Consider the following 57,671-nt stretch of genomic DNA (forward strand, 5'->3'; position numbering starts at 1 on the left):
GAGCCACCACCGCTCCCCCAGCCACGACCCCCGCGTGAGGTCTTGGCCTCCAACTCCTCGCCACTCTGCCGCGCCGTAAGGAAGCTAACCCGCTCCCGCCCGCCTCCAGCCGGTGCCGCACCATCCGCAGCCGCGCCGCTAGCCTCGTCACCTGCGGGCACAGCACGGCGTACCCGGCCTGCCGGCGCGTCACCCGTAGCCTTGTCCTCAGCACCTGGCGAGTCGCTCAGCCGACCGGCGGCCGTGCTGGCATTAGGTCGGCTTCCACGGGTAGTGGTGGCGTTCGCAGCACCCTCATCGTCGCGGGGCAAGGTGGTCTTAGCGCTCACCTCGGGCTTCGAGTCACTCTCATCGTCGCGCGGCGACGTGGTCTTAGCGCTCGCCTCGGACTTGGGGTCATTCGAATCGTCGCGAGGCGACGTGGCCTTAGCGCTGGCCTTGGTCTTGGAGACACTCGATCGGGCAGGACTGCGCCGGACTCGCGGCGCGCCTTCCGAGGGGCCCGCAGCTGCACTCGACTCCGCAGCGGCGGCTGGCGGCGTCTCCGGTGCAACGGGCTGATCGGCACCCCACACATCCACCGCGGCATCTTGCTTGGGCCGCGCGGCCGCAGCGGCCCGCCCATGGCGTACTGCTGGGACCTTCGGCGCCACAACTGCCTCGGGAGCAGATGCAACTGCTTCGGCATCGACTGTGCTCGCCGGGCCGGGCTCAACTACGTCCGGGCCCCATACGTCGGCCGCATCGTTTCTGACGAGCCGCTTCGACTTCGAGGGGCGGACAACGGGGACACCATCGCCCCACGGATCAATAGTCTCGGCATTATTGCCGGCAGGCTCATCGTCGCCGGCGAACGCCTGAGCATCAGCCCGGTAGTCAGCAGACACACTGCGCCGAATCCCAGTACTGGCCCGCCGCGTACTCCCCGGGTCATCCCCGGCAAAGTCCTCATCCAGCTCGCCCCAAGGGTCAACCGCCCGGCCAGCAGCCTGACGCCCACCCTTCCGCTCGCGAGCGGAAGCAGGTCCGTCCGCGTCGCCCGCACCCACTGCGGCCTCGCGAGGCGCATAGGCCTTTCGCGAGCATCGCTCGCTCGCCCCGACAACCTCGTCCGGATTAGCCGCCTCCGCGTCACCGCGCAACCGCGCTGGCTCAGCCGCGCCACGAGCCGCGCCTGCCTTCCGCGGCTTTCGCTCGGCCGCCTGAGCAACCGCACCCGAACCAACTACTCCCGCACCACCGCGGGAGCCCGGCGAATCGCCTGCGCCCACCGCTTCGTCGGCCGAGCCGGCTCCAGCTGGAGTGGCTGGTCGCGCACGGCGGGCCGTCGGTGGGGTCGTCGCACCCTCGAAGACGGCTGCACCTCGCGCCAGGAGCTCGCGGGCGAAGGCCAGGCGCTCTTCGTGGGGGAGAGACAGCGCCGCGGGGGCAGGATCCTCGGCGGAGCGCCGAGGATCACTGCCACCCGCGGTGGGTCGATCAGAAGTCGACATCGACCTCGGCCGTGGCCTTGCCGTCGGCCGGCACTTCCGCCGGCTTGCCGATGCCCATCTTCTCCTGGATCTTCTTCTCCAGCTCGTTGGCCAGATCGGGGTTGTCACGCAGGAAGTTCCGCGCGTTCTCCCGGCCCTGACCGAGCTGGTCGCTCTCGTAGGTGAACCACGCACCGGCCTTGCGCACGAAGCCCTGCTCGACCCCGAGGTCCAGCAGGCTGCCCTCGCGGCTGATGCCCTGGCCGTAGATGATGTCGAACTCGGCCTGCTTGAACGGCGGGGCCACCTTGTTCTTCACGACCTTGACGCGGGTCCGGTTACCGACGACGTCGGTGCCGTCCTTGAGCGACTCGATCCGGCGCACGTCGAGGCGCACCGACGCGTAGAACTTCAGCGCCTTACCACCGGTCGTGGTCTCCGGGGAGCCGAACATCACGCCGATCTTCTCGCGCAGCTGGTTGATGAAGATCGCGGTGGTGTTCGTGCCGCTGACCGCACCGGTCATCTTCCGCAGTGCCTGGCTCATCAGCCGGGCCTGCAGACCGACGTGGCTGTCACCCATCTCGCCCTCGATCTCGGCCCGGGGCACCAGTGCGGCCACCGAGTCGATCACGACGATGTCGATCGCGCCGGAGCGGACCAGCATGTCGGCGATCTCGAGCGCCTGCTCACCGGAGTCCGGCTGCGAGATCAGCAGCGCGTCGGTGTCGACGCCCAGCTTCTTCGCGTAGTCCGGGTCGAGCGCGTGCTCGGCGTCGATGAACGCCGCGATGCCACCGGCGGCCTGGGCGTTCGCCACGGCGTGCAGGGCGACCGTCGTCTTACCGGAGGATTCCGGGCCGTAGATCTCCACCACGCGACCGCGCGGCAGACCGCCGATCCCGAGCGCGATGTCAAGCGCGATCGAACCGGTCGGGATGACCTCGATCGGCGGCCGGTTCTGCTCGCCCAGACGCATCACCGAACCCTTGCCGCACGCGCGCTCGATCTGCGTCAGCGCGGTCGCAAGCGCCTTCTCGCGGTCGGCTTCCTTGCGCTCCGCGCTTGCTGTTGCACCAGCCATCTGACTGCCACCTGACCCATCTCGTCATTGGGCGAACTTTCCCAGCCGCCCGGAGGATTTCCGTCTCGCCAGAGAAGATATTCGGCGCCACGGACAGTTTTCGTCACCACCACGAATCTGTGGATAACCAGGCTGTCCGCCGCCCTTCCCGGAAGCACAAACTATCCCGAACACCTGTTCGAATCACAAATTGACACGCCGAAGCCCACCCGGGCAACCGAACTGGCCCGGCCGCTCCCTACCCTTGCGGCGTGACCGACCGTCCCGACGTCCCCGATTCCGCCGTCGTCCTCGCCCTCAGCCGGGTCGAGTTCGGCCTCGACTCCGTCCTGGACGCGCTCCGGACCCAGGATCCGTTCGGCATCCGCAGCCTGCTCACGGAGTACTCCGCGCAGGAGCGGCCGAACCTGGCCGAGCGGGGCCTGATCCTGGCGATCGACCGGCTGCTGCAGATGAAGGTGCCCGGTCACGCCGAGTGGCCGACGCTGCCGCTGGCCAAGCGCTGCGACTGGTGGGTCGAGCGGCTCGGCGGGTTCGCCGCCGTCATCGCGGGCCTGCCCCGGATCAGCGGCGCCGCAGCCGACCGGCTGCCGATCAAGGACACCCTGGGGGCAACCGTCCAGGCGATGGTGATCGGCGCGGTCTGCCGCGAGTACGGCGTCGAAGCGCACGCCGACCGGACGGCGGTCATCGCCCGCGTCCTCACCGATCGCCCGATCACCCCGGACGACGTCCTCCAGTACGACGACCCGACCGCCGCCGGCCAGGACGTTGCCAAACAGTTGGGCTTCGGCGACGAGTCCGAGGAGGCCGGCCTGCGCAAGGGCATCCGGATGGTCTGGCGGATCAGCAAGCTGCTCGCCGGCCTCGGTGAGGTGTTCGAGGAGCGTCCGCGCGGCAGCCTCGGAGCACGGTTCATCGGCCAGCTGCCGGGGATCGGGGTGGTCGGCGGATTCTTCGACGAGCGCAAGGGCATCCGCAAAGCGGCGTACGAGGCAGCGGATCTGCTCACCAACGGCACGTTCCGGGTCAAGCCGCTCTGATCGACCCCGGGCCGCGCGACTGGAATGATCGGCGTATGAATGCGATCGCCATCGTGCGCCCCGACGAGACCTGGCCGGCCCAGTTCGAGAAGACCGCGCAGATGGTCTGGAAGGTGCTCGGCGAGCTTGCACAGCGCATCGACCACATCGGCTCGACATCGGTGCCCGGATTGCCGGCCAAGGACATCCTCGACATGCAGGTGACGGTCGCGGCCGAGTCCGAGCTGGACGCGGCGGCCGAGCGGATGGTCGCCGCGAACTGGGACTTCCGCCCCGGCGCCCAGCGTGATCACCCGGTCCCAGGCCTACCCGAGGATGAGCACCAGTGGGTGAAGCGGCTCGTGGTCGAGCCGATGTACCGGCGCCGGGTGAATCTCCACATCCGCGTGGCGGGTCGCGCCAACCAGCGCTATGCGTTGCTGTTCCGCGACTACCTGCGCAGCCACCCGGACACGGCCCAGGCGTACGGCGAGTTCAAGCGCCGCGCAGCCGCGCTGCCGTTCGACAACGTTGGCGACTACGCGGACCTGAAGGACCCGGTCTGCGATCTGATCTATCTGCCCGCCGAGGAATGGGCGGCGCGCGCCGGCTGGGCCGTCTGACCGGTCGGTGCGCTCAGCGCTCGCTGGCCGGCAGCCGTAGATGGGCCCACACGGCCCGCCACACCGTCTTGGCGGCCTCGCCATCGGCCAGCGCCTCGACGACCGTGCGGCCCTCGAGCTCCTCGACCACCTGGGTCTCGGCCCAACTCCGGGCATACGCCGGACCGAGATGATGGTCCATCCGCGTCCAGAATTCCGTCAGTCTCATGCTGGTCCGTCGTTGTCCTTCGGAGGTTGTTGTCCCCATCCGCCCTGCTGCGGCGGCTGCTGCTGGCCGTACTGCGGTCCCTGAGCAGGCGGCGGCCCCCACTGGCCGGGCTGCGGCTGCCCCGGGTACTGCGGCTGTCCAGGCTGCTGACCCGGGTACGGCGCCGGTCCACCCGGCTGCCCCTGCCCCGGCTGACCCTGCCCCGGCTGCGCCTGTCCCGGATAACCCGGGCCCGGCTGACCGCCGTACTGACCTGGCTGACCCTGGCCGGGCTGACCGCCGTACTGGCCTGGGCCCTGCGGCGGGTATTGCTGGCCGGGGCCGTAGCTCGGCTGGCCGCCGTACTGCGGGCCCCACTGGCCCTGCTGCGGCTGACCACCGGGCCACTGCCCGGGGCCTTGCTGAGCGTTGGCCTTGCGGCTGCGCAGCACGAAGAAGACACCGCCACCGACGAGCAGCAACAGCACCACGATGAGGACGATCGCCCAGATCGGGAACCCGCCGCCGGCCTTCGAGGTCAGCGAGATGTTGCCCAGCTTGTCGAGGCTGTCGTACGTCGCCGTCCGGCCGTCGACCTGCGCGCCGTTGTCGTGCTCGAGAATCGTGCCCGGCATGGTGATCTTGACGTTCACCTGCGGCTGCTGCGATCCGCCGATCAGCGAGCTGAGATCAGGGGCCTTGACGATCACGACAACCTTGTCGCCGGCCTTGGTGAAGCTGAACCCCTCACCGCTGGACTGCCCCATCTTCTCGAACGGCACGTTGTCGAGCGTGCACTTCTGGCCGACGAACTGGCTGTCGTCGAACGGGGTGCAGGTCACGCCGTCCGTGGTCAGCTGCTTGACGGCGCCTTCGATCTGCTGGGTGATCTTGTCCATCGACTGCCCACTGGCCTGCAGCAGCTGTTTGTCCACCCCGAGCTGCATGCTTCCGGAGACGGTTTCGTCCGGCCCGACCTTGAGATCGGCATCGAACTTCGCGCACCCCGCAAGGGCGAACAGACAGGCCACGACGAGCGCGGCACGGACCCGTTTCATCATGAGCTCGATCATTCCAGACCCCGCCGACAACCTTCACACCGGACGAGTGGCGGCCAGCGTGCTCGAAACTGTCGGAGGCACCCGGCAAGATGGTCGTCGTGAAGAAAACCAGCGCGTTGAGCCGGTTCTCGCCCGCGACCCGGGCGTGGTTCGGCGACGTCTTCGAGGCGGCCACCCCGGCCCAGCTCGAGGCGTGGGACGCGATCACCGCGGGCCGGGACGCGCTGGTGGTCGCCCCGACGGGCTCGGGCAAGACGCTGGCCGCCTTCCTCTGGGCGCTCGACCGGCTGGCGACGATCCCGCCACCAGAAGATCCCAAGCTGCGCTGCCGGGTGCTCTACGTGTCGCCCATGAAGGCGCTGGCCGTCGACGTCGAGCGCAACCTGCGGGCACCCCTGATCGGGATCCGTCAGACCGCCGAGCGGCTCGGCGAGGCACCGGTGAACGTGGAGGTCGCGGTGCGTTCCGGTGACACCTCGGCGGCCGATCGGAGACGCTTCGCCACGAAACCGTCCGACGTGCTGATCACCACCCCCGAGTCGCTGTTCCTGCTGCTGACCTCGCAGGCGCGCGAGTCGCTGCGCGGTGTCGAGACCATCATCGTCGACGAGGTGCATGCCGTCGCCGGGACGAAGCGCGGTGCACATCTGGCCCTGACGCTCGAGCGGCTCGACGCACTGCTTCCGAAGCCGGCGCAGCGAATCGGGCTGTCGGCGACTGTGCGTCCGGTCGAGGAGGTCGCCCGCTTCCTCGGCGGCGAGCGACCGGTGACCGTGGTCCAGCCGAAGTTCACCAAGCAGTGGGATCTCAGTGTTGTGGTCCCGGTCGAGGACATGGCCGAGCTGGCGAGCACCGAGGTCGAGACTTCCGGTTCTGCGGCCGGTCCGCCCCGGCACGCGTCGATCTGGCCGCATGTCGAGGAGCAGGTCTTCAACCTGATCGAGCAGCACCGCTCGACCATCGTCTTCGCGAACTCGCGCCGCCTCGCCGAGCGCCTGACCGCGCGCCTCAACGAGATCGCCGCCGAGCGGGCCGAGCTCGCGCTGCCTGAGGAGGGTGCGCCGGCGCAGGTGATGGCGCAGTCCGGAGCCTCGCTGGCGGCGCCACCGCTGATCGCCAAGGCGCACCACGGTTCGGTCAGCAAGGAGCAACGCGGGCTCATCGAGGCTGATCTGAAGTCCGGGCGACTGCCCTGTGTCGTTGCCACGAGCAGCCTCGAGCTCGGCATCGACATGGGCGCGGTCGACCTCGTCATCCAGGTCGAAGCGCCGCCCTCGGTCGCGAGTGGCCTGCAGCGGGTCGGGCGTGCCGGTCACCAGGTCGGTGCGGTCTCCCGCGGCGTGCTGTTTCCCAAGTTCCGTGGCGATCTGATCGAAACCGCAGTGGTCGTCCAGCGGATGCGTGAGGGACTGATCGAGAGCCTGCACATCCCCGCCAACCCACTCGACGTGCTGGCCCAGCAGATCGTGTCGATCGTCGCGCTGGACTCCATCGACGTCGACGACCTGTTCACTCTGGTACGGCGCTGTGCCCCGTTCGCGACGCTTCCCCGCTCGGCCTACGACGGGGTGCTGGACATGCTGTCCGGCCGCTATCCGTCCGACGAGTTCGCCGAGCTGCGACCGCGGATCGTCTTCGACCGGGTCAGCGGTGAGATCACCGGCCGGCCGGGGGCTCAACGACTCGCGGTGACGAGTGGTGGCACGATCCCGGACCGCGGTCTGTTCGGTGTCTTCCTGGTCGGCGAGAAGACGAATCACCGGGTTGGTGAGCTCGACGAGGAGATGGTCTACGAGTCGCGCGTCGGTGATGTGTTCACGCTCGGCGCGTCGAGCTGGCGGATCGAGGACATCACGCACGATCGGGTGCTGGTCTCCCCTGCGCCCGGTCAGCCGGGGCGGCTGCCGTTCTGGAAGGGCGACGCCGTCGGGCGGCCGGCCGAGCTCGGCGCCGCGACAGGTGCCTTCGTGCGGAAGATGGTCTCGCTGCCGGCTGCCAAGGCGATCGAGCGGGCGCGCGCCGCGGGCCTCGACGAGTATGCGGCCAACAACCTGGTTTCCTACCTCGCCGAGCAGCGCGAAGCGACGAGCCGGGTGCCCGATGACGTGACCATTCTGGTGGAGCGATTCCGCGACGAGCTGGGCGACTGGCGGGTCTGCATCCACTCGCCGTACGGCGGGCAGGTGCACGGTCCGTGGGCGCTGGCGATCGCAGCGCGACTCCGCGAGCGGTATGGGATGGATGCGCAGTCCGTGTCCGGTGACGACGGGATCGTGCTGCGGCTGCCGGAGACGGATGAAGCGCCGCCCGGAGCCGACTTGGTGCTGTTCGATCCGGCCGAGATCGAGGACCTGATCACGACCGAGGTCGGTGGCTCGGCCCTGTTCGCGGCGCGATTCCGCGAATGCGCCGCCCGGGCCCTCCTGCTCCCTCGCCGGAATCCAGGCCGCCGATCGCCGCTGTGGCAGCAACGACAGCGATCCGCGCAGCTGCTGAGCGTTGCGAGCAAGTACGGTTCGTTCCCGATCGTGCTCGAGACCCTGCGCGAGGTGCTGCAGGACGTCTACGACCTGCCCGCGTTGAAGGACCTGCTGACCGGGATCAGTGAGCGCCGGATCTCAGTGGTCGAGGTGGAGACCACAGAGGCCTCGCCGTTCGCGAAGTCACTGCTGTTCGGCTACGTCGGCGCCTTCATGTACGAGGGCGATACGCCGCTGGCGGAGAAGCGTGCGGCAGCGCTGTCGCTGGATCAAGGTCTGCTGTCCGAGTTGCTTGGGCGGACGGAGCTGCGTGAGCTGCTCGACGCCGAGGTCGTCCTGCGGACCGAGGCCGAGCTGCAGCGACTCGCCGAGGACCGGCGGGCGCGCGATGCCGAAGGACTGTTCGACGTGCTGCGCCTTGTCGGCCCGCTGTCGATCTCTGAGGCGTCGCAGCGTTGTGTCGAGGGTGCGGATGCCGAGACCTGGTTGACGGATCTGGCCGCCGCGCGCCGCGTCGTGCGGGTCCGGATCGCCGGCGAGCACCGCTGGGCAGTCGTCGAAGATGTCGCCCGCTTGCGCGATGCCCTCGGCGTTCCGCTGCCGCCCGGGATCGCGGAGGCACATGCCGAGCCGGTCGCGGATCCGCTCGGCGACCTGGTGTCTCGCTATGCGCGGACGCACGGTCCGTTCCGGGCGATCGATCTTGCGACTCACCTGGGGATCGGCGTTGCCGTCGTCAACGATGCGTTGCGACGGCTCGCTGCGGCGGGCCGAGTCGTCGAGGGCGAGTTCCTGCCCGGCGGGATCGCGATGGAGTGGTGTGACAGCGAGATCCTCAGACTGCTTCGCCGCCGTTCACTGGCCGCCCTGCGCAAGGAGGTCGAGCCGGTCGACCCCTCCGCGCTCGCCCGGTTCCTGCCTGCCTGGCAAGGGATCACGAGCAGCCGCGGCCGCGGGTACGACGTCTTACTGGGAGCCGTCGAGCAGTTGGCCGGCTGCGCAGTGCCGGCGTCAGCGCTGGAGTCGATCGTGCTGCCGTCCCGCGTGCCCGGCTATCAGCCGTCGATGCTGGATGAGCTGACCGCGACCGGTGAGGTCGTCTGGGCCGGATCAGGTTCATTACCGGGCACGGATGGCTGGGTGTCGTTACACCTGGCCGACAACTGCGATCTGACGTTGCCTGATCCGGACCCAACGTTCGAGATCGGTGAAACACACCAAGCGGTGCTCGACGCCTTGTCCACCGGCGGCGCGTTCTTCTTCCGGCAGCTCAGTGACGCCGTTGGCGCGGCAACAGGAGTGGTCGATGACGAGACCATGGTGACCGTCCTGTGGGATCTCGTCTGGGCCGGTCACCTCACCAACGACACCCTCACTCCGGTGCGGTCGTTGGTCGGTGGTGGGCGAGGCAGTCATCGCACGCGTCGGGCAACCCCCCGAGCGCGGCCTGGGCGCTCGCTGCGACCGGGTCGACCGGCAATGCCCGCCCGCAGCGGTCCGCCAACCGCAGGCGGGCGCTGGTCGTTGCTTCCGGCCCGCAACGAGGACGCGACGCGGCGAGCCCATGCTGCCGCGGAGACCTTGCTCGACCGGTACGGGATTGTCACGCGCGGCTCGGTGATCACCGAGCGGACTCCGGGTGGGTTCGCCGCGGTGTACAAGGTGCTGAGCGCCTTCGAGGAGTCCGGGCGCTGCCGCCGCGGGTACTTCGTTGCCGGGCTGGGAGCTGCGCAGTTCGCGCTGCCGGGAGCGGTCGACCGCCTCCGTGCGCTGGCTGAGCTGCCCGGGGCTGCGCCTGCGCGCGGGCGACGCGACGAGGAGCCGGCCACGCGCGCTGTCGTGCTGGCTGCGTCCGATCCGGCAAACCCTTACGGTGCCACACTCCCCTGGCCTGAGCGCGAGGGCGCCAGCGGGCACCGGCCAGGACGCAAGGCAGGTGCGCTGGTCGTCATGGTCGACGGCCGATTGATCGTCTATGTCGAGCGCGGCGGGCGGACTGTCCTGAGCTTCACCGAAGATGTCGAGCTGCTGCAGCCTGCGGTGGATGCGCTGGCGCTCTCGATCCGGGATGGCCAACTGGGGAAGCTGAGCGTCGAGACTGCGGATGGGGAGCAGGTTCGGCATACGGCGTTCGGCGATGCGTTGGCCAAGGCCGGCTTCCACGCCACCCCCCGCGGGCTCCGGCTCCGTGCCTGAGGGCGACACCGTTTGGCGGGCCTGCAAGCGGCTCAACCAGGCACTCGGCGGACAGGAGTTGGTGCGGACGGACTTCCGGGTGCCGACCCTCGCCACGACCGACCTCAGCGGCCGGTCTGTGCTGGAGGTCGTTGCGCGAGGCAAGCATCTTCTGATGCGGCTGTCCGGCGGTCTGACCATCCACAGCCACTTCCGGATGGACGGGAGCTGGCATCTTTATCGCCCCGGTGAGCAGTGGCGGGGCGGCCCGGCACATCAGGTGCGCGCGGTGCTCGAAACGGCCGCCTGGACCGCGGTGGGGTATCGCCTACCGGTGCTCGACCTGGTCGCGACGGACGCAGAGGACACCGTCGTCGGCCATCTCGGCCCAGACCTGCTGGCGCCCGACTTCGATCGCGCCCAGGCCATCACGAACCTGCAGTCCGATCCGAGCCGCACCATCAGCGAGGCCCTGCTCGATCAACGCAACCTCGCCGGGATCGGCAACTTCTACCGGACCGAGGTCTGCTTCCTGCTTGGCCTGCATCCCTGGCTGCCGGTCTCAGCGGTCGATCTCGAAGCCACGGTCGAGCTCAACCGGCGGCTACTCAAGGCCAACCTCCGCAACGGCACCCAAGTCAGCACCGGTATCGACCGCCCCGGGCAGCGCACCTGGGTCTTCGAGCGAGCCGGCAAGCCCTGCCGCCGCTGCCGGACCACCATCAGTACGGCGATGATCGGCGACCCGCCCCGGGCCCGTGTCAGCTACTGGTGCCCGTCCTGCCAGCCGGCCCCGGAAACCGGCCCGAACTGACCTGTGGACAACTCCGGTTGTTGAGTCTGCGGTGATACCCGAAATGCGGCGAGACCCAATCCACAACCCACGCATCGACTGAACCCACCATGCCTCCCGACCCCACGCCGTACCGACTGAACCCACTCGCGCTCCGTCCGCCCGCCCGCCCGCCGACTCGCCACTGAACCCACCGCGTCGAGTGGCTCGAGATTGTCGACGGCAAGGGTTTGCCAGCAACAGGGTCCGCACACTCGACGACTCCCGCACCGCTGGCTCGAACACAGCCAGAACTGCCACTTATGTCCTGAGACAGCAACGGTCACCGATGTCCCCAGACCTGACCTGTGGACAACTCCGGTCGCCGACCGGAAGCTGGATATCTTCTCTGTCGCATCGAACATCTGTTCGAGCGAGAGGAGAAGCTGATGTGCGAGATGTGCGGTGGAGTCACCACCGAGGAGTACTCGGAGTCGACCGAGGCAAGGCTGCGGACCTACGGCTGGACACACCAGTACGTCGAGGGGGACGGCGAGCGGAACCCGGGGTTCGCCTACACGATCGGGCTCAGCCAGTACGGCCATCCCGAGATCATCGTGTTCGATCCGCGCGAGGGCTCGGCCTATCTGTGCCTGAAACCGCTCGCGTGGGCCGTGCTCGAGGGCAGCACCTTCTGCGAGGGTGATGACCTGTCGGCGTTCTTCCCGCCGCCGGACCGGGTCGAACTGCTGGCCTTCCCCGACTCGGGGACCCACTTGTTCATCGCGAACAGCATCTTCCGCGGCGCGGGCGAACCACCGCTGCCGGCCTTACAACTCGTTCGCCTGGTCCGGGCCCCGCACTTGCTCAGGGGACGCTGATGCCGACCGAAACCAGCCGCTCCCGAGATGCCGGGAGCACTGGAGGGCGAGGTCGATCAGGCCGCGGAGGCCACGACCTCGGCGGGCTCGATCGCCGTCGGATGCGCCAGCACCAAAGCCTCTTCGCGGGCCAGGTCCTCGCTCACCTCGGCGAAGACTGCCGAGAGCGGCACCTCGAGGGCCATACAGATTGCCGCCAGCAACTCACTGGAGGCCTCCTTCTGGCCGCGCTCCACCTCGGACAGATAGCCGAGGCTGACGCGTGCGTCAGCAGACACCTCGCGAAGAGTGCGCCCCTGGCGCAGCCGCTTACGCCGCAGGACGTCGCCCAGCAGGCCACGAACCAGCACCATGAGGTTTCTCCCTTCCGCCTGTCCGGTCGTCACTACTCGCACCGTAGCCCGACCGTGGGAACCAACGGTACCCGTTGCCGGGTCACTACTCCTCGCAATGTCCACCTTCGGTGCGCCGTCCCAGTCTGTCTTACCTGTCACCATGCTGGTCTCAACACCCCGATCAGTCGAGTTCTTCCGTCACAAGTGCTGCCACAAGCTGCAATGCAGCCTCCACACTGGCCTGCCGCACCGCACCGCGATCACCACTCAGTTGCAATTTCCGCACCTGCACGGAGGCCGGTCCGGCCGCCGCGACGTACACGGTGCCCGCCTCAATCCCCGCTTGGGGGTCAGGGCCGGCCACACCGGTCGTGGCAAGCCCGTAGGTGGCCTCCAGACGCTCTCGCACGCCCGTCGCGAGTGCTGCCGCAGTGTCGGGGTGCACCGGTCCCACAGCGTCCAGAAGATCCTGCGGTACGCCCGCAAGCTTGGTCTTCAGGTCCGTCGCGTAAACCACCACACCACCCCGGTACACCGCTGACACCCCCGCCACGTCGGTCAGAGCTGCACCGACCATCCCTCCGGTCAACGACTCAGCAGTAGCCAAAGTCTCGCCCCGGGCCTTCAAAACTCCGACCAACCACTCGATGCCGCCCCACCCGGTGCTCTCCATGCGCCCATTCCACCCCATCCAGCGGGTGGAGCGGCGTTACGGGAGGGGGTGTTTGGCGGCGGCCCGGAGGCGGAGCGCCCGGGCTACGTAGTCGCCGCCGGTGACGAGAGTGACAGCGACGGCAGCGGTCATGAAGGCAATGGCAGTCCAGTGCACGAGGGCAAAATCCTGCCACGGGAGGAGATAGATGCTGAGCGCGATGGCCTGGAGAACGGTTTTGAGCTTGCCACCGCGGCTGGCCGGCATCACGCCGTGGCGGATGACCCAGAAGCGGAGGGCGGTCACACCCCACTCACGCACCATGACGACGACGGTGACCCACCACGGGAGCTCACCGAGAATGGACAGGCCGATGAAAGCGGCACCGGTGAGGGCCTTGTCGGCGATCGGGTCGGCGATCTTGCCGAAGTTCGTCACCATGTTCCAGCGGCGCGCGATATCGCCGTCGAAGCGGTCGGTGATGATCGCGACCAGGAAGGCAGCGGTGGCGAGCAGCCGCGTGCCGGTGTCGGTGCCGTCGTGCCGCAGCAGCAGCCAGACGAACAGCGGAACCAGGACGAGCCTCAGCACCGTGAGCGCGTTCGCAACGTTCCAGGCGCTGGGCGCGTGGATCGTTGCGGCGGAGCGTGGAACCGGGTTCGGCGGGTTGGTCACGCGGTCAGGTTAGCGGCCGGACGGTCGTCCCGGGGATTCACCACCGCGGCGAACTCCGCGATCAGGTCGACACCGTCGGTGCCGACCACCTTCGCGGAGACCAGATCGCCGATCCGGACACCGTCCGGGAGCCCCAGCAACGTCGTCGAGCCGTCGACCTCGGGACCTTGGTGCGCAGCGCGCCCCTCGCCCTTCTGACCGGCCGCCGGCGGCTCCTCGGAGCCGTTTGCACGGCCGAGGCCGGAGGCGGCGTCCGCTGAGTCGGTGTCGGCATCGACGGTGTCGACGTCGGTGTCGGTGTCGGTGTCGGTGTCGGCTGAGTCGGTGTCACCGAGGGACTCCACGAGGACCTCGACAAGTTCGCCGATGCGGGCCTCGGCGCGGGCCGAGGTGGCGTCTTCGGCGAGGCGGGTGACGCGGTCCAGCCGGGCGGCGATGGTGTCTTCGTCGAGCTTGCCCTCGTAGGTCTCGGCCTCGGTGCCGTCCTCGTCGGAGTAGCCGAAGACGCCGATGGCGTCGAGGCCGGCCTGGGACAGGAAGTCGCAGAGGATGTCGACGTCTTCCTCGGTCTCACCGGGGAAGCCGACGATCACGTTGCTGCGGATTCCGGCGGTGGGAGCGGCGGCGCGGACCTGGGCGATCAGTTCGAGGAAATGTTCGGAGTCACCGAAGCGGCGCATCCGGCGCAGGAGCGGGCCGGAGGCGTGCTGGAAGGAGAGATCGAAGTACGGGACGACGCCCGGCGTCGACGTCATCGCGGCGAGCAGGGTCGGGCGCATCTCGGCCGGCTGCAGGTAGGAGACGCGGACGCGGCTGATACCCGGCACCTCGGCGATCTCCGCGACGAGGGTTTCGAGGAGGCGGAGGTCGCCCAGGTCCTTGCCGTAGGAGGTGGAGTTCTCGGAGACCAGGAAGAGTTCGCGGACGCCGTTCTCGGCCAGCCAGTGGGCTTCGGCGAGGACCTCGGTGGGGCGGCGCGAGATGAACGCGCCACGGAACATCGGGATCGCGCAGAACGCACAGCGGCGGTCACAGCCGGAGGCCAGCTTCAGCGGAGCCATCGGGCCACCGTCGAGGCGACGCCGGACGACCCGCGGGCCGCTGGCGGGCGCCGACTCGAGGTCGGGTGCATCGATCTTCAGCTCGTCGCGAGCGGCGGACGGGCTGACCATCCGACCCTTCAGCGGCTGACCGGCCATCCCGGAGGTGGACTCCGGCGTACCGGTGGTGCCGAGCGGCTTGAGCGCCGAGGGGATGTGGTCACCGAGGGACAGCCCGTCGATGGCAGCCCCGGCAGGCTGAGCGCCGTTCGCGTGGTCGCCGTGGCCGGGGGTTGCCACCGGGGCGGCTGACTGGCGGGCGGCGGGCGAAAGCGGGAGGAGCTTACGGCGGTCTCGCGGCGTGTGCGGGTGGTGCTTGTCGCCCGCGAGGATGGACCGCAGGCGGTCCGAGATGTCGGCGTAGTCGTCGAAGCTCAGGACTGCGTCGGTCTCGGGCAGCGCCTCGGCGAGCTGGTCGCCGTACCGCTCGGCGAGGCAGCCGACGGCGACGACCTTCTGGGTGCGGCCGGACTCCTTGTAGTCGGAGGCTGCGAGGAGCGTGTCGACGGAGTCCTTCTTGGCGGCTTCGACGAAACCACAGGTGTTCACCACCACGGTGTCGGCGTCGGCGGCGTCGTCGACGAGCAGGAAGCCGCCGGCCTCGAGGCGGCCGGCCAGTTCCTCGGAGTCGACGTCGTTGCGGGCACAGCCCAGCGTGACCAGGGCAACAGTGACGGGTGGCGTAGTCATCACACCGAGTATGACTCGCAGCCCAGCCTCACACCTAACCGCACCGAGCACTCCCCCGCCGACGACCCCGTGAGCCGGGCCACAGCGCGCGGGCGCGAGAGACCCGGGCCGGCGAACACCGGACCGGAGTCCTCGCCGCGAGCTACTTCTTGGCGAGCGATCCGTCGGGGTGGGCAACGAAGCGGTAGAGCTTGGTGGCCTGGGGCTTCCCGTTCACCTTGATCACCAGGTTGCCGGGGGCACCGGCAGAGACCCTGATGTCACCGACCGCAGTCACCGTCTGCACCGAGCCGGGGCCGACGAGTCCCTGGAAGAGCCGCTTGCCCGACTTGTCGCGAAGCGTCACGTACGAACCGTTGTTCTTCGCGGTCAGCGTCAGCGTCGTCTTCGTCGGCACCACCGGCGGCGCGACAGGCTTTTTCTTGGTCGGGGCAACCGTCGGCTTCGGTGCCGGCTTCGACGGCTGGGTGGTGATCGTGGTCGTTGCCGTCGTCTTCGACGCGTTGGCCTCGACATCGCTCGGCAGCGTGAACAGCCGAACCATCCCCCAGCCCATCAGGCCGACCAGGATCGCGCCGAGCACGATGCCCCAGCGCGGCCGGACCGGGTGCAGGGTCGGGCCCTTGACCGCGGCCCGCTCCTCGCGGCGCGACTTCTCCTCCTCGGCGGCATGCTCGGCGTCGAAGTGAGCAACCAGTGGCACCGGGTCGGCCTTGACCACGCGCGCGATCGAACGAATGTGACCGCGCGCGTAGAAATTGCCACCACAGCGGGAGAAGTCGTCGGCCTCCATGGCGGTGAGCAGCCCGGATCTGATCCGGGTGGCGGCAGCCAGCTGCTCGATCGTCATGTCGGCCCGTTCGCGGGCCGCCGTGAGCTCGGTACCGATGCTCACGTGGTCACCGTCCTCTCCATCGCCCGATCCGGAAGGGCTTCGCTGTCAGCAGGTTGCCGACCGCTTGACCGTCGACATCAAGTCAACGGTCGTGGCCCGATGGGGTCACGGACAAGTCAGAGTTGCTCGCGCACCGGACATCTGGCATCCGCGAGCATATGCAAAGCCTGGACCACTTCCCCGTTCGACGGCCGTGCCGTCAACCCGAACGGTACCGCGAGTGAGGACCCGGTCAGGCGGCGGTTGGCATCCGTGGTCTTGCGCGTCGTGGCCGGCAGCGCGGCCAGCGTCGGCCCAGGATCCAGCAGATGAACGGCAATCCGGCCGTCGTCGAGCGGATGACGGCGCTTCAGCACGGTCACCTCCTCGATCTCCTGCCAGCGCGTCCCGACCCATTCGTTGCCGATTCGCAACCGGATCCCGACGTCGTCGGCGACCAGCATGTCCCCGACCGTCAGCGCCCGGGCACACACCACAGCCAGTACGGCGAACGCTGCCGCCACGAACCAGCGCAGTACGCCGGTCGCCGTACCGGAGGCGGAGGCCGCGAAGCCGACGGCCACCAGACCGGCGCCGAGGGCCAGGCCTCCGTGCACTCGCTGGGAGGCACGGATCGTGAACGGGACAGGCCTGTCATCGAGGTCAAAACCCTCATGACGGGGCAGTGCACTCGCTTCGGTCACTGTCACTCTCCTCGGAGGGTGGTGAGGAAGTCTTCCAGGTCGTCCGGTTTCACCAGGACGTCCCGTGCCTTGGATCCTTCACTGGGACCGACGACGCCCCTGCTCTCCAGGATGTCCATCAGCCGGCCGGCCTTGGCGAAACCGACCCGCAGCTTGCGCTGCAGCATCGAGGTCGAGCCGAACTGGGTCGAGACGATCAGCTCGGCGGCCTGGACGACCAGGTCCATGTCGTCGCCGATCTCGTCGTCGAGGTCCTTGCTCGGGCCGGCCACGACAGTGACGTCCTCGCGGTACGTCGGCTCCAGCTGGGTCTTGGTGTGCTCGACCACGGCGTGGATCTCGGCCTCCGTGACCCAGGCACCCTGGATTCGCATCGGCTTGCTCGCGCCCATCGGCAGGAACAGTCCGTCACCCTGACCGACCAGCTTCTCCGCACCGGGCTGGTCCAGGATGACGCGGCTGTCGGCCAGCGACGAGGTCGCGAACGCGAGCCGGGACGGCACGTTGGCCTTGATCAGACCGGTCACGACGTCCACCGACGGCCGCTGGGTGGCGAGCACCAGGTGGATACCGGCCGCCCGGGCCAGCTGGGTGATGCGGACGATCGAGTCCTCGACGTCACGCGGCGCGACCATCATCAGGTCGGCGAGCTCGTCGACGATCACCAGCAGATACGGGTACGGCGTCAGCACGCGCTCGGACCCGGGTGGCGGCTTCACCTTGCCGGCGCGGACCGCCTTGTTGAAGTCGTCCACGTGCCGGAAGCCGAACGCGGCCAGGTCGTCGTACCGCATGTCCATCTCGCGGACGACCCACTGCAGCGCCTCCGCCGCCTTCTTGGCGTTGGTGATGATCGGCGTGATCAGGTGCGGGATGCCTTCGTAGACGTTCAGCTCGACCCGCTTGGGGTCGACCAGGATCATCCGCACCTCGTCCGGCGTGGCCCGCATCAGGACCGAGGTGATCAGCGAGTTGACGAACACCGACTTACCGGAGCCGGTCGCACCGGCGACCAGCAGGTGCGGCATCTTCGCCATGTTGGCGACCACGAAGCCGCCCTCGACGTCCTTGCCCAGGCCGGCGACCATCGGGTGATGGTCGTTGCGGGCGGTCGCCGACCGGATCACGTCGCCGAGGCTGACGATCTCCTTGTCGGTGTTCGGGATCTCGATCCCGATCGCGGACTTGCCCGGGATCGGCGACAGGATCCGGACGTCGGCCGAGGCGACGGCGTACGCGATGTTCTTGGACAGCGCGGTGACCTTCTCGACCTTGACCGCGGAGCCGAGCTCGACCTCGTACCGCGTGACCGTCGGGCCACGCGTGTAGGCGGTGACCTGGGCGTCGATACCGAACTGGTCGAACACCTCGGTGAGCCGGTCGACGACCGCGTCGGACGCCTTCGTGCGGGCCTTGTGCACCGAACCGGGCTTGAGGATCTGCCCGTCCGGCAGCGTGTAGGTGATGTCGCCGGAGAGGCTGAGCTGCTCGACGCGCTGCGGCAGCGGGGTGTGCTGCGGCGGCTCCGGAGCAGGCGCGTCGTTCACCTTGAAGGTTGGCTTGACCGGTGCAGGCGCGGCAGCAGCCTCGGAGTCGACGTCGTACGCGTCTTCCTCAGGGACCGGCTCAGCCTTGGGCTTGCGGCTGCGCTTGGAGATCTCGCGGCCTTCCAGGACCGGCGAGTCGTACGGCACGATGGCCGGCTCGCCGTCGTCCTCGAGCGCAGCCTTCGCGCGCCGCTCCTTGCGGGTCAGCCGCACGGTGTCGTCGGTGGGCGTCTCAGCGGCAGGCGTGGACTCCTCCGGCAACTCGGTGTGACCAACCAGTACGTCGAATGCTGCGCGCACCCGGAGCGGGATCGCGTAGATCGCCGTACCGGTGATGATCAGCAGCCCGAAGATCGACAGCAGCACGAGGATCGGCGCTGCGACGTACTGCGTGAGCAGGTCGGACAGCGCCGCAGACACGACGTAACCGACCGCACCGCCCGCATCGTGCAGCGGTGCGTCGGAGGGGTTGCTGGGACGCGGGATGCCGTTGGCGATATGCACGAGGCCGAGCACGCCGAAGGACAGCAGCGTCCAGCCGATGACCTGGCGTCCGGCCGGGCCGTTGCGCTCCGGGTTCCGCAGGGTCCGCATGGCCATGCCGAGCAGCAGCAGCGGGATGGCCCAGCCGACCACGCCGACGCTCTCGCCGACGACCGTCCGGACGCCGTTGCCGACCGCGCTGGGCATGTGCCACCAGATCGAGGCGGCCACAACAATGGCCAGGCCGATCAGGAACAGACCGGCGCCGTCGCGGCGGTGCTCGGGGTCGAGGTCGCGGGCACCGTTGCCGATACCGCGGACCATCTTGCCGAGCAGGTGAGCGATGCCGACCCACAGCTTGATGATGCCGCGGCCGATCGCGATCATGGCGGCGGCGAAGGGACCCGCACCACCGTTTTTGGGTGTGCTAGTCCGCGCAGCGGTGCTACCACCACCTCGCTTCGCGGTTTGCCCACGCTTCTGGGCGGCTGTCTGACGGGTGCTTCCGCCGGTTGCCTTTCGGGCCGTAGTAGGCCGTTTGGCTGCCGACTTCTGCGCCCGCGCCGGGGAAGACGTACGGGTCGCCATATGTAGCAGGCTACCTCCCAGCCACTCCGGTCTCACGTGTCACACGCCGATCACGCTGCCCCATCCGTAGCGTCACGACTCAGAAGGTAGGCCACGCCCCACCGGGGCGCTGCTGTCCGGCTCCCGGTGCTGTCCAGTTGCAAACACCGCGCGGGAACGCCTGTCGCAGGGCTGACCACTGAGCGGGCGTGAGCGCGGTCCGGTAGTCACTCGGTGACAGCGGGCGCAGTCGGCACTTGATGACGTCATTGGCGACTGATGCGCCTGCTACCTGACGCGGGGCCGGCCAGACGGGGTAGAGCGTGTTGCAGCGGGTCGTACCGATGCCGTTGACCTGCTTCTCGGCGATTTTCGTGCCCTGCGGCGTCCAGCAGGCCTCAACGAGCGAGGGCGGCTTGTTGCGGATCACCCGAGCATGCGAGGAGCCGGGCGCACTGTCGGCGTCGATAGCGTCCATCCAGTCATCCAGCGCGTTCAGTGCCTTCAGCACGACCGGATTGCGGCTGTTGAAGCCACTAGTCGACTCCCCCGGCTGCACCAGCATCACGTGGTTGCCCGCGTCGCCGTTGGCCTTCACCAGCCGCTCACGCAGCGAGAACGAGTGGAACATCAGGTGGATGTCCCCGTTCGGCAGCTCGTCCAGGTACTGCCGGTAGTCGATGATCGGCGTGCTCGCCAGTCCCCCGCCGCCGTTGATCAACTGACCAGTCCGGTACGCCGTTCCGACCGCCCGGGCATCAGCTGTCGTGCGACCGGGGACGAAGTTGGCGTCGGCGTCGAACCCTCCGACGGCACGATTGAGGTCGACGAACTGCGCGGCGGTGATCTTGCCCGCGTTCAGCGCCGCCAGGCCGTACTGGATCCCGACGTTGTCGAGGGGCCGCCGCAGTACCCCGGCCGCGCTCTTGCCCCAGATGTTGACCTGGTGGTCGTAGACGTCACACCGAGCGCCGCCCGGGTTCGCCACCGAGTCGTACCGCTGCTCCACAGGAAGTTGCTCAGGGCAATAAACCCGCGGGTCGATCCGCCGGCCGGCACCGGCCAGGTTGGCGATCGCGCCGACCTTGCCGAATCCGGCGACGGCTCGCTTCGCGGTGTCGGTCCAGCCGTCGGCCGACTCGAAGTAGTGGTTCAGCAACAGCGCGTCGGTGATCGTGTGCAGCGTGGCGAAGCCGACCTCGGGGAACACGCACGACGCCATGATCCCGTCCAGCAACCCCGGATAGTTGTCGGCGATCTGGAACACCTGATAGGACCCGCCGGAGCAACCCCAGCCGATGGTCTGCCGCGGTACGCCGATGCTCTCGACGATGTGTTCGCGCGTCATCGCCATCGTCTCGGCGGCGAGCACCCCGTTGCAGTTCACCCCGAACACGTTCAGGCTCGACGAGGCAACGGCGTACCCGCGTCCCAGTAGTACGTCGTCGTCGATGCCGCCCGTGTTGCTGCCCTGCTGGTACCACCCGCCCGGGCAACCACCGCCGAACGTGTAGAGCAGCCGGCCGTTCCAACCACTCGGCGGCCGCACCGCGCTCGGTACACCCTCGGCGCGGTCATGCAGGACGGCGTACTCGTAGATGGACCGGTTGATCACACCAGTCTCGACGCGGACGACGTACGGCACCCGCCGCCCGTCCGACGTGGTCGTCGTGGCCAGGTCGGCCGGTTTCGTTGCCGGCAGCACCTTCAGCGAGCGGTCGGTGGTCGAGCGGTACAGGTAGTCGACGCGGGTCGGCACCGAGCAGTTCGGCCCGGTCGCCGGACCGAGCTTGACCTTCGCGAGCGTGCTGAAGCCGGCCGTCCCGCAGATGTACGGCGTCTCGTGCGGACCCGCGAGCATCGGGCCGGAGCGCGGGTGGTTGGTGATCCCGAGCCGGGCCTCGCCCGCGCTGACGGTGTTCAGCCCGAGCGTCAGGCCCCGAACGAGGCCGACCAGTCGATCGGCCGTTCGGGTGAAGGCCTTGGTGACGTCATGCCCGTTCAGCTCGACGACGAGGTTGGCGAGGTTCCGGCCGGTGATCCCGATCAGCGCGTTTCCGTCGCTGACGAAGTCGGGCCGGGGGCTCGACAGCACCTCGATCCGGACGCCGTACGCCGCCCGTGCAGGCACCGGCGCGACGAGCAACGCGGTCAGCACCGCACTGATCACCGCAATGGCAAGCGCGACGAGGGCGGCCGGACGCTTCATGGCAGGAATTTGACCACAGCGCCCGGGCCTTCGGAAGGGTTGTTACCAGATCGATCAGGCGCCGGTAACGCCGTCGAGCTGTTCGCGGAGCAAGTCGGCATGCCCGCAGTGCCGGGCATACTCCCCCACCAGGTGGATGTAGATCATCCGCAGCGTCGATTCCGTGCCACCGAACTCGAACCGCTCGTCGAACGACCGTCCCGCCGCCGCCTCGCCCGACAGCTTCCACTCCGCGATCAGACCGTCGTACGACGCCTCTGCCGCGGCCGGATCGATGATTTCGAAGTCGGCGTCCTTGCCGAGCTCCGGCGCGAACAGCGGCTCGGCCTTCTCTCCCGCCGCGAGGTGGATCCGGAACCAGATCCGCTCAACCTTGGTCAGATGCCGGATCAGGCCGAGCAGCGACAGGTTCGAGGGCGGCGACGGCCGGGTGGCGAGCTGCTCGGCGGTCAGACCGGCGCACTTGTAGAGCAACGTGCTCCGGTAGAAGTCCAGATAGCCGCGCAGTAGCTCGGTTTCCGGTGCCGTCAAGGAGCCGTCGGGCCGCTCAACCTCAGGTGCGGTCCACGCCGCGATGTCGGTCATCCCGCCATCCAACACGCCAGCTCAGGAGACCGCGAACCGATTACGGATACACGGCAATCGCACGATGATGCAGCCGCCAGATCACGCCTCACAGCTCCGGGTCGTCCCACGATGTGTCTGTTCATCTCATTGATCGAGATAGGGGCTGGCGCGTTCGTGGCCCGTTCGTTACCGTTCTCGGCAGGTCATGAGCGCCAGCGTCAAGCCCCGGCTCGCTGGCCGGCAACCCTCCTCCGCGGTGGGGTGCCCCGGGTGAAGACCAGGCCGTGCGGATACCCCGTTCGGCAAGTGCGGACTTCCCGGGAGCGAAGCCATGTCGATCCTCTCCATCCTCGAGCCGGCCAGCAGCACCACCCCCCGTGCAGCGGTCACCCGGCGCACCGGCAGCATCCCCACCACCGTCGGCTCGGACCTGCTGGTCCCGCTGGCCGACGGCCGGGTGACGGACTACGCGAACTTCGACCACGGTGCCAGCGCCCCGTGTCTGGAGTCGGTGCGCGCCAGCGTCGAAGCGGCCCTGCCGTCGTACGCGTCGGTCCACCGCGGCAACGGCTACGCCTCCCGGATCACCACCCAGTGGTACGAGCGGGCCCGCACCGAGGTGCACAGCTTCGTAGGCGCTCGGGCAGACGACCAGGTGATCTTCACCCGGCAGACCACCGACGCACTCAATCTGCTGGCCCACGCCGTCCCGGCTGACGCCACTGTGATCGTCTTCGAGTCCGAGCACCACGCAGCGCTGCTGCCCTGGGGCGAGGAGCGCACCGTCCGGCTCGCAGCTCCCGCCTCGGCCACTGAGGCCGTGACCGCCGTCGCCAACGCGCTGCGGACCGCTCCGGAGGGCCCGCGCCTCGTCGTCGTCACCGGCGCTTCGAACGTGACCGGCGAGATCTTCCCGATCGCTGAGCTCGCCGCTGTCGCCAAGGCGCACGGCGCCCGGATCTGCCTGGACGCTGCGCAGCTCGCGCCGCACCGCGTCGTCGACATCGCCGCACTGGATGTCGACTGGGTAGCCATCTCCGGTCACAAGCTCTACGCGCCGTACGGCGCCGGTGCGCTGATCGGCCGCGCCGACTGGCTCAACGCCGCCGACCCCTACCTGTACGGCGGGGGCGCGACCACCTCGGTCACCGGCGACGGTGTGGTCTGGGCGACCGGCCCGTCCCGCCACGAGGGCGGCTCCCCGAACGTCATCGGCGCGATCGCCCTCGCCTCGGCCTGCGCGACCATCAGCCGCAACCGCGACGCCATTGAGCAGCACGAGCGCAGCCTGCTCGCCCGGCTCCGTACCGGTCTCGCACAGATCGCCGACGTCACGACGTACTCGATCTTCGGCGCCGAGGCCGACCGTGTCGGCACGGTGTGCTTCACCATCAAGGGCTTGAGCTCCACGCTGGTCTCCGCCGCGCTGAGCGCGGAGCACGGCATCGGAGTCCGCGACGGCAAGTTCTGCGCCCACCCGCTGGTCGGTCATCTGCTGGCCGACTCACCCGAGCACGGTACGGCGGTCCGCGCCAGCCTCGGTCTGGGAACGACCCGCGAGCACGTGGACCGCCTCGTCAGCGCAGTGCGCTCGCTGGCCACCACCGGGCTGCGCGGAGAGTACGAGGACACCGACCACGGCTGTCAGCCGGCCGAGGACCCCCGCGACCTCCACGCGCCCCGCATCTGGTGACGCAAGCTCTGAAACGCTCCTACTGCTCGGGAGTTTCCAGACCTACAAGGTGAGCGGCAAACGCCAATAGGTCCGCCCACTCCGCTGCGATCATCGCGGCGGGTTTGCCGAAGCCGTGACCGGTGTTGACCTCTACTCGGGTCAAGACGGGTTCGGCCGCGGATTGGGCATGCTGCAAGGCAGCAATGAACTTGTGACTGTGCAACGGGACGACCCGGTCATCGTGGTCACCGGTGACCACCAGTGTGGCCGGGTACTCCGTACCGTCCTGCACGCGATGCAGCGGCGAGTAGGCCAGCAGGTCCTCGAACTGCTCCGGGTTGTCCGGATGCCCGAAGTCGGATGCCCAGGCGGCGCCCACCGTGAAGAGGTGGAAGCGCAGCATGTCCAGGACGCCGACACCTGGCAGCGCAACCTTGAAGAGGTCGGGGCGCTGTGTCATGACGGCTCCGACGAGCAGTCCGCCGTTGCTGCGACCGTGAATGGCCAGCTGTTCAGGTGTGGTCACACCGGTGTCGCGGAGGTGCTCTGCGACCGCAATGAAGTCGTCGAACACCTGCTGCTTGCGCTTGAGTCGCCCTGCGTCGTGCCAGTCGCTCCCGTACTCACCGCCGCCGCGCAGGTTCGAGATCGCCAGCACACCCCCGGCCGCGAGCCATGCCGCCCAGCCAGGCTTGTAGTCGGCCTGGATCGAGATGCGAAAGCCGCCGTACCCGTAGAGCATCGCGGGGCGCGGTGCGCTGAAGTCGAGGTCGGCGCGAGTGATCAGGAAGTACGGAACGTCTCCGGCCACCTGTCGCGTCACAGTCACCTCAGGCGACTCGTAACCGCCCGCACCGCGGACCAGCTCGGGTAGCGCCCGAACCGCGCCGGTCGATGCCGAGACGACGTACGAGACCGTCGGATCAGTGACGGTCGACAAACCGATGAAGAGCTCGTCCTGCTTGGTGCTGGCGTTCAGAGCCAGCACACCACCGCCCTGTACGTCGACCACCTGCGCACCGGAGCCGTCGAGCGCGTAGAGCGTGAGCACGGGCTGAGCGTCGATCAGGGTGATGGTCGCGAGCCCCGACGCCGTTCCGCGAACAGACTGCAGGGCGTGCGGCCCCTCGGGGATGAGATCGGTGAACGTGCCGTCGAAGTCGGCGAGCACCACGCGGCCGCGGGACGCCTGACGGTCGGTCTGCAGCACCAGCTGGTCACCGGACATCCGGATGAAGAAGATCTCGTCGACGAGCTCGTCGACTACCTTGATCGGCTCACCGAAACCGTCAGCGGTGATCGGGTAGACCCACAACCGGGAGGCGGGGTCGGTACCGGCGTTGATGGTGACCACGACGTACCGGTCGTCGTCGGAGATCTCCGGCGAGATGAACAGCCGGTCCTCGCCGGGGAATGCGAGCAGCAGCTCGTCGTCGGATTGCGGCGTACCGATGCGGTGCAGTTTCAGCTGCCCACCGGACAGCGACGTCGTCTCTGTGCCCTCACTGCGCCCACCGGTCGGGTAGTGCAGATACAGGTACGCAGAACTGTCGGGGAGCCAGGTTGCCTCGCAGAACTTGGCTTCCGTGACCACGTCGTCGACCGCGTCACCAGTGGCGATGTCGAGCAACCGGAACGTCGTCCAGTCGCTACCGCTCTCGTTGATGCCGTAGGCAAAGTACTTGCCGTCCGGGCTGACAGTGAACGTGCCCAGTGAGTCAGTGCCGTCCGCAGAGAGCTTGTTCGGGTCGATCAGGACCCGGCCACCGTCCAGGAGCTCTTGCAGGGACTCCGCGACGTACACGACCTCCTGCGCCTGGGTGCCGTCGTTGCGACCGACGAAGTACCAGCCGCTCTTACTGGCAGGCACTCCGGCGCGCGGGCGGGCCAGAACCGCAGACAGCGTGGTCTGGAACCACTCGCGCTCCGGATAGCCCGCCAGTTCGGCCTGGGTGTACTCGTTCTGCCGCCGGACCCAGTCCTGGGTCTCGGGCGCGTCAGCATCTTCCAGCCAGCGGTACGGATCGGCGATCGGGTGCCCATGCAGGGTCTCGACCACATCGCCGCGGCGGGTCTCCGGATAGGTCATGAGAGCAAACCTACGTCGTACTCACCGGCTCCGGCGGGCGGCATCCCGCACAGGCGCCGGAGACCGGTGAGTACGACGTCGCCCTACCTGCGGGCCGGATTGAGGTCTTTGGTCCAGAGGACCTTGCCGAACAGATCACGCAGTGACGCGGTGAACACACCCGTGCGCGGATCGATGTGCACGTGGCCGAAGAACTGGTTGCCGCCACTCGGCGGCTGGTTCGGGAAGTCGGCCGCCTTGACGAACTCCGCCTTCGGTCCGAACGTCGGGTCCAGTGCGTTCGGGCCGAACGTCCCTGCGTTCACCGGACCGGCCACCAGCTCCCAGAACGGGTCGAAGTCGGTGTAAGCGGCCCGCGCCGGGTCATAGTGGTGTGCGGCGCAGTAGTGCACGTCTGCGGTCAGCCAGACCGTGTTGCGCACCTTGCGCTTCTTGAACTGGCTCAGCACCCAGGCGATCTCGTGCTCACGGCCACCGGGCGCACCGCCGACGCCGTTGGCCACGGCCTCGATCAGTGGACCGTCCGGCACCAGCAGTCCGAGCGGCATGTCACTGGCGATCACCTTCCAGGTCGCCTTGGACGCGGCGGCCTCACGAACCAGCCACTCTGCCTGCTCGGCGCCGAGCATCGCCACCGGGCCCACCGTCGCCGGCGTCGGGTTGGCGCCGCGGTAGGTGCGCATGTCGAGGCAGAAGACATCCAGCAGCGGTCCATAGCTCACCTTGCGGTAGATGCGGTTCTGGCCGGCGCTGTGCACCATCGGCAGGTACTCGAGGAACGCTTGCCGGGCTCGGGCCGCCAGGACGTCGACCCGCCGCTCCGTGTAGCGCGCATCCTCCAGGACCTCGCCCGGGTACCAGTTGTTGACCGTCTCGTGGTCGTCCCACTGGCTGATGATCGGGACGTCGGCGTACAGGTCACGGACGTTGTGATCCAGCAGGTTGTACTTGTACCGGCCGCGATACTCGGCCAGCGTCTCCGCCACCTTGGAGACCTCTTCGGTGACCACGTTCTTCCAGACCGTCCCGTCCGGGATCTGCACCGACGCGGCGATCGGGCCGTCGGCGTAGATGTTGTCCCCGGAGTGCAGGAAGAAGTCCGGCCGGGTCTCGTGCATGGCCTTGTACGCGATCATGCCGCCGAGATCGGGGTTGATGCCGTACCCCTGGCCGGCGGTGTCCCCGGTCCAGACGAACGACAGCCCGCGGTTGCGGCCCGGCGTACTGAAGGAGCCTGCCAGAGACTCTCCACGGCGGCCGTACGCGTCCTCGAACGCGATCCGGTAGTCGTAGCGCTGGCCGGGGCGCAGTCCCCGCAGCGGCACCTGTGCGGTGTAGTCCTGGTCCGGCCCGGTGACCGGCCCGCAGAGCCGGACTGCCCGGTCGAAGCGACCATGGCTGGTCAGGTCGACGACCATCCGCGCCTTGCGGTCGGTGCGCGACCAGACCACGGCAGAGTTCGATGACACGTCGCCCGACATGATTCCGGACGGCAGTGCGGGCCGGTCCCGCCGTACGACGTTGGGGGCCGCAACGGCGAGCTCTGGCACAGCCAGAGTGGCACCGGCGACGGTGGATGCAGCCAAGAGTTGGCGGCGACTCAATTTCATACTGCAAGGGTGATCCTGCCGGATGGCTTCCGCGTGAACTGGTGGTGATCGGTTGGCGTGTCACCGGACGTGCCTTGCGAAGGGTTGCCTTACGTGGTTCCGTTGGGACCGACAGCCACTGTTTGTGGCGCTGCCCAGGAACCCGGTAGCGGCATCGACTCGATGTACGACCGGACCGGGGTGCTTCCCTTTTGTCACAGCTTGTCGCGGACAGTAATCCGCAACAGCGCTTCACGAACCTCTACACCGATCTCGCGCGCACGGTCCGCGAGCTCGGTCTGCTGCGCCGCCGGCAGGGCTACTACTGGACCCGGATCGCGCTGGTGCTCGTCGCCTTCGCCGGGGTCTGGGTAGGCGTCGGCCTGCTCGGCAACTCGTGGTTCCAGCTTCTGATGGCCGGTGCCTTCGCGCTCGTGCTGACCCAGGTCGCGTTCCTCAGCCACGACAGCTCGCACCGCCAGATCTTCGAATCCGCCAAGTGGAACGACTGGACCGCGCGGCTGCTCGCCGGGGGCCTGATCGGCATCAGCTCCGCCTGGTGGAAGTCCAAGCACAGCCGCCACCACGCGGCGCCGAACCAACTGAACCGCGACCCCGATCTCGACATCGGCGTGATCGCCTTCACGCCCGAGCAGGCAGCGCGTCGTACCGGCCTGCAGAAGTGGCTGACCGCTCGCCAGGGCTGGTTGTTCTTCCCGCTGCTGACGCTGGAAGGCCTGAGCCTGTATGTCTCGAGCGTGGGACACGTGTTCCGCCGGGGCGCGAGCAAGATCGAGCGGGTCGAGGGCGCGCTCGTGATGAGCCGGATCGGGATCTACCTCGCGCTGCTGTTCTTCCTGCTCCCGCCCGGTAAGGCGTTTGCGTTCCTCGGCCTGCAGCTCGCCGTCTTCGGCGTCTGCCTGGGCGGATCGTTCGCACCGAACCACAAGGGCATGCCGCTGGTGCCGGCGTCGATGAAGGTCGACTTCCTGCGCCGCCAGGTGCTGATGTCCCGCAACATCCACGGCGGCCGGTTCACCGACTTCGCCATGGGCGGGCTCAACTACCAGATCGAGCACCATCTGTTCCCGAGCATGCCGCGCCCGACGCTGCGCAAGGTGCAGCCGATCGTCCGCGAGTACTGCGAGCGGCACGGGGTCGCGTACACCGAGGTGTCGCTGGTGGCGTCGTACAAGATTGTCATCGACTACCTGAACAATGTGGGGCTGCGGGCGCGCGATCCGTTCCAGTGTCCGCTCGCCACGGCCTATCGAGGCTAGTCTTTTGCCCGCCCGCCCCTATTGGTCCATCTGAGCGCACACGGAGTGTCATGAGCGATCTCGATCCTGGACGTGTGCGCCCTCAACAGCAGTACGCCAGTCTGTACACAGACTTGCTCCGAACGGTGCAGGAGCTCGGACTGCTGCGCCGGCGCCGCGGCTACTACTACACGCGGATGAGCTGCGCCGCCGCCGTGCTGGTTGGTATCGCGGTCGGCGCCGTCGTACTGGGTGACTCCTGGTTCCAGCTGGTGCTGGCCGTCGTACTGGCGCTGACGCTCGTGCAGGTGGCGTTCCTGAGCCACGACAGCGCGCACCGGCAGATCTTCGACTCGGCCGCGCGCAACGACTGGACAGCCCGGATCCTGTCCGGGGGCGTGCTGGGGATGAGCGCCACCTGGTGGCGGACCAAGCACAACCGCCACCACGGTGCGCCGAACCAGGTGGACAAGGACCCCGACGTACAGATGAAGGTGCTGGCCTTCACGCCAGATGACGTCGTACGACGCAAGCCGTTCGGACGGTGGTTGGCGGACCGGCAGGGGTGGTTCTTCTTCCCGCTGCTGACGCTGGAGGGCGTTGCGCTTCATGTGTCGAGCATTCAGCACCTGATGCGGCGAGACGCGAGCAAGGCCGAACGCGTCGACCTCGGAGTGGTGATTGCACGGCTCACCCTGTACGTCGCTGCGGTGTACCTGCTGCTGCCGGTCGACAAGGCCACTGCGTTCCTAGGTTTGCAGCTGGCTGTCTTCGGCCTCTTCCTCGGCGCAGCGTTCGCTCCGAACCACAAGGGCATGCCACTGGTACCAGCCGGCATGAAGCTCGACTTCCTACGCCGCCAGGTGCTCACTTCACGCAACATCCGCGGCGGAGTCATCACCGACTTCGCCATGGGCGGCCTCAACTACCAGATCGAGCACCACCTCTTCCCCAGCATGCCCCGGCCGACACTGCGCCGTGTCCGACCCATCGTGCGCGAGTACTGCGAGCTTCACGGCATCTCCTACACCGAGGTCGGCCTCTTCTCGTCGTACCGGATCGTCGTCGACTACCTGAACAACGTCGGGCTCAGGGCGCGCGACCCGTTCGAATGCCCGTTGGTGGCCACGTACCGCAAGTAGTGTGACGAGCATGCTGCTGGGACTGGTGTGTGCGCTTGCTGCTGCGGTTGCCTATGGATTGGCATCGGTGCTGCAGGCTGCGGCGGCGCGGACCAGTCCTGATGTCAGTGCGCGCGGAGTGGTTCGGATCGTTGGGCAGTGGCGGTTCCTGGTCGGCATCGGGATGGATGTAGTCGGCTTCGGGCTGCAGATGGTTGCCCTGCAGTCGTTGCCGCTGTTCGTGGTCCAGGCTGCGCTGGCCGCCAGCCTCGCGGTGACCGCGGTCGTATCGCGCCTGCTCGGCCTACGACTCGGAGCTCGCGAGTGGACCGCTGTGGCTGCGGTCTGCGGTGGGCTTGCGCTGCTGGGGATCTCGGCCGGCAGCGAAGGCGGTACGGCGGCCGGTCACGGATTCCGGATGTGGTTGATCGGGGCAACGGTCGCGCTCGGTCTGGCCGGGCTGGCGACTCAGCGCGCCCCGCAGCGGTTGCGCGCTCCCCTGCTGGGCCTGGTCGCCGGACTGGCCTTCGGCGTGGTGGCGATCTCGGGGCGGATCATCCACGACTTCCACCCGCTCAAGCTGCTCGCCGAGCCCGCGCTCTACACCGCAGTCGTGAGCGGCGCGCTGGCGATGTTCTTCTACGCGTCGGCGCTCCAGCGCGGCGGCGTGACCATGGCGACGGCCATGCTCGTGGTTGGCGAGACCGTGTTCCCGGCGCTGGTCGGGCTACTCGCGCTCGGCGATCACTCGCGGCCTGGGTTCGGCGCGATTGCGGTCGGCGGCTTCCTCATCGCGGTCGCCGCCGCCGTCGTACTGGCTCGTTTCGGTGAGCCACCGGCTACGACGCCGGCGGGATCTCTCCCGAGCCACGAATCGTCAGTTTGACCGGCACCCGCACGGTCCGGCCGGGGCGGTGCGGCTCGGGAAGGCGCTCGGTCATCAACTGAATCGCCGTCCGGGCCATCACGTCGGCTGACTGCGCCACCGCGGTCAGGCCGGGCTTGAGCAGGTCGCCGAGAGCGAGGTCGTCGAACGAGACGAGCGCGACCTGATCACGACGGCCGGCCAATCCGCGCAGCACCTCGGCGGTGGTCATGTTGTTGGCCGACAGCAACGCTGTCGCCGGCTCAGGCCGATCCAGCACGGCCGAGAGCGTGATGCCGATGCCCTCGGTGGTCGGCTCGGACAGGTGCACGAGGTCTTCGTCGACGTCGATGCGGTGCCGGGCCATCGCGGCCCGATAGGCGACCACGCGCTCGCGCGCGGTGAAGATGCGCTCGTCGTCACCGAGGTACGCGATCCGCCGATGCCCCTGCCGCACCAAGTGGTCGATCGCCTGATCGATACCACCGGCGTTGTCAGCCAGTACGGCGTCTGCCTCGATCCCGTGCGCGGGACGGTCGATCGTGACGACCGCCATCCCGGCATCGACATGCGGTGCCAGGTACTCCTGGGTCTCCCCGATCGGCGCCATGATGAGCGCGTCCGGGCGGCGCGCGACGAACTCCAGACAGACGTCCCGCTCACGCTCGGGGTCCTCGTCGGTCAGGCCGATCATCACCACGGAGCCCGACGAGCGGGCCCACAGCTCCACCGCACGGCCGAGCGAGGCGAAGAACGGGTCGCCGATATCGCGGATGACGACCGCGATCGTGCCGGTCTTGCCGCGGCGCAGCATCCGGGCCGACTCGTTCGGCGTGTAGTTCAGGTCCTTGATCGCCGACTGGACCTTGGCGGTCAGCTCGGGGCTGACGTTCGGCTCCTCGTTGACCACCCGCGACACCGTCTTCAGTGCCACTCCGGCCCGGGCCGCGACCTCCTTCATCGTGGGCCGGCGCTGGCCCGTTCCGTTCATACCGCTGATGCTCATCGCCGGCCCACTCTCTGAAGTCGCTACTGGTTCTGCACGACGATTAGCTCTGTACGACGATCGGGATGATCATCGGGCGCCGGCGGTGGGTGTCGCTGACCCACTTGCCGACCACCCGGCGAATGATCTGCTGCAACTGGTAGATGTCGTCCACCCCGCCGCCGATCGCCTTCGCCATCTCCGCCTCGATCTTCGGCTTCAGGTCGTCGAAGACAGTGTCGTCCTCGGCGAACCCGCGGGCCTGGATCTCGGGTCCGGCAGTCAGCTTCCCGGTGACGGAGTCCATCACGGCAATCACCGAAATGAAACCCTCGTCGCCCAGAATCCGCCGATCCTTCAGCGAAGTCTCGGTGATGTCGCCGACCGTCGAGCCGTCCACGAAGACGTAACCGCAGTCGACCTTGCCGGCCACGACGGCCTTGCGGTCGATCAGGTCGACCACCACACCGTCCTCGACGACGACCACGTTCTCACGCGGTACGCCGGTCTGGATCGCCAGCTCGGCGTTCGCGTGCAGGTGCCGGATCTCGCCGTGCACCGGCATCACGTTGCGCGGCTTCACGATGTTGTAGCAGTAGAGCAGCTCGCCGGCACTCGCGTGACCAGAGACGTGCACCAGCGCGTTGCCCTTGTGGACCACGTTCGCGCCGTGCCGGGTCAGACCGTTGATCACCCGGTAGACCGAGTTCTCGTTGCCCGGGATCAGCGACGACGCCAGGACGACGGTGTCACCCGGCTGGATCTGGACGACGTGGTGGTCGTTGGCCGCGATCCGGGACAGCGCCGACATCGGCTCGCCCTGGGACCCGGTGGAGACCAGCACGACCTGCTCGGGCGGGTAGTTCTCCAGCTCGCGCATGTCGATCAGCGTGTCACCGGGCACGGTCAGGAACCCGAGATCACGGGCCACGGCCATGTTGCGGACCATCGACCGGCCGACGTACGCGACCTTGCGGCGGTGCTTCACGGCCGCGTCCATGATCTGCTGGACGCGGTGCACGTGCGAGGCGAAACAGGCCACGATGATGCGCTGGTTCTTCGCCTTGTTGAAGACGCCGTCCAGCACCGGGGCGATATCGCGCTCGTGGGTGGTGAAGCCGGGGACCTCGGAGTTGGTGGAGTCGACCAGGAACAGGTCGACCCCTTCCTCGCCGAGCCGCGCGAACGCGTTCAGGTCGGTGATCCGGCCGTCCAGCGGCAGCTGGTCCATCTTGAAGTCACCGGTGTGCAGCACCATGCCGGCCGGAGTGCGGATCGCGACCGCGAGCGCATCCGGGATGGAGTGGTTGACCGCGACGAACTCGCAGACGAACGGGCCGATCTGCAGCTTCTCGCCCTCGACCACGGTCTGCTGCGGCACGTTGCGGTGCCGGTGCTCCTTCAGCTTGCCCTCGAGGAACGCGAGCGTGAGCTGCGACCCGATCACCGGGATGTCGCCGCGTTCGCGCAGCAGGTAGGGCAACCCGCCGATGTGGTCCTCGTGGCCGTGCGTCAGCACGACCGCGACGACGTCGTCCAGCCGGTCCCGGATCGGCTGGAAGTCCGGCAGGATCAGGTCCACGCCGGGCTGGTTCTCGTCCGGGAACAGTACGCCGCAGTCGACGATCAGCAGCTTGCCGTCGTACTCGAACACGGTCATGTTGCGGCCTACTTCACCGAGGCCGCCGAGCGGGATGACCCGCAAAGCGCCCGGAGCCAGCGGTCCGGGCGCGTCAAGATTCGGATGGGGATGGCTCATGCAATCAGTCCTGCCAGTTTCAAGTCGGTGGTGAGCCGGTCTGCTTGCGCAGGCGTGGCCTCGATCAGCGGCAACCGGAGGGTCGCGTGGTCGAGGACGCCGGCCAGCTTGAGCGCGGCCTTCACCATGATGGCGCCCTGGGTAATGGTCATAATCGTCTCGACGGCGGGCACCAACCGTCGATCAATCTCTTGTGCGCGGGCGAGGTCGCCGGCCACCGCGGCGTCGATCAGCTGCCGGTACTCCGGGCTTGCGACATGGGCGACCACACTCGCGATCCCCACCGCACCGATCGCCAGCATGGCGAGGTTCAGCTCGTCGGCACCGCAGTAGTAGAACAGATCGGTGTTCGCGAGCACCTTGGTGGTGGCGGCCAGGTCGCCCTTGGCGTCCTTCACCGCGACGATCCGCGGGTGCTCGGCGAGCGCGATCAGCGTCTCGGTCGTGATCGCGACCCCGGCGCGGCCAGGGATGTCGTACACGAGGTTCGGCAAACCGGTCGCGTCGGCGACCTGGACGAAGTGCTGACGCAGACCCTCCTGCGGAGGCTTGTTGTAGTACGGCGTCACGACCAGCAGCCCGTCGGCACCGGCGGCCTCGGCCTGCCGGGCGAGCTCGATGGTGTGGGCGGTGTCGTTCGTCCCGACCCCGGCGACGAGCTTGGCGCGGTCGCCGACGGCTTCCCGGACGGCGCGGATGATGTCCGCCTTCTCCTGGTCGGAGGTGGTCGGGGCCTCGCCGGTGGTGCCGTTCAGGATGAGGGCGTCGTTCCCGCCGTCGACAAGATGCGTGGCCACCTTCTGGGCCGCAACCAGATCGAGCGATCCGTCAGGCTGGAAGGGAGTGACCATTGCCGTCGTCAGGCGGCCGAAGGGCAGCGCCGGTGCGGCTAGAGGTTCAGGCGAGGGCATGGTGCTCAGATTACCGTCCCGACGCCCTGAAGAAATGAGTAGGCCTGGTAGCTGTCCGCTCGGGGGTCCGGGCAGCTACCAGGCTCACTGGTCCTATCGGGTGCGCCCAAGGAGTCGTTACAGGTTCCACGAAAAAAGTCTGGAAAAGTTTTTGGGACCACAATGCGTAATGCCTCCGTAGCTCTCTGTCGATAAATCAGTGATCTGCAACCCAGATCGAGGTCGCATTGAAGGCTTGTTCAACGATTTGCCAGGCCCCGGGAAGCAGCAGGACACCAGCAACCAGTAACGCCGGTACGACGACCAGCCGCTCGACCCAGCTGTTCGTACTGAACCGGAGTAGTCGCGGCAGTCGTATTTCGTACCAGGTCTCGCCGCGGATGGGCAGTGGCCAAAGCCACGGGCATCCGGAGCGCGTCAGGCTGTCGCCCAGACAGTGGGTGAACATCCCGAGCCCGACCGCGACACCGATCCAGCCACCGATCCCCGCATAGCCGGCCTGCAGGGCGTCAGCGGGCGTCGTACCGGGGAGTGCTGCACCGAAGATCGAGTAGGCGGTGGCTCCCAGTACGGCGAACAGGACCCAGTCACCGAGCACATGAGCCGCGAGCAGCAGCCCGGTGGCGGCGATGGCCAGGACCGCCCACTTGCCGCGGTCCCCCAGGCTGGCGGCGAGCATGCCGAGCCCGATCGCGGCCGCCAGGGTGTGCGACGCGTGGCGATGCTTGCCGGTGCTGTCCTCGTCCCGCGGACCCTTGGTGAGGTTGTAGAGGACACCGGAGAAGGTCCGGATCGCACTGGAGATCAGGCCGGTGATCGGCCCGAGGATCCGAGACGCACTCCCGCCCGGGTGATCCAGATCCGGCACCAACGCGTAGCCGGCCGTGGCCGCCGCGAACGGGATCACCTCGGCCACCGAGGTCAACCCGACCATCGGCGCGACCGCCAGCCCCACGACCCATCCCGACAACGCATGCGACCGCCCCATCATTGGTGCGCCTCACTCCCCTCCAGCAAGCTGCCATTCTCTCAATTTCGTCTCAGTAGTCACAACAGCCACACCCGTCCCCGCCGCTTTGCATAATCATTCAGGGCAATGCATACTCTTCCTATGTCCAAGGTGCTTACGTCGTTGCCGGTTGGTGAGCGGGTCGGAATCGCGTTCTCGGGAGGTCTCGACACGTCTGTCGCGGTCGCGTGGATGCGCGACAAGGGAGCGGTGCCCTGTACCTACACCGCCGATCTCGGGCAGGCCGACGAGCCCGACATCGCATCGGTCCCCGGCCGTGCGACGGCGTACGGCGCCGAGCTGACGCGCCTCGTGGACTGCCGCGCGGCGATGGTCGAGGAGGGCCTGGCCGCGCTCACGTGCGGCGCCTTCCACATCCGGTCGGGTGGCCGGACCTACTTCAACACCACGCCGATCGGGCGGGCCGTCACCGGCACGCTGCTGGTCCGGGCGATGCTTGACGACGACGTCCAGATCTGGGGCGACGGCTCGACCTTCAAGGGCAACGACATCGAGCGGTTCTACCGGTACGGGCTGCTGACCAACCCGAACCTGCGGATCTACAAGCCGTGGCTCGACGCCGACTTCGTCACCGAGCTCGGTGGGCGCAAGGAGATGAGCGAGTGGCTCGTCGCGCACAACCTGCCGTACCGCGACAGCACTGAGAAGGCCTACTCGACCGACGCGAACATCTGGGGCGCGACGCACGAGGCGAAGACGCTCGAGCACCTGGACACCGGCATCGAGACGGTCGAGCCGATCATGGGCGTCAAGTTCTGGGACCCCTCGGTGGAGATCGCTACTGAGGACGTCACGATCGGCTTCGTCCAGGGGCGGCCGGTGACCATCAACGGCAAGGAGTTCGGCTCCGCGGTCGACCTGGTGCTCGAGGCCAACACGGTCGGCGGGCGGCACGGGCTGGGGATGTCCGACCAGATCGAGAACCGGATCATCGAGGCCAAGAGCCGGGGCATCTACGAAGCCCCGGGTATGGCGCTGCTGCACGCGGCGTACGAGCGGCTCGTGAACGCGATCCACAACGAGGACACCGTCGCGGCGTACCACAACGAGGGCCGCAAGCTCGGCCGGTTGATGTACGAAGGCCGCTGGCTCGACCCGCAGTCCCTGATGATCCGCGAGTCCCTGCAGCGCTGGATCGGCTCCGCCATCACCGGCGAGGTCACCCTGCGGCTGCGGCGCGGCGAGGACTACTCGATCGTCAACACCACCGGCCCGGCCTTCAGCTACCACCCGGACAAGCTGTCGATGGAGCGCACCGAGGACTCCGCCTTCGGCCCGGTCGACCGGATCGGCCAGCTCACCATGCGGAACCTCGACATCGCCGACTCCCGCGCCAAGCTCGAGCAGTACGCCGTACTGGGGTTGTTCGGTACGTCGAACCCGGCGCTGGCCGCTTCCACCGACCTCATCGGCCCGATGCCGACCGGTGGTGCGCAGGCGATCGCCTCCCGTGGCGAGGCGTCGGAGGACGAGCTGCTGCTGGACCGGGCGGCTATGGAGTCCGGCACCGACTGAACGACGTCCGGGTTGCCTTCTGGCCGGTCGCATCCCTGCGGCCGGCCAGCCCCATTTGATGGGTCAGCCCACCGCGTTGCGGGTGGGCTAGCTGCATGCAGTTGGCCAACCCACAACCCCGTGGGTCAGCCCATCAAATGGGGACCGGCAGCGCGGCGCTGCTAGGCGTCGAAGTCGACGGTGACCGCGGGAGTGGTGGGGTGGGACTGGCAGGTGAGGACGTAGCCGGCCTTGATTTCGTCGGGCTCGAGGGCCCAGTTGGTGTCCATGCGGACTTCGCCGTCGAGGACCTTGGCTCGGCAGGTGCCGCAGACGCCGCCTTTGCAGGCGAAGGGGGCGTCGGAGCGGACGGCGAGGGTGGCGTCGAGGATGGGCCGGGCGTTCTCGCCGAGGGGGAAGGTGGAGCGGCGGCCGTCGAGGATGACGGTGACCTGGGCTGCGTCCGCGTCGGGGGTGGTGTCTTCGACGGGAGGCTTGGGGGCTTCGTCGCCGATGTGGAAGAGCTCTGCGTGGACCTGGGAGCGGTCGACACCTTCTGAGAGCAAGAGGTCCTGGGCGCCGACGACCATGGCGTAGGGACCGCACAGGAACCACTCATCGACGCCGGCGATCGGCAGGATGGTGGCGAAGATGCGCTGGAGGCGGTCTGCGTCGATGCGGCCGCTGAAGAGCTCCACCTCGGTCGACTCACGCGACAACACGTGCACGAGGTGCAGGCGCTCGGCGTACACGTCTTTGAGGTCGGCCAGCTCGTCGGCGAACATCACTGAGCCTGCAGTGCGGTTGCCGTAGAGCAGGGTGACGCGGCTGGACGGCTCCACGGACAGGGTGGTGGCGACCAGCGACAGCACCGGTGTGATGCCACTGCCTGCGGCTACGAAGGCGTAGTGCTTGGCGTTGGCCGGGTCGAGCGTCGTACCGAAGCGGCCGAGCGGCGTCATCACCTCGAGCTCGTCGCCCGGCTTGAGCTCGTTCGCCGCGTACGCCGAGAAGGTGCCGCCGGGGATCCGCTTCACACCGATCCGCAACACACCGGAACCAGCGCGCGAGCAGATCGAGTAGCTGCGCCGCACATCCTCACCAGTACGGCGGACTGTCAGGTGCTGGCCCGCAGCGAAGTCGTACTCCCCCGCCAGCTCAGCCGGTACGGCGAAGGTGATCGCGACCGAGTCATCGGTCAGCGCCTCGATCGCGGCGACCTTCAGCGCGTGGAACGCGGCTCTGCGCCGCGGGGCAGTCACAGTAGTCATTTAGATCGCCTTGCTGCGTTGGTTCTCAAATGGATTTGAAGTGATCGAAGGGCTCACGGCAACTGTTGCAGCGCCAGAGCGACTTGCAGGACGTGGACCCGAAGCGACTCAGCTCGGACGTGTCGGGTGAGCCGCACAGCGGACAGCGCAGAGTCAGCGACAGCATCACCGGACCGCCGACAGCACGCGTCCCAGTCGGCGGTGCGATCCCGTACTCGGTCAGCTTCGACTTGCCGGCCTCGCTCATCCAGTCCGTCGTCCACGCAGGCGACAGGACAGTTTCCACATGGCCTTCGACGCCCAGATGGTTAAGCGTCAGCTCAACCTCATGCCGGATCAGATCCATCGCAGGACAGCCCGAGTACGTCGGTGTGATCGTCACAACGACCTCATCACCCTCATGCCGCACACCGCGCAGCACTCCGAGGTCAGCGATCGTCAGCACCGGCACCTCCGGGTCAGCGACCTCACCAACCGCGTCGAGGATCGCTGCGTCGCTCACCATGTCGCACCCGGATGTGAACGCGCCACATGCTGCAGCTCGGCCAGCAGGAACCCCATGTGCTCGGTGTGCTGACCACTCCGACCACCCCGATGCTGGTACGACGCTTCTGGCCGACTGCACGTGGATTCGTCGATCACCGCGAGCACTCGGCGTTCCCACTCATCCCGCAGTCCCGCCGGGTCCACAGCGACCGGCAGTCGTCGTACGAGATCGTCTGACTCGAACAGCTCGGCGGTGTACGGCCAGAGCTCGTCCAGCGCTGCCTGCATGCGCCGATGACTCTCCGAGGTCCCGTCGCCGAGCCGGAGCACCCACTGCGTCGCATGGTCGACGTGGTACGCGACCTCCTTGACCGCCTTACCTGCAACGCCGGACAGCGTCTCGTCGGCGCTCGCCCGCAGCTCGTCGTACAGGAGGTGCTGGTACGAGGCGAAGTACAGCAGGCGGGCCATGGCGTGCGCGAAGTCGCCGTTCGGCAGCTCGCACAGCTGCACGTTGAGGAACTCGCGCTCCTCTCGGAAGTACGCCAGGTCGTCCTCAGTGCGGCCGTCCATCGAACCGGCGTACTGCAGCAGCGAGCGAGCCTGCCCCAGCTGGTCGAGACCGATGTTGCCCAGGGCAACATCCTCCTCGAGCTGCGGCGCGGCCGCGATCCACTCGGCCATGCGCTGCGCGGCGATCAGCGCATCGTCACCGAGCCGAAGTGCGTATGTGAAGAGATCGCTCACAGGTGGTCGACACCTTCCGGCACGTCGTAGAACGTCGGGTGCCGGTAGACCTTGTCAGCCGCCGGGTCGAAGAACTCGTCCTTCTCGTCCGGGCTGGACGCGGTGATGTCCGTTGCCGGCACCACCCAGATCGACACGCCCTCCTGGCGTCGCGTGTACACGTCACGCGCGTTCCGCAGCGCCATGGTCGCGTCCGGCGCGTGCAGCGACCCCACATGCGTGTGCGACAACCCACGCCGCGACCGCACGAAGACCTCCCACAGTGGCTCAACCGTCATGCCGCACGCTCCATCTGCTTCGCCGCGTACGCCGCTGCGGCCTCACGAACCCAGGCACCGTCCTCATGCGCCTTGACCCGAGTGGCGAGCCGCTTCTCGTTACACGGCCCGTTGCCCTTCACCACCTCGTACAGCTCGGTGAAGTCCGGCTGGGTGAAGCTGTAGTGACCTGTGACCTCGTCATAGACCAGTCCGTCGTCAGGAACACGAAGACCCAGTACGTCGGCCTGCGGGACCGTCATGTCGACGAAACGCTGCCGCAGTTCGTCGTTGCTGTGTCGCTTGATCCCCCACGCCATCGACTGCTCGGAGTGCGTCGACGAAGCGTCCGGCGGACCGAACATCATCAGCGACGGCCACCACCAGCGGTCCAGCGCGTCCTGAGCCATCGCCTGCTGCCCCGGAGTACCAGTGGACAGCGTGTGCAGGATCTCGAAGCCCTGCCGCTGGTGGAACGACTCCTCCTTGCAGACCCGGACCATGGCTCGCGCATACGGCCCGTAGGAGCAGCGGCAGAGCGGCACCTGGTTCACGATCGCGGCGCCGTCGACGAGCCAGCCGATCGCACCGATGTCGGCCCAGGTGAGGGTCGGGTAGTTGAAGATGCTGGAGTACTTCTGCCGGCCCGTGTGCAGCATGTCGAGCAGGTCGGCCCGATCCACGCCGAGCGTCTCGGCGGCGGCGTACAGGTAGAGGCCGTGCCCGGCCTCGTCCTGGACCTTGGCCATCAGGATCGCCTTGCGGCGCAGCGACGGCGCCCGGCTGATCCAGTTGCCCTCGGGCTGCATGCCGATGATCTCCGAGTGCGCGTGCTGCGCGATCTGGCGGATCAGGGTCTTGCGGTAGCCGTCGGGCATGGCGTCCCGCGGTTCGATCCGGCTGTCGGCGTCGATGGTCGCCTGGAAGCTGTCCATGGCCCGAGCATAACTCAGATGTGACACTTTTTCTCCGGATCGACAACAAGTGTCACAAGGGTGGTGCTGGATCTACCCCCAACAGGGGGCGTAACGCACTGGGGGCACGGTCGCCGCGGCGGGAGGATCTACCTAACAGTTCAAGGGCTATACAGTTCTGGAAAGGCGCTCCCCGTGACGACCCAGCAAACTCTCCCCGCCGATCACCGCGGCCCGGTCACCGGAACGGAACGGGCCCTCGCACCCGACCTGATCCGGGGCGCGATGCTGCTGCTGATCGGGCTCGCCAACAGCTCCAACTTCGCCTTCGCCGGCCAGCCCGGCGTCGAAACCACTCCACAGGGCTTCGAGCGGATCATCAACTTCCTCAAACTCACCTTCGTCGACGCCCGGGCCTACCCGGTCTTCGCGGTGATGTTCGGCTACGGCCTGGTTCAGCTGGCTCGGCGCCAGAAGTCATCCGGCGCCACACCGGGTGCGGTCCGCCGGGTCCTGATGAAGCGCAACGCCTGGCTGATCGCCTTCGGCGCGGTCCACGCCACGCTGCTGTACTTCGGGGACTTCCTCGGCGCCTACGGCATCGTCGGCATCATCTGCACGCTGCTACTGCTCAACCGCAGCGACAGGTTCCATCGGTTCATCATCGGCATCTGGGCCCTCGAGATCGTGTACGTCGTCTGGGTCGGCATTCAAGCCGCCATCGCGGCACTCGCCAGCTCCGGCCCGGCTCACGCGATCGTCAACGATCCAAACCCCTCGCTGGCAGCGTCGTCGTACGGGGCGTCGTTGCTGGACCGGCTGCACGAGTACCCGCTCCACACCGCAAGCGTGATCCCGTTCATCATGGTCGTCTGGTTGGGCATCTGGGCCGCACGCAAGCAGGTTCTGGAGAACCCGGCCGCACACCGCACACTGCTCACCCGCGTCGCAGTGGTCAGCATGGGCATCACCATCCTGGGCGGCCTGCCGTACGCACTGGTCGGAGCAGGCTGGTTGCATGTGGACGAGTCCGCAGTCGCTGCGCTGAGCATGCTGTCCCACGTGAGCGGGATGTTCGGTGGTCCCGGCTACATCGCACTGTTCGGTCTGCTGGTCTCCCGGATCACCAAGCTGTCGCTACCGGTCCGTGCGATCTCTGCACTGGGTCAGCGGTCGATGTCCGGCTACCTGTTCCAGTCCATTGCGTGGATGGCGCTACTGGCACCGTTCACTCTGGATCTGGCACACCAGTTCGGCAGTACGGCGTACGTGGCGCTCGCGTGCGCAGTCAGCGTCTGGCTGGTCTCGGTGATCGGTGCGTACGCGATGAGCCGCCGGAGCTACCGCGGTCCGGCGGAGACCCTCTTGCGTCGTCTCGTCTACTGATTGAGAGGATGGCAGCGTGAGTGACTTCGGCGTACCCGAGCCAGAAAACCTGTCCGACCTGTCCGGTGAGCCGCCGGTGGCCGAGACCAGTGTGCGGCTCGCGCTGCCCGCCGAGGCGAATGCGATCGGTGAGATCCAGGTGGCAGCCTGGCGGGCGTCGTACGCCGACCTCCTCCCGGCCGACGTCCTGGCCGACCTGAACCCGGCCCAGTTCGCCGCTCAGTGGCGGGCCGCTCTGGTCGCCCCCGGCGAGGCCCGCAACCGGGTCATGATCGCCCTGGCCGGCCGCACCCCCGTCGGCTTCGCAGCCATCACCGCCTCCGACGACCCCGACGCAGACAGCCAGTACGACGCCCTGATCGCCGAACTGGCCGTCCAGCCCGACGCAACCCGCGCCGGCCACGGCTCCCGCCTCCTGAACGCAGTCGTCGACACAGTCCGCGCCGACGGCTTCCGCCGCGTCACCGTCTGGATCAACTCCACCGATGACGTCTCCCGGGCGTTCTACACCGAAGCCGGCTGGGCCCCCGACTCCGCCCACCGCGAACTGGACCTCTACGGCGACGGATCGATCCGCATCAAGCAGGTCCGCCTCCACACCGACCCGGCCAACGAAGACTGATCAGGCCACACAGAACTCGTTCGACTCGGGGTCTTGCATGACCACGAAGTAGCCGTCCGGCTCGTCCGTCCGCCGTACGACTCCGCCGCCGAGCTCGATCAGCCGATCCACCTCGGCGTCGACCGCCGTCCGACGCTCGTCGCCGGACAAGCCGGGTGCCACCTTGATGTCCAGGTGCAGCCGGTTCTTGAACAGCTTCGCTTCGGGCACCTGCAGGAAGAAGATGTCCGGCCGGTCGCGCACCTTGTCCACCAAGGTCCGCCCGGTCGGGCGCTTCTCGACCGGGATCTGCTGGGCATCCGCCCAGTCGTCCCAGGTCAGGAAACCGTCCGGTACGGGCATCGGGAAGTCGTACCCACCGAGCGCCGCCTTCCAGAACTGCGCCACCCGATCCGGATCCGCGCAGTCGAACACGATGTGCAGATCGAACGCCGTCATGTGTCTCCTCCTGAAGTTGCACCGACCTTAAGGCACTCTTACCGGCATGACTGAGGTGCGGGTTAACGAGGTTGGGGACATGGTGCTTGAGGGCGCCGAGGCAATGCGGGTTCTGGCTGAGCCGGTGCGGCTGGCGATTACTGATCGGCTGACTCGGCATGGGGTGGCGACTACGGCCGAGCTGGCTGAGGCCGTGGGGATGAGTGCGGAGGCCGCTGGCGCGCATGCCGAGAAGCTGGCGAGCGTGGGGCTGGTGAAGCGCGATGGCGAGAGCTGGGAGGCGTGTGGGCGGGGGATCTTTTTCGAGATTCCTGAGGACGGGGACGTCGAGGTTCAGCAGGCGGCTCGGGCTTTGAGCAGTGCGATGTTGCTGAGCTACGAACACCTCCCCCGGCAGTGGGTCGAGGACACCGAGCCAGAACTGGACAACGACTGGGCCCGGTCGGCGGGTCTGTTCAACGCCGGGATGTGGCTGACCGCAGAAGAGCTGCGGAAGGTGCAGGAGGACCTTGAGGTGCTGCTGATGCCTTATCTGCAACGCAAGGAGCCGGTGCCGGATGCACGGCGGGTGCGGATGCTCGCGTATTTCCTGCCGCCGAAAGCCGACTAGCCGGGGGCGGTGCTCGACCCCGCGAGCCTGACATGACAGATTGCGACGGTCCGATCACGCTTTGCCGTTGGAGTCTGCATGAAGCTCGCCTCCCTGGTCCTCGGCCTGGGGCTGTCCGCCGCCGCCGTCCTCGTTGTCCCCGGGTCGGGAGCAACCGCCTCGATGCAGTCGGAGGTGGTCGTCGACAAGGCGCGGCCGGTCGCCAACAAGTACCTCCAGCAGAAGCTCACCTGGCGGCAGTGCGGCGACGCGGAGCTGCGGACGTTCTGCGCGAAGATCGCCGCGCCCCGCGACTGGTCGAACCAGTACGCCGGACATGACATCGAGCTCGCGATCAGCAAGGTCACCCCGAAGCACGGCAAGCCCACCCGGGTCGTGTTCGGCAACCCTGGCGGGCCGGGTGGCGCCGGGCTCGGCATGGCGCCGTACCTGGCGAGCCAGGCGCCGCTGGCCAAGGATCACCTCGCGGTCGGCTTCGACCCGCGCGGTAGTGGCGAGAGCACCAACGTCACCTGCCAGGGCGCACCGAGCTACACGATGGACGCCCGCGATCGCGACGCCTGGAACCTCGAGCTGATCTCGCAGGCATCCCAGCTCGCCCAGCCGTACTGCGACCGTCAGTCCCGCGGCCTGCTCCCCTACGTCACCACCGCGCAGACCGTGCAGGACATGGACCTGATCCGGCAGCTGCTCGGCTTCGACAAGATCGACTTCGTCGGCTACTCCGGCGGCACCTGGATGGGCGCGTACTACCAGACCTACTTCCCCACCCACGTCGGCCGCTTCGTCCTCGACTCGAACACCGACTTCACCGATTCGTGGCTGACCACGTTCTCGGCCCAGCCGGCCGCGTTCGAGCGCCGGTTCCAGCAGGATTTCGCGACCTGGGCGGCCAAGTACGACGACAAGCTGCACCTCGGGATGACGTCCCGCCAGGTGGTACGCAACTACGAAAAGTTACGAGCGGCGCTGAAGAAGCAGCCGGCGGTCGAGGAGTTCCTCGAAGGAACGATCCGGATCACCTACGACCAGAACACCCTGGACGCCATGATTTCCGGGGATATGTATACAAAGCTTGACTTCTACTCCCTGGCGCTCGATCTCGCATTTCTTCGCGACCTTTCCCAGACGCAGACAAAGAGCGGTGCCCAGGCCGCCCAACGCAAGGTCGATGCACTCTCCCCGGCCCGTCAGCGAGAGCTCGTACGGCGCGCGCACCGCAGCCCCGTCGGCCTCAGCTCACTGGGCAATTCACTGGGCGACGACTACGAGAGCGCGACCTTCACCGCGATCACCTGCAACGACACCGCCTGGCCGCAGGGCCGGGAGACCGCCGACCAGCTCGCCGCGCGCCTCGGCCGGCAGAGCCCGCTGATCGGCTGGAGCATGAACGAGAATCCGTGCTTCTACTGGGACCGCCCGCGGCTCAACCTGCCGCAGCCGACCGGCGCCGGCCTGCCGACAACCTTGATGGTGCAGAGCCAGAACGACCCTGCCACCAGCTACAGCCTGGCCACCGCGGCCCATCAGCGGTACGCCGGATCGCGGCTGCTGACCATCACCGGCGAAGGCGATCACGGCATCTACGGCGGCGTGAACAAATGCGCCGACAAGATCGTCAACACGTTCCTCACCACCGGCAAGAGCCCGGCCGCCGACGTCAGCTGCCGCGGCGAAGGCATCCCCGCTCCGTCCACCCCGGAACCGGTCGGCACCGAGGACGAGAGCACCGGTACGGCGACCGGCTCGCCGCTGCGCCGGGTCGCTGGATTCACCGCCGCTATTTCGGGGTACCTACCCTAAAACATAACGAACTTTATGATTTAGATTTCGCGGCAACCGAGAGCTTGACTGCCATTCCGGACCGGCAATTCCGGGCCGGTGAGAATCACCCACCGGCAGGCCACGGTTACCGTCGGCGAAATTACCCAAGGGCTTTCGTTGTCAGAATCCCTTTGTCAGGGCTTTGTCAGGGTTCCGTCCCTGTGCGACAGAGCGTGACTTCGGCAACCTTGTGTCAGCGCGGGAGAGCCGGGCGTCGACCGGGAGGGCTCGACGAAAGGCTCGACCGCTGAACGTGGATTCGGCCGGCTGCCAGGTGGGGGGACTGCCTGGGGGGTCAGACAGAGGCGCAGCCGGCTGGGCCCACGGACACCGACCGCGCACCCCAGATCCCTCGCGGGGCATCTTCGATCCCCCAGGTCGTGATGCTCCGCGAGGCATGTACTGAGGGACTCCCGCCGATCAGCAGCTCTGGTGGACTGCTGATCGGCCGGGTCTCACAGGTAGCGGGTCTCAGAGGTAGCGGGGGTGGGGCGCCGAGCTCTGCTCCGGGTAGCCGTCGGCCACGGCAGCCAAGGGTGCAGAACGCCCAGCAGACCAAGCCGTCCGGTAGGCACGCCGATCCAGCGACTCCTCGATCGCGCTCCGCGTCGCCAGGTAGTCGCGTTTCTCAACCTCCGGCACGGGCGCCTGGATCACTTCCCGTACGCCGTCCGCCGCCCCCAGGAGGAATGCCGCGTACTCGCTGTGCCCGCGCTGCTGAGCCACCGCCGCGAGCTCTTCCAGCACACTGGCCGACCGCCACCGGTCCCCGAGGTCCCGATGCTCAGCCAGGCTCTCGTCGAGCAGATGCACTGCCCGCTCGGTCAGGCCACGCCGCCGCTCCACAATGCCGAGCTGGTTGAGCGACCACGCCACACCCTCGCGATAGCCGAGCCGCTGCGACAGCGTGAGGCTCTCCTGCAGCAGTACCTCCGCCTGGACCAGCTCACCCTTGTACTGCGCGATCGCGCCGAGGCTGATCAGCGACCAGGCAACACCTTCGCCGTCGCCCAGTCTCCGGAAGCTGTCTCGTGCCTTCGTACACCGGCGCGCAGCGATGTCCAGGTCACCCCGCAGCCAGGCCACGAAGCCGAGCTGGTTGTGCGCCCACGACATACCGGACTGGTCGCCGACCTTCTCGAACAGGTCGTAGCTCTGACAGTGCAGATCCTCGGCAGCCCGGTAGTCGCCACGCTCGCGCGCCACTCCCCCGAGTCGCTGCAGCACCAACGCCGTACCGGCTGCGTCGTCCAGCTCCTTGTACTGCGCGAGCGCAGTCACCAGACGGGTGGTCGCCACGTCGTACTCGCACTGGAGGAATGCGAGCATGCCGGCACCGAGATTCGCCTTGGCCAGTGCGGGGCTCGGATCGTCGGTCGTCGGCAGGAGAGCGAGTGAACGCTCTAGCCACTGGCCGCCCTCGGCATAGTGACCGCGGAGATAGCAGAACCGCCAGAGCGCACCAGAGAGTCGCAGTGCTTCGCTGGCTGACCTGGTCTGCAGCGCCCACGCCATAGCGGAGCGCAGGTTGTCCAGCTCGCTCTGCAAGCGCTCGAGCCACTCCTCCTGATTGGCACCGCGCAGCTCGCGCTCCGCCTGCTCAGCCAGGCCGACGTAGAAGTGCGCGTGCCGCCGAACCGCCTCGTCCACACTGGATGTCGTCTGCAACCGGTCCGCCGCAAACTCACGGATCACGGCGAGCATGTCGTACCGCGCGACGCCACCATGCCGAGTCACCCGGATGAGCGACTTGTCGACCAGGCGCCCGGTGAGATCAAGCGCTTCGGCCCTGGCCACCGGTCCGGGCGCGGACTCCCCCGACATCACCACCGCGGCCGCGCCTAGCGACCAGCCGCCCACGAACACCGACAGCTGCGCAAACACATCGCGCTCCGCCGCGGTGAGCAGGTCATGGCTCCACTCGATCGCGCCACGCATCGACTGCTGCCGTGGGGACGCCGTGCGGTCGCCACCGGCCAGGATGCCGAACGACGTCTCCAGCTCACCGGCCAGCTCTTCAATGGTCATCACGTTGGTCCGGGCGGCTGCCAGCTCGATCGCCAGCGGCATGCCGTCGAGCCGGCGGACCACCCGGGCCACCTGCTCCAGCTGCCCGGTCAGGTCGTAGCCGCGCGCACTCGCCCGGTCAACGAACAGCCGGACCGCAGCGGACAGCTCCGACTCCTCAGGCAGTGTGAGCGGCGGGACGACGTACACGTTCTCGCCGGGGACCCGCAGGAGCTCACGGCTGGAGGCGAGGATGGAGAGGTTCGGGCAGGACTCCAGCAGCGCTGCACACACCTGCCCGACGGCGGAGACCACATGCGAGCAGTTGTCGAACACCAGCAGCAGCGTCCGCCGGCCGATCTGGTCAGCGATGTCCTGCAGCAGACGGCTGGTGTCCATTGGGTGCAGCCCGAGCGAGGCGGCGACGGCCGGAGCGACCGCCTCTGCATCGGTCAGCGCCGCGAGCGGCACCCAGCACACACCATCTGGGAAGTCATCGGAGAGCTCACCCGCCAGCGCCAACGTGAGCCGAGTCTTGCCGATGCCACCAGGACCGGTCAGCGTCAGCAAACGGGTGATGCGCTGGCCCAGCAACCGCCGCGTCGTGGTGAGCTCGGCAGTGCGCCCGATCAGCTCGTTCGGCGCCGCAGGTGGGCGTCGGAGCACCGGCTGTGGCGCCTCAGTGTCGTTGCGGGCAGAGGTGGTCAGCTGGGTGCGCTCAGCGCTGTTCAGCCGGAGCGCATCGGCCAGGAGACGCAGCGTGTGCGCTCTGGGCGCGCGGCGACGGCCCCGCTCCAACGCGGCGATTGCGTCGACACTCAGACCGGCCAGTTCCGCCAGGCCCTCCTGCGACAGCCCGGCCTCTCGCCGATGCCGGCGCAACAGGCCGCCGAACCCAGCCTCCTGCACGTCATCCGAACCGCGGCGTGATCCGTCGGACGACACAGGACGGCTCCACCCAGTTTCCGGCCTCGACGTGGCGGTTGCCACGTACGTTGATCAAAAATATCGCGATCCGGGCCGCCTTGTCAGCGATCCGGGCCATTGCCAGCGAACTCACAGGAAACCTGCGGCCTGCTCAGCCCGCATCGGCGGCATGCCGGGCGATCGCCTGGCGCATGGTTGCCCGTGCGCGCTTGCGGTCACCAGCGGCGTCGTACGCCGTCGACAGGCGGAACCATACCCGCCAATCGCCAGGTGAAGCCTCCGCTTCGGTTCGATACTGCTCGAACGCCGCATCGGCCGCGGCCCGGTCGATCCGCCCCGACGGCCGCCGCGGCAGGTCGTCGACCGGCAGACCGCCGGTCGCCTCCAGCTCCCGCGCCAGCCCCTCGGTCTGCGAACCGAACCGCAGCTCCCGCCAGACCAGGTAGGCACCAAGCACCGGAATCACCAGTACGGCGACGCCAAGCCCGACCGCCACCGGATCACCGGTCCCGATCAGCAGCACCCCGCGCCAGCCGAGCAGAACGGCGTAAGCGACGAACACGACCGCCAGAACGATCGCCGCCGACTTGGCTCGCACCGTCAGCCCAGATCCATGAAGTGCTCGAGCCCGATCGTCAGACCAGGCGTAGTCACGATGCTCCGGACACCGAGCAGGACCCCGGCCATGAACGACACCCGCGCCATCGAGTCGTGGCGGATCGTCAGCGTCTCGCCCTCGTCACCGAACAGCACCTCCTGGTGAGCGATCAGCCCGCGCAACCGCACACCGTGCACCCGGATCCCCTCGAAATCCGCACCTCGCGCGCCATCGACCTCCGTCGTGGTCGCATCCGGGATCGGCGCCGACCCGGCCGCCCGGCGAGCAGCCGCGATCAGTTCCGCCGTACGGCGTGCTGTCCCGGACGGTGCATCGACCTTGTCCGGATGGTGCAGCTCGATGATCTCCACCGATTCGTAGTACCGCGCCGCCTTCGCGGCGAACTGCATCATCAGCACCGCGCCGATGGAGAAGTTCGGTGCGATCAGTACGCCGACGCCCGGGGCAGCGTCCAGCCAGGACTGCAGCTTCGCCAGCCGCTCCTCGTCCCACCCCGTCGTACCGACGACCGCGTGGATCCCGTTCGCGATGCACCACTCAAGGTTGTCCATGACAACGTCCGGCCGGGTGAAGTCCACGACCACCTGCGCGCCCGCTTTGGACAGCTCGGCCAGATCGTCCCCGTGGTCCAGCGAGGCTACGAGCTGCACATCCGCTGCCTCGTCCACCGCGAGGCACGTCTGAGCGCCCATCTTGCCCTTGGCTCCCAGCACACCGACCGTGATCATCCGCACCCTCTCAACGCACCGACAAGACCCCAAGGATCTCATCCGCCACCCCCTGCCTTGAGCACCGGTCAGTCACATCGGCGGGCCGAAAGTGGCTGGTGGGTGCTCGAAGCGCGGCCTTGAGCACGGCTCGGCCCTTTCGGGGGCGGGAAAGTGACTGAGGGGTGCTCAAGGCGTGGACACGGATCAGGCGTCTGCGACGGCCGGGGTGTAGGCGGATTGGGCGTCTTCGGCGAAGTGGCAGGCGACGGCTTGGCCGCTGGGGATGGCGCGGAGCTGAGGTTCTTCGGTACTGCAGCGGGCTTCGGCGCGAAGGCAGCGGGTGTGGAAGCGGCAGCCGGACGGCGGTGAGACCGGAGAGGGCGGGTCGCCGGCCAGGACAATCCGCTTGCGGCCTTGGCGGGCCAGCCCGGGCTCGGCCGACAGCAGCGCTTGGGTATACGGATGCGCCGGTACGTCGTACACGTCCTGGTGATCGCCGAGTTCCGCGACCCGGCCGAGGTACATGACCGCGACCCGATCGGACACATGCCGTACGACGGACAGGTCGTGCGCAACGAAGATGATGCTCAACCCGAGCTCCCGCTGGAGTCGCATCAACAGGTTCACGACTTGCGCCTGAACGGACAGATCCAGCGCCGAGACCGGCTCGTCGCAGAGCAGCACATCGGGGTTGAGCGCGATCGCCCGTGCGATCCCGATCCGCTGCCGCTGACCGCCCGAGAACTGATGCGGGAACTTGGTCTCGTCCTCAGCTCGCAGGCCGACCAGCTCCAGCAACTCCCGGACCCGGTTCCGGATGTTCAGACCCTTCGAGACATCCGGATGGACCTCCAACGGCTCGGCGATGATCTCGCCGACGCGCATCCGCGGGTTCAGGCTGGAGTACGGGTCCTGGAAGACGACCTGGACGTTCTGCCGCCACTTCCGCAGCTCGCGACCACGCAGCTTGTTGACCTCGACACCGCCGTACAGGAGCTGACCGGACGTCGGCTTCTCCAAAGCGGCCAGCAGCCGGACCAGCGTGGACTTACCGCAGCCGGACTCACCGACGATGCCGAGCGATTCACCCTTGCGCAGCGTCAAGTTCACGCCTTCGACCGCACGGACCAGCACCTTCGACCCGAAGTGCAGCGCCGGGCTGATGTCGTAGTGCTTCACCAGATCCGTTGCCACCAGCAACTCTTCGGCCATCAGACGGCCTCCTTCTCGGCCAGCGTCGTCCGCCGGATGCACGCGGCATCACGGCCGGGAGCCACCGTCAGCAACGGCGGTACGTCGTGCGCGCACTCCTCGATGGCGATCGGGCACCGCGGCCGGAACGCGCACCCGGACGGAATCGATCGCAACGACGGCGGCGTACCGGGGATGGTTGGCAACTCCTGCCCCTTGAGGTCCGCCGACGGCATCGAACCGAGCAGGCCCTCGGTGTACGGATGCACCGGATGATCGAGCGCCGCCGCGGTCGACGCCCGCTCGACGACATGACCGGCGTACATCACCACCACGTTGTCGGCCACGTCTGAAACAACACCGAGGTCGTGAGTGATCAGTACGACGCCCATGTCGCGCTCAGCCTGCAGTTCCGCGATCAGCTCGAGGATCTGCGCCTGCACGGTCACGTCGAGCGCCGTCGTGGGCTCGTCGGCAATCAGTACGTCGGGATCCAGCGCGAGCGCCATCGCCAGCATCACGCGCTGCCGCATCCCGCCGGAGAACTCGTGCGGATAGTCCCGGGCCCGCTTGGCGGCGGCTGGAATCCGCACCTGGTCGAGCATCTCGGCCGCCCTCTTCAGCGCGTCCTTCTTCGACAACCCCCGATGTACGCGATAGCACTCGGCGATCTGCGTCCCGACCGACTGCACCGGATTCAACGCCGACAGCGAGTCCTGGAACACCATGGTGATCCGGTCCCCGACGATCTTGCGCCGCTCCTTCGTCGTCATCGCGATCAAGTCGGCACCGCGATACTCCGCCGTACCGGACACGATCCGCCCCGGCGGCATCTCGAGGATCCCGGTCAGCGCCTGCGTCGACACACTCTTGCCCGACCCCGACTCCCCCAGGATCGCCAGCGTCTCGCCGGCCCGCACCTGCCACGACACCCCGTCCACAGCCCGCACCGGACCACGTGGCGTGTCGAATTCGACGGTCAGGTTGTCGACCTTGAGCAGAACTTCGCCAGTCGCAGTCATCGCATGAGTTTCGGGTCGAGGGCGTCCCTGATGGAGTCGCCGATGATCATGAACGAGATCGTCATCGTGGAGATGAACAACGCCGGCCAGACGAACAAGTGCGGAGTATCCCGGTACGACGCGGCCACGCCGAACTGTGATCCCCACGAAATGGATGGTGGCTGCAGACCGACGCCGAGGAAGGTCAGTGCGGCCTCGAGCCCGACCATGCCGCCGATGCCGAGCGTGGTCATCGCGAGCAGCGGTGCCATCGCGTTCGGGAACACATGTTTGCGCAGAATCCGCACCGGCGGTACGCCGATCGATTTCGCCGCCAGCACGTATTCGCGGTTGCGGACCGAGAAGACCGTTGCCCGCATCAACCGCATGCCGCCCGGCCAGCCGATCAGCAGGATGACACCGACGATGATCCAGATGCTGCGGTTGGGCACCGAGTTCAGGATCACGATCAGTACGACGAGACCCGGGATCGAGAACAGCACATCCGCGGTCCGCGAGATCACCGCGTCGATGGCACCCGGGAAGTATCCGGCGAGCAGACCGAAGGTTCCGGCCAGCACGAAGACGCCGAAGCTCGCGCAGATACTCACGAGCACGGACGGGCGAGCGCCGTACACGACGTTGGCGAAGTAGTCGCAGCCCTGGATGTCGAAGCCGAACGGATGCCCGTCGCTGCGGCCCTGGCGGCTCTTGCCCAGTTCGCAGAAGCGCGGGTCGGCCGAGGTGAAGAGTTTCGGGAACGCCGCCATCGCGAAGAAGCCCAGCAGGATCAAGCTGCAGAGGACGAACTGCGGTTTGCGCAGCAGCGCTCGCAGCAGCTCCCGGTTCGACAGGGTGCGCCCGTCGCCGAGCTCTTGCGCTTCGGCGCTGACCACCGCGGTGACATCAGACATGGCGCACCCTCGGATCCAGGATTCCGTAGAGGAGATCCACGAGCAGGTTGATCAGGATGAACGACAGGAACGCCAGCGTCGACAACAGCACCACGACCCCGCCCTCCTTCAGCTTGATCGCCTGGAACATGAACTGCCCCAGCCCGGGCAGGTTGAAGATGGACTCGGTGATGATCGCGCCGCCGAACATGCCGGCCAGATCGAGGCCGAGGAAGGTCACCACGGGCAGCATCGCGTTCGGCAGGATGTGCCGCCAGAGCACCCGCTGCTCGCCCAGCCCCTTGGCCCGCGCGGTCTTCACGAAGTCGGCGTTGACCGTCTCGACGATCGACGTCCGCATCAGTCGCGCCAGACCGGCGAAGCCGAGCAGCCCGATCACGAGCGACGGCAGCAGGTACGACGTCGGGAAGCCGTCCAGGACACCGGACACCGGGAACCACTTGAGCTGGACACCGAACACGAACTGCGCGGCGAAGAACGCCACCAGCCCCGGGACGGCGAGCAGCACCAGTGTTGCCAGCAGCAACGACCGGTCGATCCAGCCGTTCCGCTTGAACCCGGCGTAGATCCCGAACAGCAGACCGAAGGTCCACTGGAACACGTTGGCCAGCAGTGTGAGCTTCAGCGTCACCGGGATCCGCAGCCGCAACTGGTCGGCGATGTCCGCGCCTGCGAACGTCGTACCGAAGTTGCCGGTGAGGATGTCCTTCATGCTCAGCAGGTACTGGACGATGAAGGGATCGTCGAGGTGGAACTGGGCCCGCTTCGCGGCCAGTACGGCGGCCGGGATCGGCTTGTCACCGGCCAGTTCCCGCAGAGGGTCTCCGGGCATCGCGAAGACGAGCGCGTAGACCCCCAGCGTGACGATCACGCCGATCGGAATCGCCGCCACGACGCGGCGAAGGATGTACCGGATCATCTACTTGAACGTCGCCCAGAGCGCCGAGACGCCGACGAACTTGGAGACCCGCGGCTCGATCTTGTCCGAGTGCAGGGATGCGTTGGACTTGGTGAACGTCGGGATCAGCGGCATGTCCGCGAGCGCGATGTCCTCGGCCTGCTGGTAGAGCTTGATCGCCTTCTCCGGATCCGGCTCCGCGTCACCCTTGGCCAGTACGGCGTCCAGTGCCGGGTTGGCGTAGTGGGCGAAGTTGGCGTCGCCGTTGGACTTGAACATCGGGGTCAGGTAGTCCTCGATCGACGGGTAGTCGTGCCCCCAGCCGCTGAACCGCAGACCGTCGAGCTTGCGCTTGTCGGCCAGCTCGGTGATCTCCGACCCAGTCTTGCCGGTGTACTTCACCTCGACGCCGAGGTTCTGCCGAAGCATGTTTCCGATCGCCTCGGCATTGACCTGGCCGCTCGCGGATGTCGTGCTGTAGTTGATGTTGACCGGCCCGGAGAAGCCGCCGGCCTCGGCGAGCAGCTGCTTGGCCTTGGTCACATCGAAGTCGCAGTACTTGCAGGCGTCGGCGCGGTATCCGTCCATGTCCGGCGACACCAGGGCCTTGGCCGGCACGGACAGCCCGACCAGGTCGGCGAAGGCCTTCCGGTCGATCGCCATCGAGATCGCGTGCCGGATCTTCGGGTTCTTGTAGCGCTCGTCCCAGGCCGGGATCGTCAGGTAGTTGGCGCCGGAGCTGGCGCTGGTCACCCACTTGTCCGGGGCATCGTCCTTGAAGGTCTTCACCTTGGTCGACGGCACGTCGACGAAGTCGAGGTTGCCGGCCAGGAACTCGTTGTACGCCGTGTCCGCGTTCGGGATGAAGCGGTAGGTGATCGCACTGGCCTCCGGCACCAGCGGGCCCTTGTAGCCGTCCCACTTGGCCAGCTTGATGTCGTCACCGGCGTTCCAGTCGGCGGCCAGCTTGAACGGGCCGTTGCCGATCGGCTTGCGCTTGTAGGCGTCCGGGTCCTTGCGGATCTCCTCCGGCAGCGGCGCCAGGCCGAGGTACTGCAGGGTCAGCCCGAACTGCGAGAACGGCACCTTCAGCTTGACCGTGAAGGTCAGGTCGTCGACCTGCTTCAGGCCGCTCAGCGCCTTCACCGAGGTCGGCTTCGGCGTCGCGCCCTCCGGGGTCTCCGGGTTCAGCGCCTCGTAGCCCTCGATCTTGGAGAAGAAGCCGTTGTTCTTCCAGGCCTGCGAGCCCTGGGCGGTCAGGTTCCAGCTGTCCACGTAGTCCTTCGCGGTCAGCGGCTGACCGTTCTGGAACGTGTTGCCCGGGTGCAGCTTGATCGTCCAGGTCTGGCTGGTCTTGTCCGGAGTGACCGAGTCGGCCATCACGTTCAGCAGCTTGCCGCTGTTCGGATCGGTGGTCACCAGCGGGGCGAACATCGCCATCGCGACCTGGATCCCCGGGCTGCCGTTCTCGTTCAGCGGGTTGATGTACTCCAGCGGTTCGGCGGCGATCGCGATCGTCACGCTCTTCGCGCCGTCACCGGAGCCACTGTCCCCGCCGGACTTGCCACCACACGAGGCGAGCACCAGCGAGAGTCCGAGTGCCACCCCCACAACCCCAGTCAGACGTCGCACGGTCGAACCAACTTCCTCGGCACATCGCCGTTCAGCGGGCGGAACATGCGTCATGGTCGCTGGTCGAAACTGCGCATGTCAACGTTGTCAGCCCCGAAAAGCGGCTTGGTAACGCAGGCGTTACCTGACCAAGACCTCAGATGACCCTGGGTGAGCCACGCCGAACCAATCCACATTAGCGGCCTTATCGACCGAAGTCATCAGATGTCAAGCCCTTCTTCCTGACTGATCAGTTTGTGCGCACAAGCGCGCAGGCGGGTCAGTCCTGCTGGGTTGCGAACAGGCGGGCGAAGCGGCCCGCAGGCTCCGCGAGCAGTTGCCGGTAGGTCCCTTGCTGGACGACGGCGCCTTCGTCGATGACGTAGATGCGGTCCATCTCGGTCAGGGTGGACGCGCGGTGTGACACGACGATGGTGATGCGAGCCTCCTTCGTACGGCGGAGGTCGGCGAAGATCTCGCGTTCCGCCTCGGCGTCGATCGCGCTGGTGGGTTCGTCCAGGATCCAGATACCGGCATTGCGCAGCTGGATCCGGGCGAGTGCCACCCGCTGCCACTGCCCACCGGAGATCCCGGTCCCACCCCACTGCTGCCCTAGCTGAGTGTCGAGCGGAAGGTCCGCCGCAAAGGTCCCCGCCAACGCCTTGCATACGGCATCGTCCGATACGGCCTCCGGCGACCCCAGCGCGACCGCATCCCGCAGGGTGAACTCGAACCGGCCGAACTCCTGCACCAGCAACCCAAAATGCCCCAGCCGCTCGGCCTCGCTCATCCCCGCAGCATCACGCCCATCGATCAGAACCCGCCCACTCACCGGATTCAGCCCGCCGACCAGCAAGCTCACCGCTGTCGTTTTGCCCGCCCCGTTCACCCCGACCAACGCGATCATCTCGCCGCGCCTCGCAGTGATCGAAGCACCCGACAACGCGGCCCGCTCAGCCCCCGGATACCGGAAAATAACGTTGTCGAGAGCAACAGACTCAACCACCGGTACGACGCTCTGCGGGGCGCGGGCGGGGACGCTCCGAACGAACTCGCGGTAGATCTGGGCCTGCGGTGCCGCGGTGATGATGGTCCCGAACGCATAGCCACACAAGCGAATCGCGTTCAGCCCGGAGATTGTGCCAGCGATCGCAGCCGCTGCCGCTCCGCCGCTGGCGCCGCCGCTCACCAGCGCGACGAGGGCTGCACCGAACAGCACCGCACCGGCCAGAGCAGCCGCGAGCTCCCATGCCATTGCCACGCCGATCATCCAGTCGAGCACCCGGCTCGCGGCGGTGCGGTGGTTCACGACGAGGTCGGCGACCTTGTGGCCCGAGCCGAGGACGGCCAGTTCGGTACCGGAGCGTTGCTGCAGGAGTTGTTCGGTGGCGTACGCCGCGCGGCGCTCCTGCTCGGCCACCCGTGGCCAGCCGCGTGATTCCATCCGGGAGATCGCGGTGAAGGCGATCACGGTCGGAATCAGCGCACCCAGGACCAGCAGCCCGGAGAGTGGATTGATCGACCAGATCGCCGCGCACAGGACCACTGAGGTCACGCCGGCTCCGAGCACCTGCACCGGCCGCGTCGCGACGCCGCTGATCGGGTCCGTCGCGGCTTGGCCCGCCTCCAGGGCAATGGCGGTGGCGGGTTCGGCCAGGCGACTCGGGCTGAGCCGGGCGGCGGCGTACGCGAGTTCGGAGCGGTAGTGCAGTTTGAGCCAGAGCGTCATTCGCTGACCGGCCGCCATCGTCACTTGGCTCAGCGGATACATCGAGCCGACCACGACGGTCAGCCCGATGAGTAGCCCCCACGGCCGGCGACCGGCGGTCAGGGCATCGACGAGACCCCCGATCAGCACGACCTGCAGTCCGGGAACGGCGGCTTGGATCAGCACCAGGACCGAGCACAGGGTCAGCCAGCCGGGTGAAACCCGAGCAGCGTCGATCAGGGAGTCGCGGGCAGTACGCAACGTCTCGAGCATCGTGATCCTCGCAGAAGACAGGCCGGAGCCGCGCTGCGGAAACAGCGCGGGAACCGTCGGCCGTCAAGTGCTTATGATCTCGTTCAGAGTGAGATCCAGCGGCAGATCACGTGTGACGTGCGGTCGAGATTACAGCGCGAAGGCCGTGGTGTCTTCCTCGAAGGGGCCCATCACGGTCAAAGCAGGCGTGCCGGCGTACAGCTCGGCTGCCAGGGCGGTGACATCGTCGAGGGTGACGGCGTCGATGGAGTTCAGGATCTGGTCGACCGTGGGCAGCTCGCCGTAGACGAGCTCGGCCTTGGCGATCCGGGTCATCTTCG

General features: G+C 67.7%; 49 protein-coding genes and 1 riboswitch (1 of these 50 running past the window's edge). Of the genes, 14 read left to right on the top strand and 35 right to left on the bottom strand.

All coding sequences use genetic code 11. The features are described 5' to 3' along the window. Together E1263_RS43625 and recA are read right to left on the bottom strand one after the other, a co-directional pair. Positions 1 to 1,493 (bottom strand): hypothetical protein (locus tag E1263_RS43625; protein WP_238161228.1); only part of this gene is annotated, 1,493 nt, incomplete at its 3' end. After that, positions 1,480 to 2,556, bottom strand: coding sequence for a recombinase RecA (recA, locus tag E1263_RS13730; RefSeq protein WP_132167665.1), 1,077 nt, complete (start codon positions 2,554 to 2,556; stop codon positions 1,480 to 1,482). The genes E1263_RS43625 and recA, both read right to left, overlap by 14 nt. A 251-nt stretch (positions 2,557 to 2,807) precedes the next feature. On the opposite strand from recA, the gene E1263_RS13735 reads away from it, so the two are divergent. Further along, positions 2,808 to 3,599: a hypothetical protein gene (locus tag E1263_RS13735; protein ID WP_132167666.1), complete on the top strand. Its 792-nt coding sequence runs from the start codon at positions 2,808 to 2,810 to the stop codon at positions 3,597 to 3,599. A gap of 35 nt (positions 3,600 to 3,634) precedes the next feature. After that, the gene (locus E1263_RS13740; RefSeq protein WP_132167667.1) at positions 3,635 to 4,201 is read left to right on the top strand and encodes a GrpB family protein; all 567 of its coding nucleotides are present in this window, start codon (positions 3,635 to 3,637) and stop codon (positions 4,199 to 4,201) included. A gap of 13 nt (positions 4,202 to 4,214) precedes the next feature. Here the strand turns inward: E1263_RS13740 and E1263_RS13745 are convergent, their stop codons facing one another. Both E1263_RS13745 and E1263_RS13750 read right to left on the bottom strand, forming a co-directional pair. Continuing rightward, positions 4,215 to 4,409, bottom strand: coding sequence for a DUF3046 domain-containing protein (locus E1263_RS13745; RefSeq protein ID WP_132167668.1), 195 nt, complete (start codon positions 4,407 to 4,409; stop codon positions 4,215 to 4,217). Next, the gene (locus E1263_RS13750) at positions 4,406 to 5,449 is read right to left on the bottom strand and encodes an LppM family (lipo)protein (RefSeq protein WP_132167669.1); all 1,044 of its coding nucleotides are present in this window, start codon (positions 5,447 to 5,449) and stop codon (positions 4,406 to 4,408) included. The genes E1263_RS13745 and E1263_RS13750 overlap by 4 nt, the downstream gene beginning before the upstream one ends. 89 nt (positions 5,450 to 5,538) lie before the next feature. Between E1263_RS13750 and E1263_RS13755 the strand changes: the two genes are divergently transcribed. From E1263_RS13755 to E1263_RS13765, 3 genes are all read left to right on the top strand, one after another. Further along, the gene (locus E1263_RS13755; protein ID WP_132167670.1) at positions 5,539 to 10,125 is read left to right on the top strand and encodes an ATP-dependent helicase; all 4,587 of its coding nucleotides are present in this window, start codon (positions 5,539 to 5,541) and stop codon (positions 10,123 to 10,125) included. Continuing rightward, positions 10,118 to 10,918 carry an Fpg/Nei family DNA glycosylase gene (locus E1263_RS13760; protein WP_132167671.1) on the top strand — a complete coding sequence of 267 codons (801 nt, stop codon included), beginning with the start codon at positions 10,118 to 10,120 and terminating at the stop codon, positions 10,916 to 10,918. Before E1263_RS13755 ends, E1263_RS13760 begins: the two co-directional genes overlap by 8 nt. 407 nt (positions 10,919 to 11,325) lie before the next feature. Continuing rightward, positions 11,326 to 11,757, top strand: coding sequence for a DUF4262 domain-containing protein (locus E1263_RS13765; protein ID WP_132167672.1), 432 nt, complete (start codon positions 11,326 to 11,328; stop codon positions 11,755 to 11,757). A 56-nt stretch (positions 11,758 to 11,813) separates the two neighbouring features. On the opposite strand, the gene E1263_RS13770 is transcribed toward E1263_RS13765, so the two are convergent. The 9 genes from E1263_RS13770 to E1263_RS13810 all read right to left on the bottom strand — a co-directional run bounded on the left by E1263_RS13770 (position 11,814) and on the right by E1263_RS13810 (position 22,178). After that, positions 11,814 to 12,110 (bottom strand): helix-turn-helix domain-containing protein, encoded by a 297-nt coding sequence (locus tag E1263_RS13770; protein WP_132167673.1) that lies wholly within the window; start codon positions 12,108 to 12,110, stop codon positions 11,814 to 11,816. A 163-nt stretch (positions 12,111 to 12,273) separates the two neighbouring features. After that, positions 12,274 to 12,765: a CinA family protein gene (locus E1263_RS13775; protein WP_202868866.1), complete on the bottom strand. Its 492-nt coding sequence runs from the start codon at positions 12,763 to 12,765 to the stop codon at positions 12,274 to 12,276. A gap of 36 nt (positions 12,766 to 12,801) precedes the next feature. Continuing rightward, on the bottom strand, positions 12,802 to 13,419 hold the full coding sequence (gene pgsA, locus E1263_RS13780; RefSeq protein ID WP_132167675.1) for a CDP-diacylglycerol--glycerol-3-phosphate 3-phosphatidyltransferase: 618 nt from the start codon (positions 13,417 to 13,419) through the stop codon (positions 12,802 to 12,804). Further along, entirely contained in the window at positions 13,416 to 15,209 is a 1,794-nt protein-coding gene (locus E1263_RS13785; protein WP_132167676.1) for a MiaB/RimO family radical SAM methylthiotransferase, read from the bottom strand. Before E1263_RS13785 ends, pgsA begins: the two co-directional genes overlap by 4 nt. A 142-nt stretch (positions 15,210 to 15,351) precedes the next feature. After that, positions 15,352 to 16,104 carry a helix-turn-helix domain-containing protein gene (locus E1263_RS13790; RefSeq protein WP_132167677.1) on the bottom strand — a complete coding sequence of 251 codons (753 nt, stop codon included), beginning with the start codon at positions 16,102 to 16,104 and terminating at the stop codon, positions 15,352 to 15,354. Between the two features lie 116 nt (positions 16,105 to 16,220). Continuing rightward, complete coding sequence (locus E1263_RS13795) at positions 16,221 to 16,787, bottom strand: hypothetical protein (protein ID WP_132167678.1); 567 nt, start codon at positions 16,785 to 16,787, stop codon at positions 16,221 to 16,223. 2 nt (positions 16,788 to 16,789) lie between these two features. Further along, on the bottom strand, positions 16,790 to 19,204 hold the full coding sequence (locus E1263_RS13800; protein WP_132167679.1) for an FtsK/SpoIIIE family DNA translocase: 2,415 nt from the start codon (positions 19,202 to 19,204) through the stop codon (positions 16,790 to 16,792). Positions 19,205 to 19,484: 280 nt separating this feature from the next. Beyond that, a complete protein-coding gene (locus E1263_RS13805) occupies positions 19,485 to 21,593 on the bottom strand; it encodes a DUF6351 family protein (RefSeq protein ID WP_202868868.1) in 2,109 nt (702 codons plus the stop codon). A 54-nt stretch (positions 21,594 to 21,647) separates the two neighbouring features. Next, the gene (locus tag E1263_RS13810) at positions 21,648 to 22,178 is read right to left on the bottom strand and encodes a DinB family protein (RefSeq protein WP_132167680.1); all 531 of its coding nucleotides are present in this window, start codon (positions 22,176 to 22,178) and stop codon (positions 21,648 to 21,650) included. A 183-nt stretch (positions 22,179 to 22,361) separates the two neighbouring features. After that, positions 22,362 to 22,475: riboswitch (SAM riboswitch) on the top strand. A 16-nt stretch (positions 22,476 to 22,491) separates the two neighbouring features. On the opposite strand from E1263_RS13810, the gene E1263_RS13815 reads away from it, so the two are divergent. After that, positions 22,492 to 23,853: an aminotransferase class V-fold PLP-dependent enzyme gene (locus E1263_RS13815; RefSeq protein ID WP_132167681.1), complete on the top strand. Its 1,362-nt coding sequence runs from the start codon at positions 22,492 to 22,494 to the stop codon at positions 23,851 to 23,853. Positions 23,854 to 23,872: 19 nt separating this feature from the next. Here E1263_RS13815 and E1263_RS13820 read toward each other — a convergent pair whose 3' ends face one another. Together E1263_RS13820 and E1263_RS13825 are read right to left on the bottom strand one after the other, a co-directional pair. Beyond that, positions 23,873 to 25,924 (bottom strand): prolyl oligopeptidase family serine peptidase, encoded by a 2,052-nt coding sequence (locus E1263_RS13820; RefSeq protein WP_132167682.1) that lies wholly within the window; start codon positions 25,922 to 25,924, stop codon positions 23,873 to 23,875. Between the two features lie 83 nt (positions 25,925 to 26,007). Then, positions 26,008 to 27,534 (bottom strand): alkaline phosphatase D family protein, encoded by a 1,527-nt coding sequence (locus E1263_RS13825; protein WP_132167683.1) that lies wholly within the window; start codon positions 27,532 to 27,534, stop codon positions 26,008 to 26,010. 191 nt (positions 27,535 to 27,725) lie between these two features. Here E1263_RS13825 and E1263_RS13830 point away from each other — a divergent pair, with 191 nt between their 5' ends. The 3 genes from E1263_RS13830 (at position 27,726) to E1263_RS13840 (ending at position 30,779) form a co-directional block, all read left to right on the top strand. Continuing rightward, positions 27,726 to 28,793 (top strand): fatty acid desaturase family protein, encoded by a 1,068-nt coding sequence (locus tag E1263_RS13830; RefSeq protein WP_132167684.1) that lies wholly within the window; start codon positions 27,726 to 27,728, stop codon positions 28,791 to 28,793. A 74-nt stretch (positions 28,794 to 28,867) separates the two neighbouring features. After that, positions 28,868 to 29,914: a fatty acid desaturase family protein gene (locus E1263_RS13835; protein ID WP_238161229.1), complete on the top strand. Its 1,047-nt coding sequence runs from the start codon at positions 28,868 to 28,870 to the stop codon at positions 29,912 to 29,914. A gap of 10 nt (positions 29,915 to 29,924) precedes the next feature. After that, on the top strand, positions 29,925 to 30,779 hold the full coding sequence (locus tag E1263_RS13840) for a DMT family protein (RefSeq protein WP_132167686.1): 855 nt from the start codon (positions 29,925 to 29,927) through the stop codon (positions 30,777 to 30,779). On the opposite strand, the gene E1263_RS13845 is transcribed toward E1263_RS13840, so the two are convergent. The 4 genes from E1263_RS13845 to E1263_RS13860 form a co-directional block, all read right to left on the bottom strand. Beyond that, entirely contained in the window at positions 30,733 to 31,749 is a 1,017-nt protein-coding gene (locus E1263_RS13845) for a LacI family DNA-binding transcriptional regulator (RefSeq protein WP_238161230.1), read from the bottom strand. The two genes, E1263_RS13840 and E1263_RS13845, sit on opposite strands and share 47 nt — an antisense overlap. Positions 31,750 to 31,807: 58 nt before the next feature. Then, positions 31,808 to 33,502: a ribonuclease J gene (locus E1263_RS13850; RefSeq protein WP_132167688.1), complete on the bottom strand. Its 1,695-nt coding sequence runs from the start codon at positions 33,500 to 33,502 to the stop codon at positions 31,808 to 31,810. Then, a complete protein-coding gene (gene dapA, locus E1263_RS13855; RefSeq protein ID WP_132167689.1) occupies positions 33,499 to 34,413 on the bottom strand; it encodes a 4-hydroxy-tetrahydrodipicolinate synthase in 915 nt (304 codons plus the stop codon). The genes E1263_RS13850 and dapA overlap by 4 nt, the downstream gene beginning before the upstream one ends. Before the next feature lie 196 nt (positions 34,414 to 34,609). Then, on the bottom strand, positions 34,610 to 35,401 hold the full coding sequence (locus E1263_RS13860; protein ID WP_132167690.1) for a metal-dependent hydrolase: 792 nt from the start codon (positions 35,399 to 35,401) through the stop codon (positions 34,610 to 34,612). Positions 35,402 to 35,524: 123 nt separating this feature from the next. Here E1263_RS13860 and argG point away from each other — a divergent pair, with 123 nt between their 5' ends. Next, positions 35,525 to 36,958, top strand: coding sequence for an argininosuccinate synthase (gene argG, locus E1263_RS13865; RefSeq protein ID WP_132167691.1), 1,434 nt, complete (start codon positions 35,525 to 35,527; stop codon positions 36,956 to 36,958). A 161-nt stretch (positions 36,959 to 37,119) separates the two neighbouring features. Here the strand turns inward: argG and paaE are convergent, their stop codons facing one another. From paaE to paaA, 5 genes are read right to left on the bottom strand one after another with little or no spacing between them, the layout of a single operon-like run. Next, positions 37,120 to 38,208, bottom strand: a complete 1,089-nt coding sequence (paaE, locus tag E1263_RS13870; protein WP_132167692.1) for a 1,2-phenylacetyl-CoA epoxidase subunit PaaE — start codon at positions 38,206 to 38,208, stop codon at positions 37,120 to 37,122. Positions 38,209 to 38,233: 25 nt separating this feature from the next. Then, positions 38,234 to 38,713 (bottom strand): 1,2-phenylacetyl-CoA epoxidase subunit PaaD, encoded by a 480-nt coding sequence (paaD, locus tag E1263_RS13875; protein ID WP_132167693.1) that lies wholly within the window; start codon positions 38,711 to 38,713, stop codon positions 38,234 to 38,236. Continuing rightward, positions 38,707 to 39,441, bottom strand: a complete 735-nt coding sequence (gene paaC / locus E1263_RS13880; RefSeq protein ID WP_132167694.1) for a 1,2-phenylacetyl-CoA epoxidase subunit PaaC — start codon at positions 39,439 to 39,441, stop codon at positions 38,707 to 38,709. Before paaC ends, paaD begins: the two co-directional genes overlap by 7 nt. Continuing rightward, positions 39,438 to 39,719 carry a 1,2-phenylacetyl-CoA epoxidase subunit PaaB gene (paaB, locus tag E1263_RS13885; RefSeq protein WP_132167695.1) on the bottom strand — a complete coding sequence of 94 codons (282 nt, stop codon included), beginning with the start codon at positions 39,717 to 39,719 and terminating at the stop codon, positions 39,438 to 39,440. Before paaB ends, paaC begins: the two co-directional genes overlap by 4 nt. After that, positions 39,716 to 40,633 (bottom strand): 1,2-phenylacetyl-CoA epoxidase subunit PaaA, encoded by a 918-nt coding sequence (paaA, locus tag E1263_RS13890; RefSeq protein WP_132167696.1) that lies wholly within the window; start codon positions 40,631 to 40,633, stop codon positions 39,716 to 39,718. Before paaA ends, paaB begins: the two co-directional genes overlap by 4 nt. Positions 40,634 to 40,807: 174 nt before the next feature. Between paaA and E1263_RS13895 the strand changes: the two genes are divergently transcribed. Next, positions 40,808 to 41,998, top strand: coding sequence for a DUF418 domain-containing protein (locus E1263_RS13895; protein WP_238161231.1), 1,191 nt, complete (start codon positions 40,808 to 40,810; stop codon positions 41,996 to 41,998). A 16-nt stretch (positions 41,999 to 42,014) separates the two neighbouring features. Further along, a complete protein-coding gene (locus tag E1263_RS13900; RefSeq protein ID WP_132167697.1) occupies positions 42,015 to 42,620 on the top strand; it encodes a GNAT family N-acetyltransferase in 606 nt (201 codons plus the stop codon). Here the strand turns inward: E1263_RS13900 and E1263_RS13905 are convergent, their stop codons facing one another. Beyond that, on the bottom strand, positions 42,621 to 43,058 hold the full coding sequence (locus E1263_RS13905) for a VOC family protein (protein WP_202868869.1): 438 nt from the start codon (positions 43,056 to 43,058) through the stop codon (positions 42,621 to 42,623). A 46-nt stretch (positions 43,059 to 43,104) separates the two neighbouring features. Between E1263_RS13905 and E1263_RS13910 the strand changes: the two genes are divergently transcribed. Together E1263_RS13910 and E1263_RS13915 are read left to right on the top strand one after the other, a co-directional pair. Beyond that, complete coding sequence (locus E1263_RS13910) at positions 43,105 to 43,668, top strand: winged helix-turn-helix domain-containing protein (RefSeq protein ID WP_132167698.1); 564 nt, start codon at positions 43,105 to 43,107, stop codon at positions 43,666 to 43,668. Between the two features lie 78 nt (positions 43,669 to 43,746). Further along, positions 43,747 to 45,471: an alpha/beta hydrolase gene (locus E1263_RS13915; protein ID WP_132167699.1), complete on the top strand. Its 1,725-nt coding sequence runs from the start codon at positions 43,747 to 43,749 to the stop codon at positions 45,469 to 45,471. Positions 45,472 to 45,963: 492 nt separating this feature from the next. Here the strand turns inward: E1263_RS13915 and E1263_RS13920 are convergent, their stop codons facing one another. From E1263_RS13920 to E1263_RS13965, 10 genes are all read right to left on the bottom strand, one after another. Then, positions 45,964 to 48,444, bottom strand: a complete 2,481-nt coding sequence (locus tag E1263_RS13920) for an ATP-binding protein (RefSeq protein ID WP_132167700.1) — start codon at positions 48,442 to 48,444, stop codon at positions 45,964 to 45,966. A 133-nt stretch (positions 48,445 to 48,577) separates the two neighbouring features. After that, a complete protein-coding gene (locus E1263_RS13925) occupies positions 48,578 to 49,024 on the bottom strand; it encodes a hypothetical protein (RefSeq protein WP_132167701.1) in 447 nt (148 codons plus the stop codon). Between the two features lie 2 nt (positions 49,025 to 49,026). Then, complete coding sequence (dapB, locus tag E1263_RS13930) at positions 49,027 to 49,773, bottom strand: 4-hydroxy-tetrahydrodipicolinate reductase (protein WP_132167702.1); 747 nt, start codon at positions 49,771 to 49,773, stop codon at positions 49,027 to 49,029. Positions 49,774 to 49,959: 186 nt separating this feature from the next. Continuing rightward, complete coding sequence (locus E1263_RS13935) at positions 49,960 to 50,967, bottom strand: ABC transporter ATP-binding protein (RefSeq protein ID WP_132167703.1); 1,008 nt, start codon at positions 50,965 to 50,967, stop codon at positions 49,960 to 49,962. Next, on the bottom strand, positions 50,967 to 51,968 hold the full coding sequence (locus E1263_RS13940) for an ABC transporter ATP-binding protein (protein WP_132167704.1): 1,002 nt from the start codon (positions 51,966 to 51,968) through the stop codon (positions 50,967 to 50,969). The genes E1263_RS13935 and E1263_RS13940 overlap by 1 nt, the downstream gene beginning before the upstream one ends. Then, the gene (locus E1263_RS13945) at positions 51,965 to 52,861 is read right to left on the bottom strand and encodes an ABC transporter permease (protein ID WP_132167705.1); all 897 of its coding nucleotides are present in this window, start codon (positions 52,859 to 52,861) and stop codon (positions 51,965 to 51,967) included. Before E1263_RS13945 ends, E1263_RS13940 begins: the two co-directional genes overlap by 4 nt. Next, complete coding sequence (locus tag E1263_RS13950; protein WP_132167706.1) at positions 52,854 to 53,780, bottom strand: ABC transporter permease; 927 nt, start codon at positions 53,778 to 53,780, stop codon at positions 52,854 to 52,856. Before E1263_RS13950 ends, E1263_RS13945 begins: the two co-directional genes overlap by 8 nt. Then, complete coding sequence (locus E1263_RS13955) at positions 53,781 to 55,364, bottom strand: peptide ABC transporter substrate-binding protein (protein WP_238161232.1); 1,584 nt, start codon at positions 55,362 to 55,364, stop codon at positions 53,781 to 53,783. Positions 55,365 to 55,650: 286 nt separating this feature from the next. Continuing rightward, the gene (locus tag E1263_RS13960; protein ID WP_132167708.1) at positions 55,651 to 57,351 is read right to left on the bottom strand and encodes an ATP-binding cassette domain-containing protein; all 1,701 of its coding nucleotides are present in this window, start codon (positions 57,349 to 57,351) and stop codon (positions 55,651 to 55,653) included. A gap of 129 nt (positions 57,352 to 57,480) precedes the next feature. After that, positions 57,481 to 57,671 carry the 3' end of a M16 family metallopeptidase gene (locus E1263_RS13965; RefSeq protein ID WP_132167709.1) on the bottom strand. It continues 1,123 nt past the right edge of the window, so 191 of the gene's 1,314 nt are visible here — the last part of the coding sequence; its start codon lies beyond the right edge, outside the window — the gene reads right to left on this strand; the stop codon is at positions 57,481 to 57,483.

It is taken from the genome of Kribbella antibiotica (genome assembly GCF_004349055.1).
GTDB lineage: Bacteria > Actinomycetota > Actinomycetes > Propionibacteriales > Kribbellaceae > Kribbella > Kribbella antibiotica.

What these genes read in the sequence shown, in the direction of transcription:
- E1263_RS13905 (WP_202868869.1), bottom strand. Translation starts at nt 43,058, where the DNA reads ATGACGGCGTTCGATCTGCACATCGTGTTCGACTGCGCGGATCCGGAT.
- E1263_RS13805 (WP_202868868.1), bottom strand. Translation starts at nt 21,593, where the DNA reads ATGAAGCGTCCGGCCGCCCTCGTCGCGCTTGCCATTGCGGTGATCAGT.
- E1263_RS13815 (WP_132167681.1), top strand. Translation starts at nt 22,492, where the DNA reads ATGTCGATCCTCTCCATCCTCGAGCCGGCCAGCAGCACCACCCCCCGT.
- E1263_RS13785 (WP_132167676.1), bottom strand. Translation starts at nt 15,209, where the DNA reads ATGACTACGCCACCCGTCACTGTTGCCCTGGTCACGCTGGGCTGTGCC.
- E1263_RS13950 (WP_132167706.1), bottom strand. Translation starts at nt 53,780, where the DNA reads ATGATCCGGTACATCCTTCGCCGCGTCGTGGCGGCGATTCCGATCGGC.
- E1263_RS13935 (WP_132167703.1), bottom strand. Translation starts at nt 50,967, where the DNA reads ATGGCCGAAGAGTTGCTGGTGGCAACGGATCTGGTGAAGCACTACGAC.
- paaB (WP_132167695.1), bottom strand. Translation starts at nt 39,719, where the DNA reads ATGACGGTTGAGCCACTGTGGGAGGTCTTCGTGCGGTCGCGGCGTGGG.
- E1263_RS13810 (WP_132167680.1), bottom strand. Translation starts at nt 22,178, where the DNA reads ATGACCGACATCGCGGCGTGGACCGCACCTGAGGTTGAGCGGCCCGAC.
- E1263_RS13755 (WP_132167670.1), top strand. Translation starts at nt 5,539, where the DNA reads ATGGTCGTCGTGAAGAAAACCAGCGCGTTGAGCCGGTTCTCGCCCGCG.
- E1263_RS13775 (WP_202868866.1), bottom strand. Translation starts at nt 12,765, where the DNA reads ATGGAGAGCACCGGGTGGGGCGGCATCGAGTGGTTGGTCGGAGTTTTG.
- E1263_RS13845 (WP_238161230.1), bottom strand. Translation starts at nt 31,749, where the DNA reads ATGAACGGAACGGGCCAGCGCCGGCCCACGATGAAGGAGGTCGCGGCC.
- E1263_RS13960 (WP_132167708.1), bottom strand. Translation starts at nt 57,351, where the DNA reads ATGCTCGAGACGTTGCGTACTGCCCGCGACTCCCTGATCGACGCTGCT.
- E1263_RS13825 (WP_132167683.1), bottom strand. Translation starts at nt 27,534, where the DNA reads ATGAAATTGAGTCGCCGCCAACTCTTGGCTGCATCCACCGTCGCCGGT.
- E1263_RS13820 (WP_132167682.1), bottom strand. Translation starts at nt 25,924, where the DNA reads ATGACCTATCCGGAGACCCGCCGCGGCGATGTGGTCGAGACCCTGCAT.
- argG (WP_132167691.1), top strand. Translation starts at nt 35,525, where the DNA reads ATGTCCAAGGTGCTTACGTCGTTGCCGGTTGGTGAGCGGGTCGGAATC.
- dapA (WP_132167689.1), bottom strand. Translation starts at nt 34,413, where the DNA reads ATGCCCTCGCCTGAACCTCTAGCCGCACCGGCGCTGCCCTTCGGCCGC.
- E1263_RS13770 (WP_132167673.1), bottom strand. Translation starts at nt 12,110, where the DNA reads ATGGTGCTGGTTCGTGGCCTGCTGGGCGACGTCCTGCGGCGTAAGCGG.
- E1263_RS13800 (WP_132167679.1), bottom strand. Translation starts at nt 19,204, where the DNA reads ATGATCGCGATCGGCCGCGGCATCATCAAGCTGTGGGTCGGCATCGCT.
- E1263_RS13940 (WP_132167704.1), bottom strand. Translation starts at nt 51,968, where the DNA reads ATGACTGCGACTGGCGAAGTTCTGCTCAAGGTCGACAACCTGACCGTC.
- E1263_RS13915 (WP_132167699.1), top strand. Translation starts at nt 43,747, where the DNA reads ATGAAGCTCGCCTCCCTGGTCCTCGGCCTGGGGCTGTCCGCCGCCGCC.
- E1263_RS13850 (WP_132167688.1), bottom strand. Translation starts at nt 33,502, where the DNA reads ATGAGCCATCCCCATCCGAATCTTGACGCGCCCGGACCGCTGGCTCCG.
- E1263_RS13765 (WP_132167672.1), top strand. Translation starts at nt 11,326, where the DNA reads ATGTGCGAGATGTGCGGTGGAGTCACCACCGAGGAGTACTCGGAGTCG.
- E1263_RS13945 (WP_132167705.1), bottom strand. Translation starts at nt 52,861, where the DNA reads ATGTCTGATGTCACCGCGGTGGTCAGCGCCGAAGCGCAAGAGCTCGGC.
- paaE (WP_132167692.1), bottom strand. Translation starts at nt 38,208, where the DNA reads ATGACTACTGTGACTGCCCCGCGGCGCAGAGCCGCGTTCCACGCGCTG.
- E1263_RS13740 (WP_132167667.1), top strand. Translation starts at nt 3,635, where the DNA reads ATGAATGCGATCGCCATCGTGCGCCCCGACGAGACCTGGCCGGCCCAG.
- paaA (WP_132167696.1), bottom strand. Translation starts at nt 40,633, where the DNA reads ATGGACAGCTTCCAGGCGACCATCGACGCCGACAGCCGGATCGAACCG.
- E1263_RS13750 (WP_132167669.1), bottom strand. Translation starts at nt 5,449, where the DNA reads ATGATGAAACGGGTCCGTGCCGCGCTCGTCGTGGCCTGTCTGTTCGCC.
- E1263_RS13840 (WP_132167686.1), top strand. Translation starts at nt 29,925, where the DNA reads ATGCTGCTGGGACTGGTGTGTGCGCTTGCTGCTGCGGTTGCCTATGGA.
- paaD (WP_132167693.1), bottom strand. Translation starts at nt 38,713, where the DNA reads ATGGTGAGCGACGCAGCGATCCTCGACGCGGTTGGTGAGGTCGCTGAC.
- recA (WP_132167665.1), bottom strand. Translation starts at nt 2,556, where the DNA reads ATGGCTGGTGCAACAGCAAGCGCGGAGCGCAAGGAAGCCGACCGCGAG.
- dapB (WP_132167702.1), bottom strand. Translation starts at nt 49,773, where the DNA reads ATGATCACGGTCGGTGTGCTGGGAGCCAAGGGCAAGATGGGCGCTCAG.
- E1263_RS13860 (WP_132167690.1), bottom strand. Translation starts at nt 35,401, where the DNA reads ATGGGGCGGTCGCATGCGTTGTCGGGATGGGTCGTGGGGCTGGCGGTC.
- E1263_RS13910 (WP_132167698.1), top strand. Translation starts at nt 43,105, where the DNA reads ATGACTGAGGTGCGGGTTAACGAGGTTGGGGACATGGTGCTTGAGGGC.
- E1263_RS13745 (WP_132167668.1), bottom strand. Translation starts at nt 4,409, where the DNA reads ATGAGACTGACGGAATTCTGGACGCGGATGGACCATCATCTCGGTCCG.